General features: G+C 30.9%; 58 protein-coding genes and 1 tRNA gene (2 of these 59 cut by a window edge). 28 read left to right on the plus strand and 31 right to left on the minus strand.

All coding sequences use genetic code 11. From position 1 onward, the window contains the following. From tpiA to M9Q43_RS08130, 5 genes are all read right to left on the minus strand, one after another. On the minus strand, positions 1 to 271 hold the 5' end (the start) of the coding sequence (gene tpiA / locus M9Q43_RS08110) for a triose-phosphate isomerase (protein WP_262318435.1). Its footprint begins 479 nt before the window's first position; the window shows 271 of its 750 coding nt (coding positions 1–271); the start codon lies at positions 269 to 271; the stop codon falls past the left edge of the window. Continuing rightward, the gene (locus tag M9Q43_RS08115; protein ID WP_262318436.1) at positions 271 to 771 is read right to left on the minus strand and encodes a TlpA family protein disulfide reductase; all 501 of its coding nucleotides are present in this window, start codon (positions 769 to 771) and stop codon (positions 271 to 273) included. The genes tpiA and M9Q43_RS08115 overlap by 1 nt, the downstream gene beginning before the upstream one ends. A gap of 4 nt (positions 772 to 775) precedes the next feature. Further along, entirely contained in the window at positions 776 to 1,843 is a 1,068-nt protein-coding gene (locus M9Q43_RS08120) for a TlpA family protein disulfide reductase (RefSeq protein ID WP_262318437.1), read from the minus strand. A gap of 74 nt (positions 1,844 to 1,917) precedes the next feature. Further along, positions 1,918 to 2,271, minus strand: a complete 354-nt coding sequence (locus tag M9Q43_RS08125) for a four helix bundle protein (protein ID WP_262318438.1) — start codon at positions 2,269 to 2,271, stop codon at positions 1,918 to 1,920. A 121-nt stretch (positions 2,272 to 2,392) separates the two neighbouring features. Then, entirely contained in the window at positions 2,393 to 2,932 is a 540-nt protein-coding gene (locus M9Q43_RS08130) for a DUF1599 domain-containing protein (protein ID WP_262318439.1), read from the minus strand. 89 nt (positions 2,933 to 3,021) lie between these two features. Between M9Q43_RS08130 and folP the strand changes: the two genes are divergently transcribed. Both folP and M9Q43_RS08140 read left to right on the plus strand, forming a co-directional pair. Beyond that, on the plus strand, positions 3,022 to 3,846 hold the full coding sequence (gene folP, locus M9Q43_RS08135) for a dihydropteroate synthase (protein ID WP_262318440.1): 825 nt from the start codon (positions 3,022 to 3,024) through the stop codon (positions 3,844 to 3,846). Then, positions 3,846 to 4,565, plus strand: a complete 720-nt coding sequence (locus tag M9Q43_RS08140; RefSeq protein ID WP_262318441.1) for a hypothetical protein — start codon at positions 3,846 to 3,848, stop codon at positions 4,563 to 4,565. Before folP ends, M9Q43_RS08140 begins: the two co-directional genes overlap by 1 nt. Before the next feature lie 40 nt (positions 4,566 to 4,605). On the opposite strand, the gene M9Q43_RS08145 is transcribed toward M9Q43_RS08140, so the two are convergent. Further along, on the minus strand, positions 4,606 to 5,130 hold the full coding sequence (locus M9Q43_RS08145; RefSeq protein ID WP_262318442.1) for a DUF7935 family protein: 525 nt from the start codon (positions 5,128 to 5,130) through the stop codon (positions 4,606 to 4,608). 173 nt (positions 5,131 to 5,303) lie between these two features. Between M9Q43_RS08145 and M9Q43_RS08150 the strand changes: the two genes are divergently transcribed. The 5 genes from M9Q43_RS08150 to M9Q43_RS08170 all read left to right on the plus strand — a co-directional run bounded on the left by M9Q43_RS08150 (position 5,304) and on the right by M9Q43_RS08170 (position 11,144). Continuing rightward, a complete protein-coding gene (locus M9Q43_RS08150) occupies positions 5,304 to 7,631 on the plus strand; it encodes an ATP-dependent helicase (protein ID WP_262318499.1) in 2,328 nt (775 codons plus the stop codon). 45 nt (positions 7,632 to 7,676) lie between these two features. After that, on the plus strand, positions 7,677 to 8,285 hold the full coding sequence (locus tag M9Q43_RS08155; protein ID WP_262318443.1) for a hypothetical protein: 609 nt from the start codon (positions 7,677 to 7,679) through the stop codon (positions 8,283 to 8,285). A 55-nt stretch (positions 8,286 to 8,340) separates the two neighbouring features. Further along, the gene (locus M9Q43_RS08160; protein WP_262318444.1) at positions 8,341 to 8,961 is read left to right on the plus strand and encodes an L-threonylcarbamoyladenylate synthase; all 621 of its coding nucleotides are present in this window, start codon (positions 8,341 to 8,343) and stop codon (positions 8,959 to 8,961) included. A gap of 807 nt (positions 8,962 to 9,768) precedes the next feature. Then, positions 9,769 to 10,419, plus strand: a complete 651-nt coding sequence (locus M9Q43_RS08165; protein ID WP_262318445.1) for a sensor histidine kinase — start codon at positions 9,769 to 9,771, stop codon at positions 10,417 to 10,419. Further along, positions 10,416 to 11,144 carry a LytR/AlgR family response regulator transcription factor gene (locus tag M9Q43_RS08170; RefSeq protein WP_262318446.1) on the plus strand — a complete coding sequence of 243 codons (729 nt, stop codon included), beginning with the start codon at positions 10,416 to 10,418 and terminating at the stop codon, positions 11,142 to 11,144. The genes M9Q43_RS08165 and M9Q43_RS08170 overlap by 4 nt, the downstream gene beginning before the upstream one ends. 205 nt (positions 11,145 to 11,349) lie before the next feature. Here M9Q43_RS08170 and M9Q43_RS08175 read toward each other — a convergent pair whose 3' ends face one another. The 9 genes from M9Q43_RS08175 to M9Q43_RS08215 form a co-directional block, all read right to left on the minus strand. Continuing rightward, a complete protein-coding gene (locus M9Q43_RS08175; protein WP_262318447.1) occupies positions 11,350 to 12,837 on the minus strand; it encodes a carboxypeptidase-like regulatory domain-containing protein in 1,488 nt (495 codons plus the stop codon). 2 nt (positions 12,838 to 12,839) lie between these two features. Further along, entirely contained in the window at positions 12,840 to 14,270 is a 1,431-nt protein-coding gene (locus tag M9Q43_RS08180; protein ID WP_262318448.1) for a CsgG/HfaB family protein, read from the minus strand. Between the two features lie 77 nt (positions 14,271 to 14,347). Continuing rightward, positions 14,348 to 14,785 (minus strand): curli production assembly/transport component CsgF, encoded by a 438-nt coding sequence (locus M9Q43_RS08185; protein WP_262318449.1) that lies wholly within the window; start codon positions 14,783 to 14,785, stop codon positions 14,348 to 14,350. A 10-nt stretch (positions 14,786 to 14,795) separates the two neighbouring features. Then, a complete protein-coding gene (locus M9Q43_RS08190) occupies positions 14,796 to 15,521 on the minus strand; it encodes a curli production assembly/transport protein CsgE (protein WP_262318450.1) in 726 nt (241 codons plus the stop codon). Beyond that, positions 15,518 to 16,000: a hypothetical protein gene (locus tag M9Q43_RS08195; protein ID WP_262318451.1), complete on the minus strand. Its 483-nt coding sequence runs from the start codon at positions 15,998 to 16,000 to the stop codon at positions 15,518 to 15,520. The genes M9Q43_RS08190 and M9Q43_RS08195 overlap by 4 nt, the downstream gene beginning before the upstream one ends. Positions 16,001 to 16,052: 52 nt before the next feature. After that, the gene (locus tag M9Q43_RS08200) at positions 16,053 to 16,871 is read right to left on the minus strand and encodes a hypothetical protein (RefSeq protein ID WP_262318452.1); all 819 of its coding nucleotides are present in this window, start codon (positions 16,869 to 16,871) and stop codon (positions 16,053 to 16,055) included. Between the two features lie 314 nt (positions 16,872 to 17,185). Beyond that, positions 17,186 to 18,022, minus strand: coding sequence for an OmpA/MotB family protein (locus M9Q43_RS08205; protein ID WP_262318453.1), 837 nt, complete (start codon positions 18,020 to 18,022; stop codon positions 17,186 to 17,188). Between the two features lie 69 nt (positions 18,023 to 18,091). After that, positions 18,092 to 19,087, minus strand: a complete 996-nt coding sequence (locus M9Q43_RS08210; RefSeq protein ID WP_262318454.1) for a glycosyltransferase family 2 protein — start codon at positions 19,085 to 19,087, stop codon at positions 18,092 to 18,094. 80 nt (positions 19,088 to 19,167) lie between these two features. Continuing rightward, a complete protein-coding gene (locus M9Q43_RS08215) occupies positions 19,168 to 19,611 on the minus strand; it encodes a type I restriction enzyme HsdR N-terminal domain-containing protein (RefSeq protein ID WP_262318455.1) in 444 nt (147 codons plus the stop codon). Between the two features lie 34 nt (positions 19,612 to 19,645). Between M9Q43_RS08215 and M9Q43_RS08220 the strand changes: the two genes are divergently transcribed. The 5 genes from M9Q43_RS08220 to M9Q43_RS08240 all read left to right on the plus strand — a co-directional run bounded on the left by M9Q43_RS08220 (position 19,646) and on the right by M9Q43_RS08240 (position 25,334). Continuing rightward, the gene (locus M9Q43_RS08220) at positions 19,646 to 20,044 is read left to right on the plus strand and encodes a four helix bundle protein (protein WP_262318456.1); all 399 of its coding nucleotides are present in this window, start codon (positions 19,646 to 19,648) and stop codon (positions 20,042 to 20,044) included. Between the two features lie 22 nt (positions 20,045 to 20,066). Continuing rightward, entirely contained in the window at positions 20,067 to 21,071 is a 1,005-nt protein-coding gene (gene holA / locus M9Q43_RS08225; protein WP_262318457.1) for a DNA polymerase III subunit delta, read from the plus strand. A 78-nt stretch (positions 21,072 to 21,149) separates the two neighbouring features. Further along, on the plus strand, positions 21,150 to 21,332 hold the full coding sequence (locus M9Q43_RS08230) for a CAL67264 family membrane protein (protein ID WP_133606598.1): 183 nt from the start codon (positions 21,150 to 21,152) through the stop codon (positions 21,330 to 21,332). A 39-nt stretch (positions 21,333 to 21,371) separates the two neighbouring features. Next, positions 21,372 to 23,063, plus strand: coding sequence for an energy-dependent translational throttle protein EttA (ettA, locus tag M9Q43_RS08235; RefSeq protein ID WP_133606600.1), 1,692 nt, complete (start codon positions 21,372 to 21,374; stop codon positions 23,061 to 23,063). 75 nt (positions 23,064 to 23,138) lie between these two features. Next, positions 23,139 to 25,334, plus strand: coding sequence for an ATP-binding response regulator (locus M9Q43_RS08240; protein WP_262318458.1), 2,196 nt, complete (start codon positions 23,139 to 23,141; stop codon positions 25,332 to 25,334). 1 nt (position 25,335) lies between these two features. On the opposite strand, the gene rlmH is transcribed toward M9Q43_RS08240, so the two are convergent. From rlmH to M9Q43_RS08270, 6 genes are all read right to left on the minus strand, one after another. After that, positions 25,336 to 25,809 carry a 23S rRNA (pseudouridine(1915)-N(3))-methyltransferase RlmH gene (rlmH, locus tag M9Q43_RS08245; RefSeq protein ID WP_262318459.1) on the minus strand — a complete coding sequence of 158 codons (474 nt, stop codon included), beginning with the start codon at positions 25,807 to 25,809 and terminating at the stop codon, positions 25,336 to 25,338. A 97-nt stretch (positions 25,810 to 25,906) separates the two neighbouring features. Further along, a complete protein-coding gene (locus M9Q43_RS08250) occupies positions 25,907 to 27,697 on the minus strand; it encodes an acyl-CoA dehydrogenase family protein (protein WP_133607187.1) in 1,791 nt (596 codons plus the stop codon). A gap of 21 nt (positions 27,698 to 27,718) precedes the next feature. Next, positions 27,719 to 28,909 (minus strand): acetyl-CoA C-acyltransferase, encoded by a 1,191-nt coding sequence (locus tag M9Q43_RS08255; protein ID WP_262318460.1) that lies wholly within the window; start codon positions 28,907 to 28,909, stop codon positions 27,719 to 27,721. A gap of 42 nt (positions 28,910 to 28,951) precedes the next feature. Further along, positions 28,952 to 31,342, minus strand: a complete 2,391-nt coding sequence (locus M9Q43_RS08260) for a 3-hydroxyacyl-CoA dehydrogenase/enoyl-CoA hydratase family protein (RefSeq protein WP_262318461.1) — start codon at positions 31,340 to 31,342, stop codon at positions 28,952 to 28,954. Between the two features lie 18 nt (positions 31,343 to 31,360). Next, positions 31,361 to 31,801 carry a MarR family winged helix-turn-helix transcriptional regulator gene (locus tag M9Q43_RS08265; RefSeq protein WP_262318462.1) on the minus strand — a complete coding sequence of 147 codons (441 nt, stop codon included), beginning with the start codon at positions 31,799 to 31,801 and terminating at the stop codon, positions 31,361 to 31,363. 129 nt (positions 31,802 to 31,930) lie between these two features. Further along, positions 31,931 to 33,712 carry an AMP-dependent synthetase/ligase gene (locus M9Q43_RS08270; RefSeq protein ID WP_262318463.1) on the minus strand — a complete coding sequence of 594 codons (1,782 nt, stop codon included), beginning with the start codon at positions 33,710 to 33,712 and terminating at the stop codon, positions 31,931 to 31,933. Positions 33,713 to 33,999: 287 nt separating this feature from the next. On the opposite strand from M9Q43_RS08270, the gene M9Q43_RS08275 reads away from it, so the two are divergent. The 9 genes from M9Q43_RS08275 to M9Q43_RS08315 all read left to right on the plus strand — a co-directional run bounded on the left by M9Q43_RS08275 (position 34,000) and on the right by M9Q43_RS08315 (position 40,990). Further along, entirely contained in the window at positions 34,000 to 34,353 is a 354-nt protein-coding gene (locus M9Q43_RS08275) for a cupin domain-containing protein (RefSeq protein WP_262318464.1), read from the plus strand. Positions 34,354 to 34,397: 44 nt separating this feature from the next. Then, complete coding sequence (locus M9Q43_RS08280) at positions 34,398 to 34,970, plus strand: helix-turn-helix domain-containing protein (protein WP_262318465.1); 573 nt, start codon at positions 34,398 to 34,400, stop codon at positions 34,968 to 34,970. 117 nt (positions 34,971 to 35,087) lie between these two features. Then, on the plus strand, positions 35,088 to 35,309 hold the full coding sequence (locus M9Q43_RS08285) for a hypothetical protein (RefSeq protein WP_262318466.1): 222 nt from the start codon (positions 35,088 to 35,090) through the stop codon (positions 35,307 to 35,309). Positions 35,310 to 35,431: 122 nt separating this feature from the next. Next, positions 35,432 to 36,466 (plus strand): glycoside hydrolase family 130 protein, encoded by a 1,035-nt coding sequence (locus M9Q43_RS08290; protein WP_262318467.1) that lies wholly within the window; start codon positions 35,432 to 35,434, stop codon positions 36,464 to 36,466. Beyond that, positions 36,456 to 38,840, plus strand: a complete 2,385-nt coding sequence (locus tag M9Q43_RS08295) for a glycosyltransferase (RefSeq protein WP_262318468.1) — start codon at positions 36,456 to 36,458, stop codon at positions 38,838 to 38,840. The genes M9Q43_RS08290 and M9Q43_RS08295 overlap by 11 nt, the downstream gene beginning before the upstream one ends. A gap of 133 nt (positions 38,841 to 38,973) precedes the next feature. Continuing rightward, positions 38,974 to 39,612 (plus strand): porin family protein, encoded by a 639-nt coding sequence (locus M9Q43_RS08300; RefSeq protein WP_262318469.1) that lies wholly within the window; start codon positions 38,974 to 38,976, stop codon positions 39,610 to 39,612. Between the two features lie 18 nt (positions 39,613 to 39,630). Further along, the gene (locus M9Q43_RS08305; protein WP_262318470.1) at positions 39,631 to 39,945 is read left to right on the plus strand and encodes a YtxH domain-containing protein; all 315 of its coding nucleotides are present in this window, start codon (positions 39,631 to 39,633) and stop codon (positions 39,943 to 39,945) included. 158 nt (positions 39,946 to 40,103) lie between these two features. Further along, positions 40,104 to 40,559: a hypothetical protein gene (locus tag M9Q43_RS08310; RefSeq protein ID WP_262318471.1), complete on the plus strand. Its 456-nt coding sequence runs from the start codon at positions 40,104 to 40,106 to the stop codon at positions 40,557 to 40,559. A gap of 5 nt (positions 40,560 to 40,564) precedes the next feature. Then, a complete protein-coding gene (locus tag M9Q43_RS08315) occupies positions 40,565 to 40,990 on the plus strand; it encodes a hypothetical protein (RefSeq protein ID WP_262318472.1) in 426 nt (141 codons plus the stop codon). Between the two features lie 88 nt (positions 40,991 to 41,078). Here M9Q43_RS08315 and purL read toward each other — a convergent pair whose 3' ends face one another. Together purL and M9Q43_RS08325 are read right to left on the minus strand one after the other, a co-directional pair. Further along, positions 41,079 to 44,744, minus strand: coding sequence for a phosphoribosylformylglycinamidine synthase (gene purL / locus M9Q43_RS08320; protein ID WP_408611249.1), 3,666 nt, complete (start codon positions 44,742 to 44,744; stop codon positions 41,079 to 41,081). Positions 44,745 to 44,827: 83 nt separating this feature from the next. Beyond that, positions 44,828 to 46,402, minus strand: a complete 1,575-nt coding sequence (locus tag M9Q43_RS08325) for a hypothetical protein (protein WP_262318474.1) — start codon at positions 46,400 to 46,402, stop codon at positions 44,828 to 44,830. Positions 46,403 to 46,536: 134 nt separating this feature from the next. Between M9Q43_RS08325 and M9Q43_RS08330 the strand changes: the two genes are divergently transcribed. The 4 genes from M9Q43_RS08330 to M9Q43_RS08345 all read left to right on the plus strand — a co-directional run bounded on the left by M9Q43_RS08330 (position 46,537) and on the right by M9Q43_RS08345 (position 48,917). Next, positions 46,537 to 46,962 (plus strand): hotdog fold thioesterase, encoded by a 426-nt coding sequence (locus M9Q43_RS08330; protein ID WP_262318475.1) that lies wholly within the window; start codon positions 46,537 to 46,539, stop codon positions 46,960 to 46,962. Continuing rightward, the gene (locus tag M9Q43_RS08335) at positions 46,962 to 47,996 is read left to right on the plus strand and encodes an isochorismate synthase (protein WP_262318476.1); all 1,035 of its coding nucleotides are present in this window, start codon (positions 46,962 to 46,964) and stop codon (positions 47,994 to 47,996) included. Before M9Q43_RS08330 ends, M9Q43_RS08335 begins: the two co-directional genes overlap by 1 nt. 30 nt (positions 47,997 to 48,026) lie before the next feature. Next, the gene (gene bshB1 / locus M9Q43_RS08340; protein WP_262318477.1) at positions 48,027 to 48,743 is read left to right on the plus strand and encodes a bacillithiol biosynthesis deacetylase BshB1; all 717 of its coding nucleotides are present in this window, start codon (positions 48,027 to 48,029) and stop codon (positions 48,741 to 48,743) included. A 98-nt stretch (positions 48,744 to 48,841) separates the two neighbouring features. Beyond that, a tRNA-His gene (locus M9Q43_RS08345) sits at positions 48,842 to 48,917 on the plus strand. A 722-nt stretch (positions 48,918 to 49,639) separates the two neighbouring features. Here the strand turns inward: M9Q43_RS08345 and M9Q43_RS08350 are convergent. Continuing rightward, positions 49,640 to 50,566 carry an SIMPL domain-containing protein gene (locus M9Q43_RS08350; protein WP_262318478.1) on the minus strand — a complete coding sequence of 309 codons (927 nt, stop codon included), beginning with the start codon at positions 50,564 to 50,566 and terminating at the stop codon, positions 49,640 to 49,642. Positions 50,567 to 50,729: 163 nt separating this feature from the next. Here M9Q43_RS08350 and M9Q43_RS08355 point away from each other — a divergent pair, with 163 nt between their 5' ends. Beyond that, positions 50,730 to 51,632, plus strand: coding sequence for a hypothetical protein (locus M9Q43_RS08355; RefSeq protein ID WP_262318479.1), 903 nt, complete (start codon positions 50,730 to 50,732; stop codon positions 51,630 to 51,632). 1 nt (position 51,633) lies between these two features. Then, complete coding sequence (locus M9Q43_RS08360; RefSeq protein WP_262318480.1) at positions 51,634 to 52,176, plus strand: hypothetical protein; 543 nt, start codon at positions 51,634 to 51,636, stop codon at positions 52,174 to 52,176. A 72-nt stretch (positions 52,177 to 52,248) separates the two neighbouring features. Here the strand turns inward: M9Q43_RS08360 and M9Q43_RS08365 are convergent, their stop codons facing one another. The 3 genes from M9Q43_RS08365 to M9Q43_RS08375 are packed head-to-tail and all read right to left on the minus strand — an operon-like array spanning position 52,249 to position 53,941. Next, complete coding sequence (locus M9Q43_RS08365) at positions 52,249 to 52,812, minus strand: YceI family protein (protein ID WP_262318481.1); 564 nt, start codon at positions 52,810 to 52,812, stop codon at positions 52,249 to 52,251. Positions 52,813 to 52,841: 29 nt separating this feature from the next. Further along, positions 52,842 to 53,474: an NAD(P)H-dependent oxidoreductase gene (locus M9Q43_RS08370; RefSeq protein WP_262318482.1), complete on the minus strand. Its 633-nt coding sequence runs from the start codon at positions 53,472 to 53,474 to the stop codon at positions 52,842 to 52,844. Between the two features lie 14 nt (positions 53,475 to 53,488). Further along, a complete protein-coding gene (locus M9Q43_RS08375; protein ID WP_262318483.1) occupies positions 53,489 to 53,941 on the minus strand; it encodes a MarR family winged helix-turn-helix transcriptional regulator in 453 nt (150 codons plus the stop codon). A gap of 126 nt (positions 53,942 to 54,067) precedes the next feature. Between M9Q43_RS08375 and M9Q43_RS08380 the strand changes: the two genes are divergently transcribed. Next, on the plus strand, positions 54,068 to 54,376 hold the full coding sequence (locus M9Q43_RS08380; RefSeq protein WP_262318484.1) for a rhodanese-like domain-containing protein: 309 nt from the start codon (positions 54,068 to 54,070) through the stop codon (positions 54,374 to 54,376). A 122-nt stretch (positions 54,377 to 54,498) separates the two neighbouring features. Here the strand turns inward: M9Q43_RS08380 and M9Q43_RS08385 are convergent, their stop codons facing one another. The 4 genes from M9Q43_RS08385 to M9Q43_RS08400 all read right to left on the minus strand — a co-directional run. Continuing rightward, positions 54,499 to 54,864, minus strand: coding sequence for a hypothetical protein (locus M9Q43_RS08385; RefSeq protein ID WP_262318485.1), 366 nt, complete (start codon positions 54,862 to 54,864; stop codon positions 54,499 to 54,501). A 163-nt stretch (positions 54,865 to 55,027) separates the two neighbouring features. After that, positions 55,028 to 56,443 carry a hypothetical protein gene (locus M9Q43_RS08390; protein ID WP_262318486.1) on the minus strand — a complete coding sequence of 472 codons (1,416 nt, stop codon included), beginning with the start codon at positions 56,441 to 56,443 and terminating at the stop codon, positions 55,028 to 55,030. 90 nt (positions 56,444 to 56,533) lie between these two features. Further along, positions 56,534 to 57,082 carry a hypothetical protein gene (locus tag M9Q43_RS08395; protein ID WP_262318487.1) on the minus strand — a complete coding sequence of 183 codons (549 nt, stop codon included), beginning with the start codon at positions 57,080 to 57,082 and terminating at the stop codon, positions 56,534 to 56,536. Positions 57,083 to 57,289: 207 nt separating this feature from the next. Then, positions 57,290 to 57,671, minus strand: the final stretch of a protein-coding gene (locus tag M9Q43_RS08400) for a CPBP family intramembrane glutamic endopeptidase (RefSeq protein ID WP_262318488.1). The gene runs 584 nt beyond the window's last position; 382 of the gene's 966 nt are visible here — the last part of the coding sequence; the start codon falls outside the window, past its right edge; its stop codon occupies positions 57,290 to 57,292.

A 57,671-nucleotide genomic window follows, 5' to 3' on the forward strand; every position in this document is an offset into this window, starting at 1 on the left:
TTACGGTGTTTACACCAATATCGGTTAACATACCAGCGGCAATTTCTCCAGTAAAAGCACCACCTTCTGCTTGGTGCATGTTTTGAGCAGCTACTGTAATTGATTTTCCATTAGTAATTTCAACTGCTTTAGCTAAGTTTACAAAGGTAGGAGCAACAATAATTTCAGTTGAAGTATTTGGCTTTTTAGCGATAATTTCTTCGATTAAAGCAACAGTTTCCTGTTGGTTTTTATGCATTTTCCAGTTTCCGGCAACGATATTTTTTCTCATTATTTTAACGATTCTAGTGTTTTAATTAATTTTTCGTCATCAGCCTCAATTGCTTTATATAATACAATTCTTCCCGTTTTGTCAACAATCATATATCTTGGAATCCAATCTAAGTTGATTGATTTTCCAAAAACACCTTTCATTCCGTCTGAAGTTAAAAAATGCTCTCCATTTACTTCATGTTTTTCAATTCCTTTTCTCCAAGCTTCATAGTTTTTGTCCATAGAAATAAACAAATAAATTGCTTCTGGATATTTTTCTTGTAATGATTTTACTTTCGGCATTCCTTTGATACAATCGGAGCACCAAGAAGCCCAAACGTCAATAACAATAGTTTTTCCTTCATATTTTTTTAAAATTTCAGTAAATTTTATGGGTTCGTTTTCTATTGTAACCATTGCATTTTCTAATGCTTCTTTTTTGAATGCTGTTTCTTCACTTTGTGCACAACCTAAGGTACAAAGTAACAAAGTTGTTAAAACGAATAATTTCTTTATCATAATTTTATTTTTTTAGTTCTGAATAATTTTTTTTGATGGTTTTCTTTAATTCCGCAGCATTAAATTTGTTTTCGTTGATTCCGTCGTAAAACTTGATTTCATTTCCGTTCCATATATATTTAACACCTGGTGTATCTCTAGTATTACCTAAAACATTCCAAAAGCTTATGACATCAACTATTTGGTATGGATATTTTTTTCCTGCGATGTCAAAAAAGGCTGGAATTTTATCTACTTCTTCGTCCATAAAAATAATAGAAACTTCCGGAAACGACTTATCTTTTTGTTTCATTTCTGTTAATTGTTTCGCCGTTTCTTGGCAATGATCACAACCTGGAGCAAAGAAGCAAAGGATTTTTTTGTCTTTATCTATGTTTGGAAAAAAGTTAGCATAACCAGATTTTTTAGCTGTAGGTTCATCAATTTTTATTTCTTCTTTAATTTTATTTACCGAATCAATTGCTTTTTCTATGGTAGGAAGCACTGTTGAAAGCGTAGTGTCAACTATTGTTCCAATGTTCTGTTCTTCACTAAAATTTGAGTTATCAATGGTTGTAGTTGAAGATTTCATTGGAGCGACCATAAATAACGCCAAAATACATCCTAACCCAAAAGATTTTAGTAGCCAAAAATTTGATTTTCCGTCAGTTGGAAGTAATTTAAATAACAAAACTAACAAACCAATTGCAATGATATTTTTGATGATTGCTTCAACTGGTGTCATTGGAATTAATTCGCCAAAACAACCACAATTACCCGAATTTCCACTTATAAAAGTTGTGTACGTTAAGTGAATTGTAAACACAGCTAATAATAAGATTGTAGCTGGAATTGTGATTTTTTTCAAGTAATCTTTTAACAAAATAGCAATTCCTAATGCAAATTCAATTCCTATTAAAATTCTGGAAAAATAAGGCGCAACATTTTCTGAAAAACCTAAAGGATACAATTGTTTTACTTCAAAAGTAGAAATTGCAAAATAAGGCGATGGATATAATTTGGCTACAGCTGAAAGTATAAATAAAGCTGAAATGATAAGGCGTAAAATCCAAGATATATTTTTTGAGTTCATAGTATGTTTAAATTACAAATAGCAAATAATAAATTACAAATAAGGACCAAATTTTAAACTTCAAATCCAAAAAACTATACTTTGTATTTTTCAATTATAGAAGAAAATATCAATTTTAATTCTTTTCCTTCTTTTATCAGTTGTTCTGTTTCGGATTTAAATTCAGGGTTTATTCTGTTTAAAATGTTTAACCAGTAAACAGCTTCTTTACTTTCTTTTCTCGAAATTTTCAATCTAAAAACAAAATCTTTTTTACTTAATGATTCATTGGCTTCAATGTAATTTGCTCCAATTGAACCTGATGCTCTAACTAATTGTTTTGAATCTTCAATATTTGAAATTGACTTTGGTAATTTACCAATATAAATTCTGCAAGCTATCGCAAACTCAAGTGTTCTATCTTCTAAATCGTATTTTTTTTCACTCATTTAGATTTTTTTGAATTTAAAAAATTGAAATTTTAGATTTATTTGTCTATTATTATTTGCTTTTTGGTATTTCTAATGGCTAAAATACAACTTCCTAAAAAGTTAACGTGTTAACGACTTGTTATTTATTTTCCATTAAAATCAAGGCAAAAACCGAATAATTAATCATGTCTTGGTAATTTGCGTCAATTCCTTCAGAAACTAAAGTTTTTCCTTTGTTGTCCTCAATTTGCTTTACTCTAAGTAGTTTTTGTAGAATTAAATCGGTTAAACTACTCACACGCATTTCGCGCCAAGCTTCACCATAATCGTGATTTTTATTTTCCATTAACGTTTTTGTCAATGTAATTTTTTCATCATAAAGTGCAACTGCTTCTTCAAAACCCATATCAGGTTGATCAGCAATTCCTTTGTCAATCTGAATCAATGCCATTACGCAATAATTAATGATTCCAATGAATTCAGAAGTTTCATCTTCATCTACTTTTCGCACTTCGTTTTCTTGTAAACTTCGGATTCTTTGTGCTTTTATAAAGATTTGATCGGTTAAAGAAGGCAAACGTAAAATACGCCAAGCACTTCCATAATCTTTCATTTTTTTACTGAATAATTCGCGGCAAACCGCTATAACTTTATCGTATTGTTGAGAAGTATTCGACATTATTTGCTGTATATTTGTGTGAGAATTTTCAAAAGTAATGAATTAAGTCAAAAGTGAAAAGTCAAAAGTGAAAAGAAATCAAAATTAAGATGAATATCAATTGCAACGGAAATTTAATCGATTTGTCAATTCCAAAAGTAATGGGGATTTTGAATGTGACGCCCAATTCATTTTATGATGGTGGTAAGCACAGAGAAATCAATTCGATTATTCATCAAGTAGATAAAATGCTTTCGGAAGGTGCTGATTTTATTGATATTGGTGCTTATTCAAGTAAGCCAAGTGCTGAATTTGTTTCTGAAACTGACGAAATTAATCGTTTAGTTCATGTTATTAAAGAATTAGTCAATACGTTTCCAAATATTATTTTATCGGTTGACACGTTTAGAGCAGAAGTAGCGAGAGTTGCTGTGGATAATGGCGTTGCGATTGTGAATGATATTTCGGCGGGTTTGTTAGATAAGAATATGTTACAAACGGTTGCCGATCTAAAAGTGCCATATATTATGATGCACATGCGTGGTAATCCGCAAACCATGCAAAGTATGACGGAATATGATGACATTGTAAAAGAAATGATTTTTTATTTTTCGGAACGAATTGAAAAAGCAAGAAGTTTCGGAATTTCAGATATTATTATTGATCCTGGATTTGGATTTGCAAAAACGGTAGAACAAAATTATGAAGTATTGCAAAAAATGGAATTATTTTCTTTTTTAGAATTACCTTTGTTAGCTGGAGTTTCGAGAAAATCAATGATTTATAAAGTGTTAGAAAATTCACCTGAAGAAGCACTAAATGGAACTTCAGTTTTGAATACAATTGCGTTACAAAAAGGAGCAAAAATTCTACGTGTTCATGATGTTAAAGAAGCAGTTGAGTGTATAAAATTAGTCAATAAATTAATTAAATAATGAAAAAAATAGTTGCCATTGTTGTCCTATTAGGTTTGTTTTCTTGTAGTGAAAAAGAAGTACAATTGCCACAGGCGGAAGTTTCTGTCTTAAAAGATATTGTAGATCATTCGCCAATTTATATGTTTTTTGAAATTCAGAACAAAAAAGATACAATTATAGATGTTAATCGAAAAAATTCAATCAGTTCTACCAATTGGGTTTTTAATATTGATAAACGTTTACCATTAAAATTAGTAATCCCAGAAGTTATAAAATTACAAGAAAAGAAAGCCAATAGTGCTCATTCTAAAAAAGATGCTATTGATGTTTTTTCATATTCGGATAGTATCGGAAAAAATTTAGCTTTTTTCCCATTTACCGATGTAAAGTATAAGTTGGATAAAGAATTTTCAAAGTTTTTTATTAAAAAACACGCTACAGAATATACTCCTTACCATAATTTTACAATTAATTTTAATAAAAAAAATGTAATCACAATTGATGGATTAGAAGTTGATAGAAATGAATTTGTTGCTTTCATCAAAGAATTCTCCGATTTTACGAATGATGGAAAACTAATTATGTTGCATTTAAATTTCGATAAGAATTTAACTTATGGAGATTATATAAAAAATAAGATTTTAGCTTGGCAAGCGACAAACGAAAAAGTGCAATTATCTTCATTTGAATTTATTTACGATGAAAAACAATTACCAGAATGTGGTTGTAAATTGTAATAAATAAAAAAAATCCCGAGCTTCAACTCGGGATTTGTATTTAAAAAACTCTTTTCAATTCTTCTTTTAAATAGCTAATCGCAATATTACTTGGTGCTTCAGTTTCGGTTAATTCAATCATAACCGCTTCTCTTAATTTGTCAGCATCAGCAACATCTTCGCGAAGTGCATTTTTTCGAATCATTTGTACTGTACTGTTTTTTGCTTTTAGTACGATATCCCAAGTTTCTGCTGTTAAATAAATTTGTTGGGTTAAATTGTGCTCAAATTCAGTTTGAATATGGTGCGATAATAATGTAGCATAATCGTCTTTGCTTTTTCCTGTTGGAGCCACACGCATTAATAATTGGGACGGATTGATTCGTTCCAACAATAAAACCATTCGCTCATACGCTTGTAAACGAATAGGTAACGCTTGTTTTTGATTTTCTCTAAGCAATTCAAATTTGCGTTTACTTTCTTCACTGTTATAAAATTTTTGCATCATTACAAAAGCGACACCACCTGTAATTAAAGCAGGTATTGTGTAAGCTGCAATTTCTAATAATTTATCTTCGATTGTCATTTTTAAGTTGGTTTAATTTCATCGCAAATTAAGATTAAAAAATTTAATTTTCAAATTAGAATTTTAGTTGTTTGTATTAATCTTAATAAGAGTTAATAACTTCTTTTGTATTAACCCTTTTCATGATGTATTTTTGTAAATTACTTAAAAAGTTATAGTACACTATGAAAGAAATGCAACGATATATTAGCCAATTAAACGAAGCACAGCAAGCACCTGTTTTGCAAAAAGACGGTCCCATGATTGTTATTGCGGGCGCAGGTTCTGGTAAAACACGTGTGTTAACCGTTCGTATTGCTAACTTGATGAGTCAAGGAGTTGATGCATTTAATATTTTAGCTTTAACTTTTACCAATAAAGCCGCACGTGAAATGAAAAAACGTATTGCGGATATTGTTGGAACTAACGAAGCTAAAAACCTTTGGATGGGGACCTTTCACTCGGTTTTTGCTAAAATTTTAAGAAGTGAAGCCGACAAATTGGGCTACCCATCAAATTTTACGATTTACGATTCTCAAGATTCATTGCGTTGTTTAGGTGGAATTATCAAAGAAATGCAATTGGACAAAGAAATTTACAAACCAAAGCAAATTTTAGGCAGAATTTCATCCTATAAAAATTCTTTAATCACAGTTAAAGCCTATTTCAATAATCCTGAGTTACAGGAAGCAGATGCCATGAGCAAAAAACCTCGTATGGGTGAAATTTACCAACAATACGTAGAGCGTTGTTTTAAATCGGGAGCGATGGATTTTGATGATTTGTTATTGAAAACCAATGAATTATTGAATCTTTTTCCAGATGTTTTAGCCAAATACCAAGATCGTTTTCGATACATTTTAGTAGATGAGTACCAAGATACGAATCACTCACAGTATTTGATTGTTCGAGCATTATCGGATAGATTTCAAAATATTTGTGTGGTAGGCGATGATGCACAGAGTATTTATGCCTTCCGAGGTGCGAATATCAACAACATTTTAAATTTCCAGAAAGATTACGAAAACGTGCAATTGTATCGTTTGGAACAAAATTATCGTTCGTCTAAAAACATTGTAGAAGCAGCAAATAACGTAATTGACAAGAATAAAACCAAGTTAGATAAAATCGTTTGGACATCCAATGATGACGGACCAAAAATAAAAGTCCACCGAAGTTTAACTGATGGTGAAGAAGGTCGTTTTGTAGCAGCAACCATTTTCGAACAGAAGATGCAAAACCAAATGCTTAACGGACAATTTGCTATTTTATATCGTACCAATGCGCAATCTCGTGCTATGGAAGATGCGTTGCGTAAACGCGATATTCCATATCGAATTTATGGTGGTTTATCGTTTTATCAACGTAAGGAAATTAAAGATGTTTTGGCCTATTTGCGTTTGGTGATTAATCCAAAAGATGAAGAAGCCTTAGTACGTGTGATTAATTATCCAGCGAGAGGAATTGGAGATACCACAGTTGAAAAGTTAACGGTTGCTGCCAATCATTATAAGCGTTCTATTTTTGAAGTAATGGAACACATTGATAAAATTGATTTGAAACTGAATTCGGGTACAAAAGCCAAGTTGAATGATTTTGTGACGATGATTAAAAGTTTTCAAGTCATTAACGAAAATCAAGATGCTTTTTTCTTAACCGATCATGTTACGAAGAAAACCGGATTAGTTCAAGAACTCAAAAAAGATGGAACTCCGGAAGGAATTGCGAAAATTGAAAACATAGAAGAATTATTAAACGGTATTAAAGATTTCACTGAAGGCCAAAAGGAAATCGATGGTGCAAGAGGTGCTTTAGCTGAATTCTTAGAAGACGTTGCCCTAGCTACAGATTTAGACAAAGACACAGGTGATGATGATAGGGTAGCACTGATGACGATTCACTTGGCAAAAGGATTAGAATTTCCGCATGTATTTATTGTGGGATTAGAAGAAGATTTGTTTCCAAGTGCAATGAGTTTGAATACGCGAAGCGAATTAGAAGAAGAACGTCGATTATTCTACGTAGCCTTAACGCGTGCCGAACATCAAGCCTATTTAACGTATGCGCAATCGCGTTATCGTTGGGGAAAATTAGTAGATAGTGAACCTTCGCGTTTTATTGAAGAAATCAACGACCAATATTTAGAATATTTGAATCCAGTAGATTCGGGTTATCGTTACAAACCGGTTATGGATATTGATGTTTTTGGTGATATTGATAAATCGAAATTACGATTAGCAAAACCAACTGCAGGAACACCACCAAAATATTTAACAAGAGATGAACCTGTTTCCTCAGCAAATATTAGACGTTTAAAACCCGTTTCAAGTAATTCAGGAAGTTCTAATTTGATAGATCCGAATTTAAACGTTGGAAATATCGTAATGCACGAACGTTTTGGAAAAGGACAAATCGTAAATATTGAAGGAATAGGAGCCGATAAAAAAGCCGAAATTCGTTTTGATGTAGGTGGATTAAAGAAGTTGTTGTTGCGATTTGCGAAGTTGGAAGTGATTGGGTAGGAAAAGAATAAAGTAAAAAGAGCAAAGAAAATAGATCTTTAAAAAATGAAAAAAAATAAATTAAAGAAAAAAACAATTGATAAAATTAATGACGCATTATTTTTTATTTTCTGTTTAACTGGAATAATTTATTTTCTTTTTTTCCAGTCTGTTACAATTGGTGGAGATTATAAATATTTTGTTTATGTTTTTTTAATTCCAACATTAATTGGATTTTTTCTAACAGCAAAGTTTACTTTTTTTTCAAAGAGTTGGAAAAGTATTTTTATTGATTTACGCAAAGAAAAATATTTGATATTAAGATTTATTTACCCTTTTTTATTGATTACATCAAATTTTATGTTTTCATATGTATTTTTTGGTAATTCTGCTAACATTATTTGGGATGTTATTAATAAATTTGAATCAGAAAAGAATAAAACTGAAAAATATTTTTTACCAATTACTAAAATTTATACTTCTTACAAATATAAAGATAAAATTAGATTTGTTTTTTTAAATAATGAAGAGTCAATATCGGTTAAATATTCAGAAATAAAGCCATTTTTAAATAAAAATATTGATAATCTAAAAATAGAAATTAAAGTAAAAAAAGGAATTTGGAATCATTACATTTTAGAATCTTGGCACATTAAAGAAGTCTTAAATCACTAAAAATCACCTATCTTTACTCTATATTCTTTTATCATTTTTCTAAAAAAATAAAGTCATGTCAGAAATTATAAAAATATACGAAGATAAACCCAGCGAAGCGGCTATTAAAAAAGTTGTTGCCGTTTTGAAAGACGGCGGTTTAGTAATTTATCCAACGGATACCGTTTATGGTTTAGGTTGTGATATTACCAATTCTCGTGCACTTGAAAAATTAGCTAAAATCAAAGGGATTAAGTTAGAAAAAGCAAATTTCTCTTTCGTTTGTTCGAGTTTGAGTAATCTTTCGGATTATGTGAAACAAATTGATACATCGACTTTTAAAATTTTAAAACGTGCTTTGCCTGGACCCTACACGTTTATTTTACCAGGAAATAACGATTTACCAAAAGAATTCAGAAAAAAGAAAACGGTCGGAATTCGTGTTCCAGCTAATAATATTGCTTTGCAAATTGTAGAAATGCTTGGAAATCCTATCGTTTCTACTTCCATTCATGATGAAGATGAGGTAATTGAATACTCAACTGACCCAGAACTAATCTTCGAAAAATGGAATAACAAAGTTGATTTGGTTATCGATGGTGGCTACGGAGACAATGTGGCTTCAACAATTATTGATTTAACAGGTCATGAACCAGAGGTTATTCGTGAAGGAAAAGGAAGTTTGGATGTTTTATAAGTTCATTCACTATTAAAATTAGCTCATTCACTATTATTTTTTTAGAATTTTGAAGCGTAATTGAGACTTTTGAAATGAATTTTAAATTAGCTTAATATGAAATCATTTCAATCATTTTTGGCGTTTTGGTTATTACCATTGATTATTATTTTTTCTGTAATTATTTTGCAAAAAAATGGTAGTTTATTAGAAGTTTTAAATAGTAAAATAACTTTTTTTACAATTGTTTATTTTGCTATAATTTCCTACTGTAATGTAATACTTACGAAATATTTTGAATCAAAGAAAAATGATAAAAAGAGCCAAATATTGCTTTCTGCTCTTAGTTGTTTTATAATTGTTTTTGTTTTTTCAATTAGTATGAATTTAATTTTTGAAAGAAAGATAAATCTGTTCCCTCCATTTTTTCAAGGTTTAATCGCAATTGCCGTTTTTTTAATTGAATATTTAATTTCTATTTTATTTAAGCGTAAATCAAATATTGAAATTGAGTTTAGTTATAGTAAGTTTTTTTATTTTAAATTACTTCTTTTTGTTTTTTTTGTTGATTCTATTTTTATTTTTTTATTAACTATAGATACATTTATCAACAAAACTCTTATTGATTATTACAATCATATTAATGTGTTTATACCTTATTTGATTGGAGTTGTTGTTTTATCATTTTTTGGGATTCTATTTTCAAATAAATTAAAAATTAATTCGGTAACTAAAATCTTTCTAATCTCGTTATTTTCTTTTTTGATTCTACAATTTTTAAATATTGTGAAGTATAAGTTTCATTTGGGATTGGTTTTAAATTTTTTCATGATAAGTTTGTTTTCAACATGTTTAATTTATGGATTTTTGTACTATTATAATCAGAAGAAAAGTATTGGTAAATTAAAACTTCAAAATATTCAAAAAGATGCACAATATCTGGAACTAAAAAATCAAATCAATCCTCATTTTCTCTTTAATAATTTAAATACTTTAATTTCGTTTATAGAAGTTAATCCAACGAAAGCCATTGATTTTGGTCATAATTTAGCCAATGTTTATAGACATTATTTAAAAAAACAGGACGAAGATTTTGTTTCACTTAAAGATGAATTATTGTTTATCAAAGAATATTTAGAAATTTATAAAGCAAAGTTTGAAAATGGATTTAATTTTTCAATTTCTGAAGAGTTTAAAGGAAATCAATATGTGTTATCATCATCTATTCAAGAATTAATAGATAATATTTTTAAACATAATAATTTAGATGAAGAAAATCCAATTGAGATTAAAATTTATACCGAAAATGATTCTTTGATAATTTATAACTCAGTGGTTTCAAAAAATGTAACAGATTCAACTAGTTTTGGATTGAATAATATTAATAAACGATATGAAATTTTAACAAATTCATCAATAGTTATCACAAATGATAAGGATAGTTTTAGCGTTCAATTACCAATATTAAATTTAGAATGACAGCTGTAATTGTAGAAGATGAAATCCCTGCAGGAATTCGCTTGGAGCGACTTTTGAATCAACATGAATTTCAAGTCTTGGTAGTTTTGAATTCTGTAAAAAAAGCAACTGCTTGGTTAAAAGAAAACAAACATCCAGATATTGTTTTCATGGATATTAAATTACGTGACGGTAATTGTTTTGAAATTTTGGATAAAGTTAAAATTGAATCAAAAATTGTTTTTACCACAGCTTTTGATGAATATGCACTTAATGCCTTTAATTATAATTCAATTGATTATCTGTTAAAACCAATTGACGAAAGCAAACTGAATAGATTATTAGAAAAAATTGAAACTTTAAAATCAGGTTTCCACAATGAAATTAATTGGTCAAACTTTAAAGAATCAACTTTTATTAATTCTTATTTAGTCGCTTTTGGAACTCATTTGAAAAAAATCGAAGTTAATGATATTCTATATTTTTTTAGTGAAAACAATTCAACGTTTATTTTTACAACAGAAAATAGACAGTTTTTACTTCATAAATCATTAGAAAAAATAGAACAAGAGGTTGATAATAATCAATTTTTTAGAATTAATAGAAAATTTATTATCAATAAAAAATACATTCATACAGTCAAAAATAATTCAAGAATTGAGTTATCATTAAAGAATGCCGAGTTGTTTTACTATGAAGTAAGTATTTCAAAATCTAGGGCGTTTATTCAATGGTTTTCAGTATAATAAATATGTTTTATAGTTATTAATTTGGTTTTATCACTATAATATATTAAATTAGCTTTACTATTCTCGATTTTAACCAATTATAGATGAGATATTCACAGTTTTAGTATAAATTTATTAAAACTATGTGTTTCTTAATTTAATATTTAATTGGTTATTAATAAAAAAATTAAGGATACATTAAGCAGGTCTTTGACCTGCTTTTTTATTTCCAGTCAGGCATGATCGCATTTTCAAATATTTCCATTCTTGAACCAGTTACTCCTATGGTGTATTTTAAAATATTTTTTTGAGAAATGCCATCATTTGCTGTACTCATAAAAATCAACTCGGCTTCTGTGGGAGAATATCTTACATCGGTATCAATAAATCCTGCCGGTTTTTGAACGTTAATTTCAGTAATTAGATCTGTAATAAAATCATATTGAAAAATTCGAGTATCTAATTGACGGTAATCAAAACTTTCAAAACCCGTAATATCTCTTGTAAATATTAATTTGCTATTAGTTACAGATAGATGTAAACCACCAATTGCGCCCATTGTTCCAGAGATTACATTTTCAATAACAGTTCCAGTAGAATTAATGACGTAAACCTCCGTTTCATAACCATTCAAATTATTCACTTTTAGCGCAATAATAGAACTATCAACACTCCAATCACATTCAGAAATGAATTTTCCGTTGGGCGTTTGAAATATCAATTCTAATCCACTTCCATCAGCATTAATTTTGTACAGTTTATCAAAATTGGAATAGATTAATTGACTTCCGTTGTTTTTCCAACTAAAATTATAATAATCCAAATTAAATCCCGCAGCTGGAATTCCTGCAGTGACTTTAAAAACATCAGAACCATCAGGATTCATGGTATAAATATGAGCTTGTCCACCAGTTGTTCTCAAAAAAGCAATTTTATTTGCAGGAATATTTTTTCGTGGTCTGAAACTATTGGTTGCATCAGACGTAATTTGTAGTTCATTTCCAGCATCGTCAGCAGTGAAAATTACATTGTTGTCACCAATTTTTCGAGTAAAAAGATAACGAGCATTTGGAAATTCTAATGTTCTAAATGATTGTGTTAAGCTATTTACTTCGGGATTTATTCCATCAGAAACAGAAACTTGCCAAAAATATTTGGTACTATAATTAAGACTTGTTAAAGTATATGATGTCGTTGTAATATCTTCATAGATTGTGATTTCGTCTGTAATATCATTTCTAAGTGAAATTTTATATGTTAGTTCGTCATCTTCTGCATCAGTTGATTGCCAAGTTAAATTAACGCTTAAGCTTAAATCTTCGGCATTATCCAAAGGTGTTAAAAGTTCTGGTACAGTAGGTGATTGGTTGATTTCTTCAATAGGTTCTAATTCAAAAACCAATTCTGTTTCTAATTCTTTTAGTACAGTTCCCGCTTCAAATTTAACAATAAAACCATCTTTTCGCGCTTCAAAAGCATAATCTCCTGTTGGCACGTTTTCTATTGTAAAATATCCGTCTTCATCAGTAAAAACGGCACTTGTATTAGGATTTGATGAAACACGAGCGTTTTCAATTGGTTCAAATGTAACAGCTTCTACTACACGACCAGTTACTGTTCCAAAACCTGTATCGTCAATAGTTTCTTCGGAACAAGAATATGAAAGTGCAAGAATTAGTATAAAAAAACTGAATTTATATATTTTGTACATGATTATTTTGTTGTGTTTGAAGTTGCTTCAATTGATAAATCTTTTACGTGTTTTTTAATGGCTTTTTCATCATATTTTTTTCGAGGAAAATAATAATTTACGCTGATGAAAAACCGCCAATAATTGTCATCTCTAATTCCCGATGCGATGTTGTCAATTTTATCAGATTGTGTTAAATTGATTTCGCCAAGCATTCGGATTCCTAAATTATCGGTTGCTAAATATTCTACACCTAAACCCGATTGTATTTTAAAATAAGGCGATTCATAACTAGATGTTGCTCCTAAACCTGTTCCAATGTAGAAAAATGGTGTCAATCTATCATATGGTAAAAAGAGTACTTCCGTATTCAAATCAAACGAAGTGTGTGCATCTTCAAATTTGTTTTTGTTTTTTATCCAAAATAGATTCACCGAAGTATTAATGCTAAACGTCGGCAAAATGAAATAGCGCATTCCCGCACGCAAGGCAGGTTTTAAAACTGGACTTGGATAATCTCCTTGAATTAGCGAACCACCTACGTCTAAGTTAACTCCAAATTTTGCTCTGCGTTCTTTGAAATAGCGTTTGTAAAGCAGTGTTGATTCTGATTCTTCTTTTTCTTTGTTGTATTCGTTTATAACTTCGGTTAATGTCGAAATTGGCGCATTGGCAACCCAAATATTATCTTGAATTCCCTCAACAATTAAACCTTCAACAGCTTTTTCAATTGCTTCTGTAACAGCCAATTGCAAAGGTTCATTTTTTGTAAAACCCGTTTCAACTTCTAATAATCTTTTAAACTTAACATAACGAAATAAACTAGCATCTAACGATTGTGATAAAATGGTTTTTGAAACATAAATTGTTTTTAGAATTTTTCCATTTTGTGTAGAAACCAATCGAAGATAAACCGTTACTCGATCTTGTCTATAACTTGTAGAACTTCCAGCACCAAAATAACGTGCTCCAAAACCGCCAGTTATGATATTTGAATCATACGAAACAATTCCGCCTTCTAATAAAACTCCCGCATAGAGTAGAGGAGTAAGTTGTTGATCTTTTGAATTGGTATCTTTTAAATATTCTTGACGTGTTGATCTAATGATGTTTCTTTCTTGTAAAAGATTGGCTAAATTTTCTCTTTCAATTGGAATAAACCATTTTGAATCTTCAAGTGCTTTTATTAAAATAGATGTTGAACCTTGTGTAACAGCTGTACTAAAATTACTTCCATTATCTGAAGGTTTGTATTGCCCTGTTTGATCTCTAAATTTATATACACCCACAACAATTTGTTCTTTTGGTGGTGGTAATGATTTTAACGATAGAGTAGCAGGAGTTCCTTCTCCATAAGAAGCTTTTTGAACGGTGACTGGCTGATTAAAATAGGCTCCACAACTGCTTAATAGAATAAATAAACTGCAACCAACTATTTTTGTGCTTGTTTTCATGTGTTTTGTTTTTAGTAAAAAGAACACGTGTAAGCTAAATTTTAATAAACTTTAGGGCAGTTTATGTTTGAAGGAATTTAATTTCTGGGAATAATAACTTGAGTTTCTTCACCTGTGAGAATGTCTAAAATATTGACGACTAAGCCTAAGTTTGACTCGTATAATTCAACTGATAAACTTCCAAAAGTATATACACCATTTTGAGTCCCTGAGCCTGTGCCATCTCCTGATCCAGATGTATTGGAACCAAATTGATTGTCAAAAAGTTCTCTTGATAAATAACTCAATAATTGTGAATTTAAGTTGTCTCTAAAACGTTCTAAATCTGATTGTTGTTCAAAACCATCTTCACCATCTGGGTCTTTTAATAAATTTTGGGACTCGGCTGAACTTAACATCCATTGATAATTGAATGTATCGCCACCAAAAGCTGGGTTTTTTGGTTTATAAACTAAGTTTTGTGCCACTGAAAAACCGATAAAAAAACAAGCGAATAGTGTGATGTACGTTTTCATTTTTATTGTTTTAATATTGTTCGATTCTATTTTTTAGTTTTTCTAAATCTTTGAAGTATTTCTTTGTAATTTGTATGGCTTCTTCGGCTTTTTGAGAAAGAAATTCTTCATTTGGATTTGCAATAAATTCTGAAATTAACTTGTTGTCTATTGTTATTTTAAGAATTGTTGTTCTTCCGATGTTGAGTTGCTCTTCAATTTGTACAATTTGATTTCCTTTTATGGCTTCAGAATTGTATTTTGAAAAATATATGTCGTAAAAATCTTTTCCTACTTTAGTTTTGGTATCGTCTGAAACAATGCCAGTAATTTCAAGTTCAGCTTCATTTTTATTTAAAACTTCACTTTTTTTTTCTTCTACAATAATTCGGTCTTTTCCCACCATAACATCATTATCGTCATAAATTAAGAGTAGAATTATAATTTCATCTTTAGTACTTTGATTGATTTTTGTTGTTGAAAGTATTTTTTTCTCATTTGGATTTAACGTAAACTCACCATTTTGAGAATTGTTTGATGTGTTTGCCGTTTGCTTATTTTTTTTGATGACTGATAAAGTGTATGATAAATTTTTCATGCCATCATCAAGATTTTCAGCTGTTCCTGTAACCGAAACCATTTCTTCAAAATAACTCAATTCTATTTTAGCTTTTACTTCTGTATTCAAAATTTGAGCATGAAGAATTGTACTAAAAAGTAGCGGGAAAATTAGAATATGTAGTTGATTTCGTTTCATCTGTTAATTACGATTACTGATGCGTTATTTCCGTTGATTTGAATTTTTAAATTTTCTGATATTGTGTTGCTTCCAAAGCTTGTAATTCGGTTGTTATCACCGTTTTGAATGTATTGATTTTCAATTATATTATAATTTCCTATCGACATTTCATGGATTGTATTTCCATTTCCATTTTGAAGAATAAATTCGTTTACTTCTGCTTCAACTCTGTAAATATCTGTCGAATTAAAATGTCCGTTTTGAACTACTTGAATGAATGATTGATTGGCAATAATGGTATTTTGATTGTAATTTTGATTTCCTATTTGTGTAATTATAGCACTATTTATTTGATTTTGAGGAATTATGGTTGATAGTTTATAATCAATATTATTTTGATTTATTATGGCTATTTCTGTTTGCGTATTTTCTTGCGAAATGGCAGTAACGCCAATTAGCAAAAATAAAATGGCGATTATTTTTTTTAGATTTTTCATATGATAAAAATGAGACAAGCAAGAATAACTTACTTGTCTCATTAATAAAAAATTAGTTAGATTGATTTACTAAAGAAAGGTTACTAACTCCAGTTTGGTTAACAAAACTCATGTGAGATTGTCCAGTTTGATTTGTCCAAGCTGCATTTAATGAACCATCTTGTTGGATGTAAGAGAAGTTTCCTTCACCATCTTGAGTAGTTATTGCTAAATTGCTTTGACCATCTTGATCATGAATTGCCATGTTATCTTCACCTAATTGTAATTGATAAGAAGCATTTCCTTCTCCAACTTGAAGCGCTAATCCCATATTACCATCTCCAACTTGAACTTGAGATGAGTAATTGTCTTCTCCAAATTGAATTGCGGTTGCGCTATTATCATTTCCAAATTGTGTTTGATCAGCCGTATTATCTTCTCCAATTTGTAAAACTGAAGCAGTATTGTCTAATCCAACTTGTAAAACGTTAGCTTCGTTAGTAATTCCTAATTGATTTACTGTAGAACTATTTCTTCTACCATATTGATCAATATCAGAATCATTTCCTAACCCTACTTGAGTTACATCAGCTTCATTTCTTCTACCGTCTTGATTAACGTTAGAGTAATTTGCAATACCTAATTGATCTACTTTGGCATCATTTCGTCTACCTAATTGGTCAATTTCCGAACCATTGAAAGCACCAACTTGATCAACTTCGGCTTCATTGAAACGGCCATCTTGGTCAACATCTGAAACATTTAACAATCCGAATTGGTCTACATCAGACATGTTTCCTAAACCTGTTTGGTTTACTAAACTTAAATTGGCTTGAGCATACATTGCCATTCCAAATAACATCACTGAGATGTTTAAAACAACTTTTTTCATAATTTAAATATTTAATTGGTTATTAAATTCAATATAAAAATGTGACCAAAAAAGTGTGGTAAGTTGTTTTAATCAACGACATTATTCCATTTGTAGTAGGGGGCGTAATCTTGATTATTTGATTCAAAATTATACAGAAAATTTAAACATCAAAACTTTTATGTGTTAATTTTTCAATTATTTGGTAATTTTTCTACGAATTGTTTAAAATCATAGATAAAGTGCTTATTTATTGTAAATAGCTGAATAATAAAATAGTATAAAAAAAAACACCCCAAATTAATGAGGTGTTTTTTATCGATTTTTTTTGCAATTTATTCCTTAGCTAATGTCTTCATTTCTTTTTCAATCATTTCATAAAATTGATCAATTTTAGGCATAATGATAATACGAGTTCTTCTGTTTTTTGCTCTGTTAGCAGGAGAATCGTTTTCCACTAAAGGAATATAAGAACTTCTTCCAGCTGGAATCAATTGTTTTGGACTAACTCCTAATTCTTTATGTAAAACTCTCACGATTGAAGTAGCTCTTTTTACAGATAAATCCCAGTTGTCTAATAAAACAGCATTTTTAATTGGCACATTATCCGTGTGACCTTCCACCATACATTCGAAGTCTGGTTTACTGTTGATTACTTTAGCCACTTTAGCTAAAACACCTTTTGCTTTGTCGCTTACTTCGTAACTTCCTGATTTGAATAATAAATTATCAGCAATTGAAATCATTACCACACCTTTTTCAACATTGATATTAATGTCTGGGTCATCGATTCCTACTTCGCGTTTTAAACTTGTAACTAAAGCCAATGTTACACTGTCTTTTTTAGTTAAAGCGTCTTGTAAACGTGTGATTTTTAAATCTTTTTCTTTTAAACTTTCTAAAGATTTTTCAAGATTTTCAGCCCCTTTTGTAGTTAAAGTGGTCAAATTCCCCATGTTATTGATTAAGTCAGTGTTGTTTTTCTTAAGAAAATCAACTTGACTCGCTAACGCTTCTCTTTCCGTTAAACAAGTGTTTAATTTAACCGTTGCGGTGTTTAATAAATCTTGAATCTCTTTGTTTTTAGCCTCTAATTCGGTGAATTTCTTTTTTGAAACACACGAACTTAATGAAATAGCGGCTACTGCGGCGAATAACATTACTCTTCTCATACGATAATTATTTTTTACAAAATTAAATGGAAATTGTTAAAAAATAGCTTTTTTAAACCTAAACTATTGTTAAAACAAATCAGCAAACACCTTGCCATTCTTGGCAAAATAACTAAAAACGACACTTTTAATTTTATAATAATTGCTTTTTTGAGTAGAAGCTCTCTTTTTATAAAATTGATTCACAACACTATAAAATGCAAAATGACCCTGAATAATTGCCCAACAATGTTTAAATTTTCCTTTCAAAATAAATTGAATTCCAGCTAATCCATCTAAACACAAGCGTATAAATAGGATTGGAAACAATTGATTTTTAGGTAAATTCTTAGTCAACATTAACAACGAATTTCTAAAATTTAAAAACGTTTTTCTTGGGTTTCCTTCGTTTAAAGTCGCACCACCAACGTGATACACGATTGATTTTGAAGTGTATTTTATTTTGTAACCTAAATTAAAAGCTCTCCAACACAAATCAATTTCTTCTTGATGTGCAAAGAAATCATCATCAAAACCGTTTAATTTGCGATACACTTCTTTTCTAATAAAAAAACAAGCTCCAGTTGCCCAAAAGATTTCAATTTCATCATCGTATTGATTTTTGTCTTCTTCAACCGTGTCAAAAATTCGTCCACGACAAAATGGATAACCAAATTTATCAATAAAACCACCAGCACCACCAGCATATTCAAAATGGGTTTTCTTTTTGAAGTCTAATAATTTAGGTTGAATAATTGCAGTTTCGGGTTGCGTTTCAAATATGTTTAGAATAGGTGTAAGCCAATTTTCAGTAACTTCTATATCCGAATTTACCAAAGCGTAATATTCTTCTTCAACAAATTTCAACGCTTCATTATAGCCTTTAGCAAAACCAAAATTTCCTGTATTTTGAATGATTTTAACTGAAGGAAATTGGTTTTGAATCACTTCAATAGAAGTATCAGTCGAAGCATTATCGGCTACATAAATCGTAGCTTCATCAGAAAATGAAATTACCGAAGGTAAAAACTGTTCTAATAATTTGGCTCCGTTCCAATTTAATATGACTACTGCTATTTTTTTCAAGTGCTTTTTTGTTTCAGGTTTCAAGTTTCAGGTTTTTTGGAGTTTCAAAGAAAAAAAAATCTTCCATCATCCAGCTTCCATTATTTATACTCTGGAAGTTCTTTCAAGAAAACATATTTCTCATTCTCAAAATCCATTTGACAAAAATAATGATTTAGGCCATTGGTTACCATTAAATATTTCGCTTTCAAAACTAAGTTATAACGAGCAATTTGGTCAAATGTTTGTTGGGAAATAGGAACTTCTGGTGCTTTGCATTCGATTAGTAAAAATATTTCACCATTTGGTTGAAAAACAACCCCATCATAACGTTTACTTAAATCGTTAATTTTAATTAATTTTTCAACATTGATATACGATTTTGGATACTTTTTATCTTGTAACAAAAAATGAATTACGTGTTGACGTACCCATTCTTCTGGTGTAAGAAGAATAAATTTTTTTCTAATTTCATCAAAAATAGACACTTTATTTTCACTATTTTTGAACCGAAAGGAATAAGCTGGAAAGTTCAACTTTTTCAATGTTTATGGTTTATGGTTAATTGTTTATGGTTGTATGGCAAAAATAGAAAAATTCGAGGACTTAGAAATTTGGAATAAATCAAGAGAAATTTGTATTGATATTGAAATACTTTTTGAAACTACAAATTTAGGAAAAAGATTTTCAATGAAAGATCAAATGGATAGAAGTTCAGGTTCTATCATGGATAATATTGCTGAAGGGTTTGAAAGAAATGGAAATAGAGAATTTATAAATTTCCTTAGTTTTTCAAAAGGTTCTTGTGGTGAGTTGAAATCTCAATTGTACAGAGCTTTGGATAAAAAATTAATTTCTCAAGATGAATTTGATAATTTATCAGTCAAAATAGAATTGGTTAAAAATAAAATAGGAGCATTTATGAAATATTTGAATTCAACTGAAATCAAAGGTTTGAAGTTTAACAACAAACAATAAACTAAAAACAACAAACAACAAAATGGACGAAGTAATTCAAATTACAAAAGATATAAAAGCTGGAAACATCAAACCCATTTATTTTTTTATGGGAGAAGAGCCATATTATATTGATAAATTGACCGATTTTATTGAACAAAATGTGTTACAAGAACACGAACGAGATTTTAATCAATCTATTTTATATGGTCGAGATGTTACAATGGAAGATGTGATTGGAAGTGCTAAACGTTTTCCAATGATGGCCGATCGACAAGTAGTGGTGGTTAGAGAAGCTCAGGAATTATCACGAACTATTGATAAATTAGAAGCGTATGCTGAAAACCCACAGCCAACGACAGTTTTGGTTTTTGCCTACAAATACAAAACATTAGACAAGCGTAAAAAAGTCACCAAACTATTAGATAAAATAGGAGTAGTTTACGAAAGTAAAAAATTGTACGAAAATCAAGTTGGCGAATGGATTAAAAGGGTTTTATCAGGACAAGGTTATAGCATTGAACCTAAAGCAGCCGCTATTTTAGTTGAATTTTTAGGAACCGATTTGTCTAAAATCAATAACGAATTAGATAAACTAAAAATTATTTTACCAAAAGGTCACACGTTTACTCCAAAAGACATTGAAGAAAACATTGGCTTTAGTAAAGATTATAACAATTTCGAATTACGAAAAGCTATTGGTGAAAAAGACCAATTGAAAGCCTATAAAATAATAGATCATTTTTCACAAAATCCAAAAGATAATCCTTTAGTGGTTACTACTGGATTGGTATTTGGTTTCTTTTCTCAATTATTGCAATATCACGGATTAAAAGACAAATCGCAGTTTAATGCGGCTAAAGTTTTAAAGGTCAGCCCTTATTTTGTTAAAGATTACGAAGTAGCATTCCGAAATTATCCAATGAAAAAAGTAAGTGCGATAGTTGCTGCTTTGCGAGATATCGATGTGAAAAGTAAAGGAGTTGGTGCTTCATCAATGTCGCAACATGATTTATTAAAGGAATTATTGATTAAAATTTTCAATTAATTCAAATGATAAAAAGTTTAAAAATTTGTACCTTCGCAATCCTAAAATTTACAAAACTTTAGTTAAAAATACTTATTTATGGGAATGAATAAAAATACAATATTGGCTTGGGCTACTTTCATTATGATTTTAATGGGATTACTTTTAATTGGATTAGGAATTTACCGTTATGCTGATGTTGCAGGTTGGGGATTTGCAGCTGTTGGAGTTGGTTTCTTTGCCATTGCTTGGGTTTTCAACGCATTGAAAGGAAGAGTTTAATATTACAATTTAAAAAAATAATAAAACAAACATACCATTATGTCAGACGATAAGAAAGTGATTTTCTCAATGCAAAAATTGAGTAAAACCTATCCAGGAGCAGATAAACAAGTACTAAAAAATATATATTTAAGTTTCTTTTACGGAGCAAAAATTGGTATTCTTGGATTAAATGGTTCAGGAAAGTCTTCATTATTAAAAATTATTGCTGGGGTTGATAAAAATTATCAAGGTGATGTAGTTTTTCAACCAGGTTATACGGTTGGATATTTAGAACAAGAACCTCATTTAGATGAAACTAAAACGGTAATCGATATCGTTCGTGAAGGTGCTGCAGAAACGTTTGCTTTATTAGAAGAATTCAATAAAATTAACGACGATTTCGGTTTGCCTGAAGTATATGAGAATCCAGAAAGAATGGAAAAACTTATGGATCGTCAGGCTGAATTACAAGACAAAATAGACGCTTCAGGAGCTTGGGAAATTGATAATAAATTGGAAATCGCAATGGACGCGCTTCGTACGCCAGATCCAGAAACTCCAATTTCAGTTTTATCGGGTGGAGAAAAACGTCGTGTAGCTTTATGTCGTTTACTTTTACAACAACCAGATGTTTTATTATTAGATGAGCCAACGAATCACTTAGATGCTGAATCGGTTCTTTGGTTAGAACAACATTTGGCACAATATTCAGGAACTGTAATTGCGGTAACTCACGATAGATATTTCTTGGATAATGTAGCGGGTTGGATTTTAGAGTTGGATAGAGGAGAAGGTATTCCATGGAAAGGAAATTATTCTTCTTGGTTAGAACAAAAATCAAACCGTATGGCGCAAGAAGAAAAAGTAGCGTCAAAACGTAGAAAAAATTTAGAGCGTGAGTTAGATTGGGTGCGTCAAGGAGCAAAAGGACGTCAAACCAAACAAAAAGCACGTTTACAGAACTACGATAAATTATTAAACGAAGACCAAAAAGAACTAGACGAAAAATTAGAAATTTACATTCCTAATGGACCTCGTTTAGGAACGAATGTAATTGAAGCTAAAAATGTTGCTAAGGCATTTGGAGATAAATTACTATATGACGATTTAAATTTCGTTTTACCACAAGCAGGAATTGTTGGAATTATCGGACCAAATGGTGCTGGTAAATCGACTATTTTCAAAATGATTATGGGCGAACAACAAGCTGATGCTGGTACATTTGAAATTGGTGATACAGTAAAAATTGCATACGTAGATCAATCGCACTCTAATATTGATCCAAACAAAACCCTTTGGGAAAACTTTTGTGATGGTCAAGAATTAATTATGATGGGCGGACGTCAAGTAAATTCTCGTGCTTACTTATCTCGTTTTAATTTTGGTGGTGGTGAACAAAATAAAAAAGTATCTACTTTATCAGGAGGAGAAAGAAATAGATTGCACTTAGCCATGACGCTAAAAGAAGAAGGAAACGTATTACTTTTAGATGAGCCTACTAATGATTTAGATGTGAACACATTACGTGCTTTAGAAGAAGGTTTGGAAAATTTTGCAGGTTGTGCTGTAATTATTTCGCATGATAGATGGTTTTTAGATAGAGTTTGTACACATATTTTAGCTTTTGAAGGTGATTCTCAAGTGTATAGCTTTGAAGGAAGTTTTACAGAATATGAAGAAAACAAGCGCAAACGTCTAGGAAAAGATGTAACGCCAACTCGTATTAAATACAAAAAATTAACACGATAAACATTTGTTAAAAAATCCTGATTTAGTCAGGATTTTTTTTTATTTTAGATTTTTACTTTATACCAACAAAAAACCATGTTTTTAAAGCACTTTATAGCCATATTTATTTTGTTTTGGATGGTAAATCCTAGTTTTTCGCAGAATAATTCAAGCGATATAAAGACAGCAAAAGAATTATTAAAAAAAGCAGGGCAAAGTTTTTTGAACTTGGAATCAAAAAAATCACTTGATTTTGCAAAATCATCTTTGGAAATCTCTTTAAAAAACGATGATTATTTGTTAGCTGCTAAAGCTTATAATTTAATAGGGCTTAATTTCGATGAATTCTCAGATTATAAAAAAGCAATTGAATACTACAATAAAGGTTTGGTTTTAGCCAATAAAACCAATAACGATACAGTTAAAGCATGGTTACATAATAATATTGGAAATGTTTATTGTTACAGGAAAATTGATTTCAAAAAAGGAATTCAGCATTATAAAAAAGGAATTGAATATTCTAAGAGATTAAACGACATTTATGAAATTACTTTTTCAAAATTAAATATTGCAAGTGCTTATTTTGCAAATGAAGATTTTAATTCAGGAATTATTTATTTAAATGAAATCAAGGATTATATTGAAAAAGAAGGAGAAATAGAAGCAAAAATTTCCTTATATTCCAATTACGGATTATATTATAATTCATTAAACGACCATAAAAAGGCTGAAGAGTTTTATTTAAAGTCGGTTGCATATTGTGAAAAAAATGATATTGAATTAATTAAATCGAATGCTTCAGTAGTTTATAATGATATTTCTAATTTTTATTTCAAAACAAAAAACTTTGAAAAAGCACATTTTTATCTTGCAAAACACGATAAGCTTCAAGACGAAATTTACAATGAAAATAGAGTAAATGAAGTAAAAATTGCTGGATTAGAAATTGAACATGATGAAATTAATAGAAAAATTAGTCAAATTGAATCTGAGAAAAAAATTCAAGATGAAAAACTAAAAAATAACAGACAATTCATAATTTTTTCCGCGATAATTGTTTTTATTTTGATTTTGCTACTACTTTCATTTGTTAGGAATAACAAGTTAAAATCAAAAATTAACAAAGAACTTAAATTAGCAAATGCTGAGTTATTAGATGCTAAAGAAAAAGCAGAAGAAGCTTCGCAGTTGAAAACACAATTTATTTCAACTATAAGTCACGAATTAAGAACACCATTGTATGGTGTAGTAGGTATTACAGACATTATTTTAGATGAACACAAAGAATTGAAAGATAGTCCTCATCTAAAATCTTTAAAATTTTCAGCTAAATATTTATTGTCATTAGTTAACGATATTTTAAAAGTTTATAAAATTGAAGAAAATCAAGTGGTTCTTCAAGATTCAGTTTTTAACTTGCAAGACGAATTAGTTATTATCAAAGATTCTCTTCACTTTTTAGCCATCAAAAACAACAATCAAATTCATTTAGAAATTGACCATCAAATCCCAAATCACTTAATTGGAGATAAAATTAGACTGTCACAAATTTTTATCAATTTAATTAGTAATTCATTAAAATTCACTCAAAATGGTTATGTTACAATTAAAGCAATTTTAATGAATTTTGAAAAAAATAATTGCCAAATAAAATTTCAAGTAATTGATAATGGAATTGGAATTGCAAAGAAAGATCAAGAAAAAGTTTTTGAAAAATTTGTACAAGTTTATCGAAAGGAAGATGATTATCAAGGAACAGGTTTAGGACTTACTATTGTAAAAAAAATGGTGGAACTATTTCAGGGCACAATAGAATTGGAAAGTGAAGAAAACAAAGGAACAACAGTTACTTTTATTATAAATTTAGATGCCGATATTGATAAAATAAATCAAATTATTAATAATCTAGATGTTGATTTATCTGTCAAAAAAGATTATAATATTTTAGTGGTTGAAGACAATAAAATTAATCAAGTTGTTACAAGAAAACTACTGGAAAATAACCATTTTCAATGTGTTATAGTTAGCGATGGTTATGCAGCTTTGGAAACTTTAGAAACTAAAAAATTTGATGCAATTTTGATGGATATTAATATGCCTTTAATTAATGGATTTGATACTTCAAAACTTATTAGACAAAAAGGAATTATAATTCCTATTATTGCTGTCACAGCTTTTGATAAACAAGATATCGAAGACAAAATTAAAGATGCTCAAATCGATGAAGTTATTGTAAAGCCTTTCGATAGTACAAAACTATTTGAAGTAATAAAACGTTTTGTCGACAAATAGTTTATTGATGATGGTAGGGTTCGTTTCTTAAAATAGTGAAACCTCTATAAATTTGTTCAATTACAAATAAGCGAACCATTTGATGTGAAAAAGTCATTTCTGACAATGAAATTTTGCCTTGCGCTTTTTGATAAACCAAATCACTAAAGCCATACGGTCCACCAATTACAAAAACCAATGTTTTAATTCCAGAATTCATTTTCTTTTGCAAATATTCTGAAAAGCCAACACTACTAAACGTTTTTCCATTTTCGTCAAGTAAAATTAATTGATCGGTTACACTAATTTTTGATAAAATTAATTCGCCTTCTTTTTCTTTTTGTTGTGCTTCTGATAGATTTTTTACGTTTTTGATATCCGGAATAATTTCCAAATCAAACTTCACATAAAAAGACAATCGTTTTGTATAATCATCAATTAATGTTTGCAACGATTTGTTGTCGGTTTTTCCAATGGCAATTAGACGAATATTCATTTGAATTGTTTTTGCAAAATTACATATTTTGAAAATAAAAAACCATCCGCTACAACGGATGGTTTTTTTAAACAAACTAAACCAATTAATTGCTGAATTAAAAAGCGTATTTATTTTCGCTAATAATTTTTGCAGCAATTTTTTCACGAAGACCAATTACATTTGGCATATTCGTATATTTTGTAAAACGTTTTAATCCCATTAACATCATACGTTGTTCGTCGCCTTCAGCAAAAGAAACAATTCCTTCTTTTCCTTTTTGGTTTACGATATCTACCGCATGATATAAGTATAATTTTGCCATAGCAATTTGCTCCTGAACTTTGTCTTCGCCTTCTTTTTTAGCTAATTTTTCTGTTCTAAGAATTGTACTTTCAGCCATGTAAATTTCGATTAAGATATCAGAAGCTGCCATTAATAATTGTTGGTGTGATTCTAATTCTGCTCCATATTTTTGAACTGCAGCACCAGCAACCATTAAGAATACTTTTTTCAATTTGGCAATCATTTCTTTTTCTTCAGCAAATAATTCTGAATAATCTGGAATGTCGAAAGATGGAATTCCCATTAATTCTTCAGCTACAGCCATTGCTGGACCTAATAAATCCACATGACCTTTCATTGCTTTTTTTACTAACATTCCAACTGATAACATTCTGTTGATTTCGTTAGTTCCTTCGTAAATTCTTGCGATACGAGCATCTCTCCAAGCACTTTCCATTGGTGCATCTTCTGAGAATCCCATTCCACCAAAAATTTGGATTCCTTCGTCTGTACAAGCTTGAACATCTTCAGAAACCGCTACTTTTAAGATAGAACATTCGATTGCAAATTCTTCTACACCTTTTAATTCTGCTTCTTGGTGCGAATTTCCTTCACTAACTCTAATATTAATTCTGTTTTCGATATCTGATGCAGCTCTGTAAGTAGCACTTTCTCCAGCATAAGCATTTGTAGCCATTTCAGCAATTTTAGCTTGAATTGCTCCAAAACTTGAAATTGGTGTTTTAAACTGAACTCTTTCGTTAGCATAATTTACAGCTCCAGTAATGGTTCTACGTTGTGCTTCTAAACAAGCAGCTGCTAATTTAATACGTCCAACATTTAAAGCATTCATCGCAATTTTAAAACCTTCGCCACGACCTGCCAACATATTTTCTACTGGCACTTTTGTTTCGTTAAAGAAAACCTGACGAGTAGAAGAGGAGCGAATACCTAATTTGTGCTCTTCATCACCCATTGAAATTCCGTTTGAAGGATCATTTTCAACGATGAAACCAGTAATATTTTTATCGTCTTCAATACGAGCGAAAACAATCATTACGTTACAAAAACCTGCATTAGAAATCCACATTTTTCCACCAGTGATTTTATAATGTGTTCCATCTTCTGAAAGAACGGCTTTTGTTTTTCCTGAATTCGCATCTGATCCTGCTCCTGGTTCTGTTAAACAATACGCACCAAACCATTCGCCAGAAGCTAATTTTGGTACATATTTTTGTTTTTGTTCTTCTGTTCCGTATAAAGTAATAGGCATGGTTCCAATTCCAGTGTGCGCTCCAAAAGCAGTTGAAAATGAACCAGTTGCTCCCGAAATGTAATCACAAACTAAAACGGTGTTTACGAATCCCATTTCCATTCCGCCATAAGCAGCAGGAACAGCAACACTTAAGTAACCTAATTCACCAGCTTTACGCATGATGTCTTCGGTTAAAGCGTAATCTTTCTTTTCGAAACGCTCTTTGTTTGGCCAAATTTCTTTGTCTACGAATTCGATAACCGAATCACGCATCATAACTTGTTCTTCATTGAAGTCTTCTGGTGTGAAGATGTCTTCGCATTTTGTTTCTTTTACAAGGAATTGACCTCCTCTGATGATATCTGACATAACTTATTAAGTTTTATAGTTTTATTTTAAAAATTCAAAAATTCCGGCAGCTCCTTGACCAGTTCCAACACACATTGAAACGATTCCGTATTTGCTGTTTCTCAGGCGCATTTCGTCAAACAATTGAACTGATAGTTTAGCACCAGTACAACCTAGTGGGTGACCTAAAGCAATAGCCCCTCCATTTACATTTACAATTTCAGGATTTAAACCTAATTCTCTCACAACCGCTAAAGATTGTGCTGCGAAAGCTTCGTTTAATTCAATTAAATCGATTTGGTCTTGTTTTAATCCCGCTTGTTTTAATGCTTTTGGAATTGCGGTAACTGGTCCAATCCCCATGATTCTTGGTTCTACACCAGAAGCAGCGTAGCTTACCATTCTTGCAATTGGTTCTAAGTTCAATTCTTTTACCATTTCTTCGCTCATGATTAAAACGAAAGCAGCTCCATCACTCATTTGAGAAGAGTTTCCAGCGGTAACCGAACCATCAGCCGCGAATACTGGTCGTAATCCAGCTAAAGCTTCAACAGAAGTACCTGCTCTTGGACCTTCGTCTTTATTTACTACATAAGATTTGGTTTCTTTTTTACCGTTTTCATTGATAAACGTTTGTTCAACCGTGATAGGTGCAATTTGTTTATCGAATTTTCCTTCTGCTTGCGCTTTCAACGCTTTCATATGCGATTGGTATGCAAACTCATCTTGGTCAGCACGAGAAACATTGAATTGTTTTGCAACTGCTTCAGCTGTTAAACCCATTCCCCAGTAATAATCTTCGTGACCTGCAGCAGCCACTTTGTAATCAGGCGTTGGTTTGTATCCTCCCATTGGAATATAACTCATACTTTCGGCACCACCAGCAATGATACAATCTGCCATTCCGGATTGAATTTTAGCTGTTGCCATTGCGATAGTTTCTACTCCAGAAGCACAATATCTGTTTACTGTAACTCCAGGAACATCCGTGATTTTTAATCCCATTAATGATATTAAACGTCCAACGTTCAAACCTTGTTCTGCTTCTGGCATTGCATTTCCTACCATTACATCATCAATACGTGTTTTGTCGAAATCAGGCAAATCCTTCATCATGTGTTCGATGGTTTCTGCTGCTAATTCGTCAGGACGTTTAAAACGAAAAACTCCTTTTGGTGCTTTTCCTACTGCGGTTCGGTAACCCGAAACTATATATGCGGTTGTATTTTTCATATCTAATATTTTTTCTACCAATATTTTGCCTCTAAGAGGCTATTAATTTCGTAAAGGTTTACCCTTAGTTAGCATATATTGAATTCTTTCTAAAGATTTTCTTTCTCCTGTTAATGATAAAAATGCTTCTCTTTCTAAATCCAATAAATATTGTTCAGAAACTAATGTTGCTTCTGATAAATCGCCACCAGCCATTACATAAGCCAGTTTGTTTGCAATTTTCTTATCGTGTTCAGAAATGTATTTACCAGCTTCCATTTGGTCAGTTCCAACTAAGAACATTCCCAATGCTTGTTTTCCTAATACTTTGATATCTTTTCTTCTTACAGGTTGGGTGTAACCTTGTTCTGCCATTTGTAAAGCTACTTGTTTAGCTGTTGCAATTTGGCGGTCTTTGTTCACGACAACAATATCTCTTCCTTTTTGTAAAACGCCAGTATCAAAACCTTCGTAAGCTGAAGTAGCTACTTTTGCCATTCCTACAGTTAAGAAATATTCTTGTAAAACATTTAATTCCACGTCATTTTTACGGAATAAATCAGAAGCTCTTAAAGCCATTTCTTTAGAACCACCACCGCCAGGAATTACACCAACACCAAATTCAACTAATCCGATGTACGTTTCTGCAGCGGCAACCGCTCTATCAGCGTGCATGGTTAATTCGCAACCTCCACCTAATGTCATTCCGTGAGGAGCTGCGATAACTGGAATAGCTGAATAACGACAACGCATCATTGTGTCTTGGAACATTTTGATGGCCATGTTTAATTCGTCATATTCTTGTTCGACTGCCATCATGAAAATCATTCCTAAATTGGCTCCAACTGAGAAATTAGCGCCTTGATTTCCAATCACTAAACCATTGTAATCTTTTTCAGCAATATCGATGGCTTTGTTGATTCCTTGTAAAACCCCAGCACCAATTGAATTCATTTTAGATGTAAATTCTAAATTGATGATTCCATCACCTAAATCGGTAATGATTGAATCGCTGTTGTTCCATATTTTTTTGCTTTCGCGAATGTTATTTAAGATAATGAAAGCATCCTGACCAGGAACTTTTTCAACTTTTTTATTGGTGATAGAGTAGAAGTGTGTTGCTCCATCTTTAATAGAATAGAAAGAAGTGTTTCCTGAAGCTAACATATCGGTTACCCAAGAAGCAGGTTGATAACCTTCCGCTTTCATTAATTCGATTCCTTTTTCAACTCCGATGGCATCCCAAATTTCGAATGGACCGTTTTCCCAACCGAATCCTGCTTTCATAGCATCGTCGATTTTATAGAAAGCATCTGTTATTTCAGGAATTCTGTTTGAACAATATTGGAACATTGAAGCGAAGTTTTTTCTGTAGAAATCTCCTGCTTTGTCTTTTCCAGTAACTAAAACTTTGAATCTGTCGATTGGTTTTTCAATCGTTTTGGTTAATTCTAAAGTAGCGAAAGAAGCTTTTTTATTTGCTCTATATTCTAATGTATCTAAATCTAAAGTTAGAATATCTTTTCCTTCTTTTTTGTAGAAACCTTGTCCAGTTTTACTTCCTAACCATTTGTTTTCCATCATTTTGTTAACAAATTCAGGAAGTTTGAATAATTCATGTGCTTCGTCGTTTGGACAATTTTCATAAATTCCGTTAGCCACATGAACTAAAGTATCTAAACCAACAACATCAACCGTTCTAAAAGTAGCTGATTTTGGACGACCAATAACTGGTCCGGTTAATTTATCAACTTCTTCAACCGTTAATCCCATTTCTTTTACTTGGTGGAATAAACTTTGTATTCCGAAGATTCCAATTCTATTTCCGATAAAAGCTGGTGTATCTTTTGCTACAACTGAAGTTTTTCCTAAGAATTTTTCACCATAACCATTTAGGAAATCCAATACTTCATTTGATGTTTTTGGACCTGGGATAATTTCAAATAATTTTAAGTAACGAGCCGGATTAAAAAAGTGCGTTCCACAGAAATGTTGTTGGAAATCTTCGCTTCTTCCTTCGCTCATGAACTGAATTGGAATACCAGATGTATTTGATGTTACTAAAGTTCCAGGTTTTCTATATTTGTCAACTTGTTCGAAAACGATTTTCTTGATGTCTAAACGTTCTACTACAACTTCGATAATCCAATCGGCAGTTGCAATTTTTGACATATCATCTGTGGTGTTACCAGTGGTAATTCTTGAAGCAAAACTTGGATGATAAATTGGAGAAGGCTTCGATTTTAAAGCGTTAGCTAAATGATCATTAACTAATCGGTTTCTAACGGCTTTACTCTCTAAAGTTAATCCTTTTTTCTGTTCGGCTTCGGTTAGTTCGTTTGGAGCGATGTCTAATAATAAGACTTCTACACCAATATTAGCAAAATGGCAAGCGATTCCACTTCCCATAATTCCGGAACCAATAACAGCAACTTTTTTAATATTACGTTTCATGTTTATAGGTTTGTTGTTTTATTTGTCGTTAAATATTTTTTTGTCGGTAATTAATTCATTTATAACTTCGGCAACTTCCATGAAATTTTGCAATTTTTCTTCGGTTATATTTGCTTTTACAGTTTCATTAAATTTTAAAACTGTATTTTTTGAAAGTTCTCTTTTTTCTTTCCCTAATTCAGTTAAGTAAATTAAAACACCTCTACCATCAGCTGGATTTTTTTTTCGTATGATTAACCCTTTTTCTTCCATTGACTTTAAAGTTCTCGTTAAACTTGTTGCTTCCATTCCCATTTTTGGTCCAAGTGTGGTAGATGGAGTGCCATTTTCTCTATCAATGCTTAAAAGTGCAAAACCTGTTGCCATTGTAGCACTGTATTTAGCTGCTTCTTCGTTATACATTCTAGCAACAGCTTGCCAAGTGTATCTTAATATATAGTCGATAGTTTTATCTTGCATAGCTTAAATTTCTTCAAATATAAAAAAAAATACTATGCACGCATAGTATTTTAAGATTTTTTTATAGATTTAATGATTATTTAACATTTAAAAAGTGAAATTTACCACTTCACTTAGTGGATTTTACTTTTATTTTTCTCCGTAAATTTTTACATATAAATTATTATATTTTTCTTTTATAATTTTACGTTTAAGTTTTAGAGTTGGAGTTAAATGTCCGTCATTAATAGACCAAACGTCAGGAGTTAATTCAAAGCGTTTTACTTTTTCCCAATTTCCAAAGCGTTCGTTATAATGTTCTATTTCTTCTTGAATTCTTTTTATGACTAGAGGATTTGAAATAATTTCTTCGTTAGTAGTTCCTAATTTTACATCAGGATGTTTGATTGCCCAATCTTTGATGAATTCAAAATTTGGTTGAATAAAAGCAGCAGGCATTTTTTCGCCTTCGCCAATAACCATAATTTGTTCAATAAAACGAGATTGTTTAAAAGTGTTTTCTAGTAATTGAGGAGCTACATATTTTCCACCTGATGTTTTGAACATTTCTTTTTTACGATCAGTAATTTTTAAGAAACCTTCGTTGTCTATTTCACCAATATCACCTGTATGGAAATAACCACCTTTTAAAACTTCATTAGTTTGCGTTTCATCTTTGTAGTAACCCATCATTACATTTGGACCTTTACATAAGATTTCGCCATCTTCAGCAATTTTAACTTCAACTCCATCTAAAACTCTACCTACTGTACCTACTTTGAAACCTTTGTTTCTCATGTCGTTAACGGAAATTACAGGAGAAGTTTCGGTTAAACCATAACCTTCCATGACTGGAATTCCGGCTGCAGTAAACACTTTTGTTAACCTTGGTTGTAAGGCGGCACTTCCAGAAACTAAAAGTTCTAATTCGCCACCAAGAGCTTCTTGCCATTTTGAAAAAATTAATTTTCTTGCAATTTTAAGCTGAAATTCATAAAACCATCCGTTTTCTTTATAAGGTTTGAATTGAATTCCTAAACCGGTTGCCCAAAAGAATAGTTTCTTTTTGATTCCAGTTAAATCGGCACCTTTTGCGTAGATTTTTTCGTAAACTTTTTCTAGTAATCTTGGCACAACAACCATTACATGTGGCTTTACTTCTTTTAAGTTGTCTGACATTTTTTCGATACTCTCGGCAAAGTATATTGAGATACCATAATATTGGTATAAATAGACAATCATTCGTTCAAGAATATGGCAAATAGGTAAAAAACTTAATGCTTTTGTATCTCCTGGTCTAAGTGGAACTCTTGGTGCACTCATTAAAACATCAGAAACAATATTTTGATGTGATAACATCACACCTTTTGGTCTTCCTGTAGTTCCAGAGGTATATATTATAGTTGCTAAATCTGTAGTAGTTACATTGTTTTTTCGATCTTCAACTACATCCTGATTTGATTCATCTGCTCCGAGTTCAAGAATTTCTTTCCAACTTTTACATCCTTCAATATCATTGTAAGAATAAATAGCTTTAAGATTTGGAATGTTTTTTTGTACAGCTAATAATTTGTCATAAACTTCTTGATCTGAAACAAAACAATAAGAAGATTCTGAATGGTTTAATATATATTCATAATCTTCTGAAGCAATCGTTGGATAAATAGGCACAGTTTGTGCACCAGTTTGCAAAGCACCAATATCTGTAATATGCCATTCTGTTCTATTGTTTGAAGAAATAATAGCAATTTTATCATTTTTATTGACTCCTAAACGAATTAATCCTCTTGAAATAGCATTAGCTTTATCAAGATATTCTTTAGTAGAAGTCTTAACCCATTCGCCGTTATATTTTGTTACAAGAGCGTCTGGTAAGTTGTACTTTTCTAATTGATGGTAAGGAAAGTCAAATAAGCGTGTAATATTTGTCATAATTCACAATTAATATTTGTTGCAAATTATAAAAATAAAACTAATTGTGCAATTTTTTAAATAATTGATAATCTATGGATTAAATTTTTATGAATTTAAAAATAGTATGCTTGCCTACTAAATTATCAAAATTATATTGATAATACAAAAATATAGGTTTTATTGCTAAAATGAGATTTATGTAAATAATAAATAAGATTTTGTAATGATTTTGTTAAATAATTAACCACCTTTGAATAGAGTTGTAATTCGAGTTTAAAGTTATAAAGCAATTCTGCCAAAAAAAAATGAAAAAGCCAAACGAAGTTGTAGAAGTCGAAAAAGGAAAAATACACATTGTTGTAGAACTAATTGAATATTTACCAAATGCTGTGGTAAGTAAAACAATTATAAAAAAAGTAACAGGAAATGTTACCGCCTCTTCCTTTGATGCTGGAGAAGAGTTAGATGAAAAAAGATCACCTTTTGATACCTATATTCAAATTATTGATGGTGTAGCAGAAATTACTGTTGATAAGAAAAAATTCAAATTAAAACTAGGGGATGGTATGGTTATTCCTGCACATTCCACACACCATTTTAATGCTAATGAACAATTTAAAATGATTTCAACCGTAATTAAAAGTGGTTATGAAGATTAAATAAGCGGAGCAAAAATTAATTTGCTTTTAAAACCAAAACAAAAATGATACTCTATATTAAATATATGGTTAGTCTTCGTTGCAAAATGATGGTCAAAGAAGAGCTAAAGAAAATAGGGTTGCATCATGTTATCGTTGATTTAGGAGTTGTTGAAATTTTGGAAGACATAACTCCTAAACAATTTGATTTGTTGAAAAAAAATTTGGCCATGTCTGGTCTTGAATTATTAGACGACAAAAAATCTATTCTTATTGAAAAAATTAAAGATGTAATTATCGAAATGGTTCATTATACAGATGAATTACCAAAAGTTAATTATTCAGATTACATAAGCGAAAAGCTCAATCAAGATTACACGTATTTATCCAACATTTTTTCAGATGTAAAAGGTATTACCATTCAGCAATACATCATCAATCACAAAATTGAACGTGTTAAAGAATTACTTTTATATGATGAAATGAATTTGACAGAAATAGCGTATGTACTAAATTACAGTAGTGTGGCTCATTTATCCAGCCAATTTAAAAAAGTTACCGGATTATCTCCATCTTATTTCAAACAATTGAAAAAAAGAAAAAAATCAAAACTTAGAGAAAACTTAGAAGATGTTTAGTTTTAAATATTTGAAAATGTGTGATTTATGAAATATTTTGTTTTAATGCTATAACACATTTTGTTTTTAAATAATAACCTTTGTTAAATAAGATTATAACATTTAAAAATACTTAAAATGGAATCAAAAGCAAACAAAGGAACAGAAGTTTTTAAAATTTCTGGAGATTGGAAAAGACAAGCTGATAATTTAAAAGATAAATTTCCGCAATTAACAGATTCTGATTTAAAATTCGAAAGTGGTAGAGAAGATGATTTACTTGAAAGAGTAGAGGCACGCTTGCACAAAAAACGAGAGGAAGTGATTAATATTATCAAAAAAGGGCAACCTACAGCATAATAATTGACTTTTTTTTGTGGGCAACTTAGTAACTGAAAAATGCTAAGAATACACATAATAGCCAATAAAAGGCGTAGGTGAATTATCATCTACGCTTTTTTTTCATCTAACTACAACTCAAAATGATACAAATCACAAAAGAAGGCATACTTCTAAAAAAAACTAAACTCTCGTTTGAAAATGATAGTGTTTTAAATCCTGCTATTATGCAAGAGGGAAACATTGTGCATATGTTGTATCGAGCGGTTAGAAGTGGTAATTATTCAACCATTGGATATGCTAAATTTGAAGGACCACTAAAAATAGTTCAACGTAACAATACACCATTATTAATTCCTTTTTCTGATGAGGAATCAAAAGGTGTTGAAGATGCAAGAATTGTTAAAATAGATGGTGTTTATTACATAACCTATACCGCTTATAACGGAATCAATGCATTAGGAGCTTTAGTCACCTCAACCGATTTACTCACTTTTGAGCGACACGGAATTATTGTTCCAAAATTTACTTTTGACGAATTTAAACGATTAGCCGAATGCAATAATTTGGTAAATGCAAAATATTTTCGTCATGTACGCCATTTTAAGCACAATGAAGAAGTTTTTCTTTGGGATAAAGATGTAATTTTTTTTCCAAGAAAAATAAAAGGGAAATTGGCTTTTCTACATCGAATACGTCCCGGAATTCAATTGGTTTTGATTGATAGTTTAGAAGATTTAACCAAAGAATTTTGGAATCAATATTTTCTACATTTTAACGAGCATATTATTTTGGATCCAGTAGGAACCAATCACGAATCAGGTTTTATAGGAGGTGGTTGTCCTCCCATAGAAACCGAATTAGGTTGGCTACTTATTTATCACGGCGTTTTTGATACTTCCGAAGGTTATATTTATTCAGCCGCTGCTGCACTATTAGACATTGATAATCCTACAAAAGTTATCGCAAGATTAGTCGATCCTTTGTTCAAGCCAGAACTCGATTATGAAAAAAATGGTGTGGTTTCCAATGTGGTTTTCCCCACAGGAACTGCATTATTTGAAGATACGCTCTATATCTATTATGGAGCAGCTGACAAATGTATTGCTTGCGCATCTATGAGTTTAAAGGCATTATTACAAGAACTTTTACTAAATCCAACACAACATGAGAGCTAATTTTTTTCCCATTTATAACAATTCTTTACTCGTTTTTAACGAAGCAAAAAACAATTTGAAAGAAAGCGATTTAATGAAATTCATTGCAAATTCTGAACACGAACTAATTCCAGCTGTGCCAAAAACATTACCCGAAATTGTTTTTATAACTTCTTATCCGCCAAGAGAATGTGGCATTGCAACCTATACTCAGGATTTAAAAAACGCCATTCAAGAAAAATTTGGAACTACTTTTTCATTGAAAGTTTGTGCATTAGAAACTTCCGAATCAAATTATAATTACCCAGAAGAAGTAAAATATAAATTAAGTACAGATGTTGCAACTCATTTTTCTTATTTATCTGCAAAATTAAATGCTGATAAAAATATTGCAATGGTATTTTTACAACACGAATTTGGTCTTTTTGGTGGCATTTATGGTGATTATTTGTTGAAATTCATGAAGCATTTGAAACGCCCCGTTACAACTACATTTCATACAGTTTTACCAAAACCAGATGAAAAACTTAAAAAAGTAGTTCGTAAAATTGCTGATTATTCAGATTTTTTAGTTGTGATGACTTCAATTTCAAAAGCTATTTTAATGGCTGATTACGGAATTGCAGAACGAAAAATTTCAGTAATTTCTCATGGAACTCATTTGGTTGCATCGTTTGATAATTTGCAACATAAGACAAAAAATCAGTTTAGCGATAGGGTAGTACTCACCACTTTTGGATTACTAAATGAAGGAAAAAGTATAGAAACAGCTTTAGACGCTTTGCCTAAAATTATCGAAAAATTTCCGAATGTAATTTATCTAATTATTGGAAAAACCCATCCTGAAGTTTTAAAACATGATGGTGAAAAATACCGCAATTTTCTTTACGAAAAGGTGCAAAACTTACATTTAGAAAATAACGTTCGGTTTATAAATAAGTATTTGTCTTTAGACGAATTAATGGATTATTTGCAACGCACAAAAATTTATTTATTTACTTCAAAAGATCCTAATCAAGCGGTTAGTGGAACATTGGCTTATGCTATGGCTTGCGGTTGTCCTGTTATAGCAACGCCAATTCCGCATGCTAAAGAATTTTTGCAAGGCGCTGGATTCAATTATGATTTTCAAAATGCCAATCAACTTGCCGAAAAAACCATTGAATTACTTTATAATCCAAAGTTATTGAGAGAAATGCGCTTAAATGCATTACATAAAATTAGCTCAACATCTTGGCAAAATTCAGCCATTGCACATATTGAGTTGATAAAAAACAGGAACAATAAACATAATATTGTCTTGCAGTATGAAATGCCGATAATTTCATTAAACCATATCAAAAGAATGACGACTATAAATGGATTAATCCAATTTTCGGCTATTTCAAAACCAAACATAGAGTCCGGTTATACCTTAGATGATAATGCACGAGCACTTATAGCAGTCACAAAGCATTATGAGTTGACCAGTTCTGATGAAGACTTAGAATTAATAAAAATTTATTTGAAGTTTATTTTATTTTGCCAACAAGAAGATGGTAGCTTTTTAAATTATGTAGATAAAGAAGGTAATTTCACATCTAACAATACTGATGAAAATTTAGAAGATGCCAATGGTAGAGCTATTTGGGCGTTAGGTGAATTTATTTCATTTAAAGAAATTATTCCTGGTAACATGATTAGAAAAGCAAAATTCGCAATTGAAAAAGCTTTAATCAATATACACAAGTTTCATTCTCCAAGAGCTATTTCGTTTGCCATTAAAGGATTATATTTTTACAATTTAGAAAGTCAAAGTCCAAGAATAAATTTTTTAATCACTTCGTTAGCTGATAATTTAGTTTCAAAATACCGTGGAATTTCAGATAAAAAATGGAAATGGTTTGAAGATTATCTTACCTATGCTAACAGTATTTTACCAGAAGCAATGTTATTTGCTGGTTTGAGTACAGGGAGCGAATTGTATAAAGACATTGCAAAAAATTCGTTTGATTTTTTACTTTCTCTAACTTTTAAAGAAGATCAAATCAAAGTGATTTCTAATCAAGGTTGGTATCATCGAGGAAAATCGGTAAATCAATTTGGTGAACAACCAATAGATGTTGCTTACACAATTTTGGCATTACAAACTTTTTATCAAGTATATGAAGATGAAACATACAGAGACAAGATGCGTATTGCATTTGATTGGTTTTTAGGAAAAAATCATTTGCATCAAATAGTTTATAATCCAAAAACAGGTGGTTGTTATGATGGTTTAGAGCAAAATCATGTGAATCTAAATCAAGGTGCAGAATCAACTATTAGTTATTTGCTTTCACGATTTGCAATGGAAAAAGCTGTGAAGCCTATATATGAAAAGGTTTTCTTTGAGGAAGCCTTTCAAAATGAGTGAATCATGTAAGTTATAAAATAGATTGTATAACACATTTTGATTGTTCCTACTGCACCTTTGTAGTATAAATTATAACTATTAATAGTAAGGTTTTAAAAAAAAATATTACGCATATAACTTAAATTGAAAAAAAATGAAAAAAGCAATCATAATGATCGCATTAGTTACTTTATCGGTTACAAATTCTATGGCTCAAGAGTCAACAACAGATAATCGAGATAAATTATTCTTCGGATTAAAATTAGGAACAAATTATTCTAACGTTTACGATTCAGAAGGCGAAGATTTTGTTGCAGATGGAAAATTTGGATTAGCAGGTGGAGTATTTGTATCAATTCCGTTAGGAAAATTTATTGGTGTTCAACCAGAGGTTTTATTTTCTCAAAAAGGATTTAAATCAACTGGAACTTTTTTAGGTACAGATTATGAAACTACAAGAACAACAGATTATATTGACATTCCATTGTTTTTAGCTGTTAAACCAGTTGAATATGTAACACTTTTATTTGGACCACAATATTCATATTTATTAAAACAAAAAGATGAGTTTACTGGAGGTTCTTTAAGTTCAACACAAGAAGAAGAATTTGAAAACGATAACGTTCGTAAAAATACTTTTTCGCTTATTGGTGGCGTGGATTTTAATATTCAAAATCTTGTTATTGGAGTTAGGGGCGGTTGGGATTTAAAAAATAACAACGGTGATGGAACTTCAACAACACCACGTTACAAAAACATGTGGTATCAAGCTACAGTAGGTTACAGATTTTAATTTTTAAAATAAAATATCATGGAAAATCTTAATAGTAAAGGAAAATTAGTTTTTGGAAGTTTATTTGTTGGAGCACTTATTGGAGCAACTATCGGAGTATTATTTGCACCTCATAAAGGTAAAAAAACAAGAAACAATATTGCTAAAAGTTTAAAAAACTCGGCATATAGGTTTAAAGATGAAATAAAAGAAGATGGTCAATATTTAAAAGATAAAGCAATGAAAGTTGAAAATCTTTTAGAAGATAAAATAAGTAAAGCTTCTACTTCATTTAAAGACAAAGCTAATGAATTGCTTCACAGCGGTTCAGATCATGAAATGAATAAGAAATAATAATAATAAAGACCATGGTTTCATTTTTAAATCACCATTAAGAACAAGTTTGCAGAAGCGAGCTTAAGTAAAAAGGCGATAACATATATGACCACTAAAATGAAAATTTTACATATCTGAAAAAAGAAATCATGGTTTTATAAAAACAAAAAAATAAAATGAAAACATATATTATTAAAACAATTCTTACCACTAGTATAATCGGACTTTTTATGACAAGTTGCAATAATTCGCCAACTGCTAAAGAAGCAGATGTGAAAGAAGCAACAGAAGATTTAATTGACGCTGAAGCAGATTTAGATCAGGCAGAATTTGATTCAATTAACGATTTCAACACGTTCAAAGAGAGCATTCAAATAAAATTGGCTGAAAATCAGAGCGTAATTAATGATTTAAAATCAAAAATTAGTTCAAAAGGAAAAGTAAATAGAGATATTGATGAAGTTGAAATTAATAAATTAGAAAAAAGAAATACCGAGTTAAAACTTAAAATTGAAAATTACGAGCAAGGTCCAGAACAAAAATGGGCATTATTCAAAGTAGATTTTAATAATGAATTAGATGATTTAGGTAAATCGATTTCTAATATGGCTGATCGTAACAAGAAAAAATAAAGAGTATGAAAACAAATTATTTATCATTAAAATTAGCACTTTTTTTAGTGTTACCTTTTGCCTTATTGCAAATGTTTACATCTTGCTCTAAAAATATAGAGTTTGAAAATTCAAATGTTGTTCCTGCGGCAAGAGGAGATATATCAGTTAAAAAGGACAAAAATAATAATTACAACTTCAAGTTAGAAATTTCATATTTGGCAGAACCGGAGCGTTTGCAACCACCTAAAAAATATTATGTGGTTTGGTTGTCATCAGAACAAAATCAAATTCCGTTAAATATTGGTCAAATTGTAGGAACTTCAAAACTTCATGTAAAGTTTGAAAGTGTTTCTTCATCAAAACCGAAACGAATTTTTGTAACAGCCGAAGATGATGTTAGTACACAATATCCAGGACAATACGGTGTTCTTGAAACAGATAAGTTTTAGTTTTTTTGGGGTTGATTTTGGAAAAACTGCTTTCGGGCAGTTTTTCTTGCATAAAAAAAGCTCTCAGTGTATGAGAGCTTTTCTATTTCTATTTCTTATTTTCAATCCATTTTCTAGCATTTACAAATGCTTCTAACCATGGAGAAACTTCGTCTTTTTGACCTCTTTCTGGGTAATGAGCCCAGTTCCAAGGGAAAGTCGAACGCTCAATGTGCGGCATCATTACTAAGTGTCTTCCAGTAGTATCGCACATCATAGCCGTGTTGAAATCAGAACCATTTGGATTGGCTGGATAACCTTCGTAAGCATATTTTGCTACAATATTATATTTTTCTTCAGAATAAGGCAATTTGAATTTTCCTTCTCCGTGCGAAATCCAAACACCTAATGTTGTTCCTTCTAACGTTGATAACATCACCGAATTATTTTTCTGAACGGTTACCGAAGTAAAACCACTTTCGTGTTTGTTCGAAGTATTGTGATGCATTTTTCCATGAACTTCGTGCTCTGGATTAATCAATTCTAATTCCATTAACAACTGACAACCATTACAAATTCCAACTGAAAGTGTGTCTTCGCGTTTGTAGAAGTTTTTTAAAGCTGTATTGGCTTTTTCGTTGTATAAGAACGCTCCAGCCCAACCTTTAGCCGAACCTAAAACATCGGAATTCGAAAATCCTCCAACTGCTCCGATGAATTGAATGTCTTCCAATGTTTCTCTTCCCGAAATTAAATCGGTCATGTGTACATCTTTTACATCAAATCCAGCTAAGAACATTGCATTTGCCATTTCACGTTCAGAATTACTTCCTTTTTCACGAATAATTGCTGCTTTTGGTCTTGGTTTTGACGCATCAATTACTGGCAATTTACCATCAAAATGCGATGGGAAAGTGAATTGTAATTTCTGATTTTTGTAATTATCAAAACGTGCTTGCGCCATTCCGTTTTTAGATTGTTTTGAATCTAATAGAAAAGAAGTTTTGAACCAAGTATCTCTTAATGTAGAAATGCTAAACGTTAAACTATCTTCACCATTAATAATCGTAAACGCATCACCATCGATAGCTGAACCAATTTTGAAAATCTCAATATTATGTTGTGCGAAAGTTGCTTCCACTTCAGCATCTGCTTGGAAAACAACTCCGATATTCTCATTAAATAAAGCTTTAACCGTATCTTTTTCTCCTAAAGAACTCAAGTCGATTAACGCACCTAATTTATCATCTGCAAAACACATTTCTAATAAAGTTGTGATTAAACCACCGCTTCCAATATCGTGTCCTGCTTTGATTTTTCTATCCTTAATTAAATCTTGTAAAACGTTGAACGCTTTTTTAAAGAATTCCGAGTTTTGAATCGTTGGAACATCATTTCCAATTTTATTCAACACTTGCGCAAATGAACTTCCACCTAATTTAAATGAATCTTGTGATAAGTTGATATAATAAATATTACCGCCATTTCTTTGTAAAACAGGTTCCACTACTTTTGTAATGTTCGAACAATTTCCAGCGGCAGAAATAATAACCGTTCCCGGAGCAATCACTTCGTCATTTGGATATTTTTGCTTCATTGAAAGTGAATCTTTTCCAGTTGGAATATTGATTCCTAATTCAATAGCAAAATCAGAACATCCTTTAACTGCTTCGTATAAACGAGCGTCTTCACCTTCATTTTTACAAGCCCACATCCAGTTGGCCGATAAAGAAACCGAAGCTAAACCACCTTTCAATGGTGCCCACACTAAATTGGATAACGCTTCACCAATAGCTGTGCGTGAACCAGAAACTGGATTTACCAAAGCCGCAATAGGTGAGTGCCCTATAGAAGTTGCAATTCCTTCTTTTCCTTTGAAATCCAATGCCATTACACCAACATTATTTAAAGGCAATTGTAATGGACCCACACATTGTTGTTTGGCAACGCGACCACCAACACAACGGTCTACTTTATTGGTTAACCAATCTTTACAAGCCACCGCTTCCAATTGTAAAACCTGACTTAAGTAGCTTCCTATATTTTCTTTTGAATATTCTAAATCTGAATAGTTGGTGGCAACGGTTTTATCCGTCATAATCGTTTTTGGCGAACTTCCGAAGAAATCTTCTAAAGCGTAATCCATTGGTTTTAACCCTGTAGATTTTGATTCGAAAGTAAATCTATGGTCGTTAGTTACGTCACCCACTTGATACATTGGAGAACGTTCTCTGTCGGCAATTCTTTGTAAGGTTTCGATGTCTTTTTCACCAATCACTAATCCCATTCTTTCTTGCGATTCGTTTCCGATGATTTCTTTAGCCGAAAGCGTTGGGTCACCAACAGGTAATTTATCTAAATCGATTAATCCACCTGTTTCTTCTACTAATTCCGATAAACAATTTAAATGTCCACCAGCACCATGATCGTGAATCGAAACGATTGGATTGTTATCGCTTTCTACTAAACCACGAATGGCATTGGCAGCACGTTTTTGCATTTCTGGATTCGAACGTTGGATGGCATTTAATTCAATTCCTGAACCAAAAGCACCAGTATCTGCTGAAGATACTGCAGCGCCACCCATTCCAATTCTATAATTTTCTCCACCTAAAATAACGATTTTATCGCCAGCCGTAGGTTTCTTTTTAATCGCTTGATCTAATTTTCCATAACCAATTCCACCTGCTTGCATGATAACTTTATCGTAACCAATTTTACGATTGTTTTCTTCATGCTCGAAAGTTAAAATAGAACCCGTAATTAAAGGTTGTCCAAATTTATTTCCAAAATCTGAAGCTCCGTTCGAAGCTTTAATTAAAATATCCATTGGTGTTTGGTACAACCAAGGTCTTTCTGCCATTCCGTTTTCCCATGGACGCTCTTCTGCTAAACGAGAATAAGAAGTCATGTAAACAGCAGTTCCTGCTAATGGTAATGAACCTTGTCCACCTGCTAAACGGTCACGAATTTCTCCTCCTGAACCTGTTGCAGCTCCGTTGAAAGGCTCAACTGTTGTTGGAAAGTTGTGTGTTTCTGCTTTTAAGGAAAGAACCGAATCAAATTCTTTTTCTTGGTAAAAATCAGGTTTGTCTGCACTTTTTGGAGCAAATTGCGTTACTTTCGGACCTTTTACAAAAGCTACGTTATCTTTATAAGCCGAAACAATATCATTTGGATTTGTTTCTGATGTTTTCTTAATTAATTTGAATAAAGAAGTTGGTTTTTCTTCGCCATCAATCACAAACGTTCCATTGAAAATTTTGTGACGGCAGTGCTCTGAATTGGCTTGTGAGAAAGCAAAAATTTCAGAATCGGTTAACTTTCTTCCTAATTTCGTAGAAAGATTATCTAGATATTCCACTTCTTCTGGACTCAATGCCAAACCTTCTGATTTATTGTAAGCATCAATATCTTCAATATCCAATATTGGTTCTGGTTGGATATTAATTGTATAAATTTCTTGATTTAATTCCGAATACTTTTGCGAAAGCATTGGGTCGAAATCGTTAAAATCGGCTGCTACTTTTTCAAATTCCTCAATACGAATGATGCCCGAAATTCCCATGTTTTGAGTAATTTCTACAGCATTGGTACTCCAAGGCGTAACCATTGCGGCACGTGGTCCAACAAAAAAATCCGACAATACGGATTTTTCTATTTTATGTGCGTTGCCAAAAAGCCAATTTAATTTGTTGATGTCTTCTGATGAAATCTCGTTTTGCGTTTGAACCGCAAAAACCGTGTTGGATTGGTTTCCGAAGAAATGAATCATTGTATGTAGTTGTTTGTGTTGTTGAAGTTGCAAATTTATTCTAAAAAATAGAACAAACAAAATAATAATAGGTTCTGTTTAAATTAATCAAAAGTAGTCCAATTGTAAGCACCCATATCAGATGGATTACTTCTAGATTGATTTAAAATATCTGTTGTACCAGATGAATATGTAAAATCCGCAGTTCCTTTAGCTGCTGAATCTTCTCCAATAATTAATTCATTATTTGATGGGGCTTTAAAATCTGGTCTGTTTGAACTTGAATTTGTTGCAATAATGCAATTTGCAAATTTTAGATTTGAAGAAAATTGGTATAGTTCTGTATTTGAAATTAAATTTCCTGGGTCAATAAATTTAATTAAACAATGATCAAAATTGTAATTAAAAGAGGTTCCTTCTTTCTTTAAACTAATTGCTAAATTAGAACTTCCATATATGATACAATTTCTAAAATTTGCTTTGGTCAAAGGTTCTACTACGTTTCCAGTATCAGTTTGAATATAATCATCTAATAAAACTGAGGTTTGAGTTGGGCTTGACCAATAATTTGCAAATGTACAATGTGTAAATTCATAACTGCCGCCAAAACTTCCTGCAAATGCTGTTTGACCACAATTGTTTATGACTACATTTCGACCTTCAATATTACCTGTTCGAGCTAAAAGCCCAACATTAGCACAATTGTAAATTTGAGTATTTTCAATATTTAAAGTTGGAGTAGGACTGCCATCGTTTCCAGAAACTAAAATTCCAACCGTAGCATTTTTAATGGTTAAATTTTTAATTTGGTTGTTTGTACTTCCTTGTGTGAGCCAAATAGCTCCCCATTGACCTGGAACTTCTGCAAAATCGGGTTCTAAACGATCTCCTTCAAAAATGACTTCGTTTTCTAAATCTTCAGTTAGTGAAGTTGTTCCATTCACGTGAATAGATGCATTATTAGCAACAATTAAACCAGATTCTGCATGAAAATGAACTCTTGCTCCAGCATCTACCACTAACGTTTTTGTACTCGGAACTGCAGCATAACCATACACAACATAAGGTTTGGTATTGGTCCAATGCAATTCGTTTCCATTGATTGGATTCGTTTCTTCCAAAAATCGACCCCGAATCGTAATAGGATTTCCGTCACCATCAACTCCTAAGTTTAGTTCATCATAAGTATAGGATTCATCTGGATTTTGAACTCTTCCAGGATAAATAAAATAAGCATCTTGAATTAGAGTAACCAATTCCACTTTTTGATGATTTGGATTGGATTTTTCTCCGAAGAGAATTTGATCAGTATAAAGAAAATCGGTAGGATTTGCATCGGCAACTTCGGCAGTTACGGAAACGAAAATGTACATACTATCTTTTGCTAAGATTTCTACATTTTCAAATACTTGACCTGCTATTCCATCTACCATTAATCTGTATTTAGATGCAGTTGTGTCCTTCAATCGAAGTGATGGAATCGAAATGTTTTTGTCACTTCGGTTGTACACTTTTAATGTATAAGTACTTGAACCAATGTCAGTAAAAACGGTATCTAAATAAACGGTGTCTTTAGAAAATTCCAAACCACCAGTTCTTGATTCAAAATCAAAATCGTTTCGGCATGAAGTTAATGAAACAGCAAAACCTATTAGTAATAAAAGTAATAAACGGCGCATGTAATGTTAATTTTTGTAAATGTAATTATTAATTTTAAATCTATAAAAACAAAATGTGTTTAAAATACTTACTAAAACGTTAAATCAGTTGAATTATTCTGTTCGGAATGCTTAATTTTACAAAAAATAAAGTTATGATGTTTGATAGAGAAAAAATGCTGCAATTGTGTAACGATTGGAGCAAAAATACTTTAATGAATACTTTAGAAATAGTTTATACCGATGCTGGTGAAGATTTCCTAACTGCTACAATGCCAGTGAATCCAAGAGTTCATCAACCTATGGGATTATTACATGGAGGAGCAACAGTTGCTTTAGCAGAAAGTGTTGGAAGTGCAGCTTCTATAATGTTTATTAATCCAGAAAAACAGGAAGTTCGTGGTATCGAAATTTCGGCAAATCATTTGAAAAGCAAACGAGAAGGAATGGTTACCGCTACGGCTAAAATTGTTCATAAAGGAGCAAGTTTGCATTTGTGGGAAATTAGAATTGTTGACGAACAAGGAAAGTTAATTTCATTGTGTAAATTGACAAATATGATACTTTCAAGAAGACAATAATGCAGGTTTTCGAAGAAATACAAGCTTTATTATTGCAACATAAACCGTTTGTGTGTTATGTTAAACCAAATGAAACAGTTTGGAATTTACTCGTACAACAAACAGATGAAATTATTGAATTTTCCAATCAAGCTGGATTTGTTTTTATGCCTTTTCATGAAGGAAAACAATTGGTAATTCCGTTTGAAGGGAATAATTTTTCGCAAGGGAATCTTGAAAATTTAGAAAAGAAACCAACTGAAAATTTCACTTCGGAAAACAATCAAAAAGAAGCTTTTGAGAATTTAGTTTCCAAAGGAATTTCCGCGATTCAAAATGATGAGTTTCAGAAAGTTGTTTTGTCTCGTAAAATTGTTTTAAAAGAGCAAATCGCTATTGTTGAAACCTTTCAGAACTTGATTTCGACTTATCCAACGGCTTTTCGCTATTTGTTTTTTCATCCAAAAATTGGTTTATGGATGGGAGCAACGCCGGAGCAATTGGTAAAAATCAATCAAAATCAGTTTGAAACTGTCGCTTTGGCAGGAACGCAATTGTATTCGGAAAATGTAATTTGGGAAACCAAAGAAATAGAAGAACAGCAATTTGTAAGCGATTACATTGTTACTAAAGTAAGAGATAAAGTAAGTCAACTTATTGTTTCTGATGCTAAAACAGTTAAAGCTGGAAATTTAGTACATTTAAAATCGGTTATTTCAGGAGAATTAACAGCTGATTTTCAGAAGAATGATTTGATAAAAACATTACATCCAACGCCAGCTGTTTGTGGTTTACCCAAAGAAAAAGCAATCGATTTCATCCTGAAAAATGAAGAATATAATCGAAAATATTATGCTGGATTTTTAGGCGAATACAATAAAGACAATCAAACCGATTTATTCGTAAATTTACGTTGTTTAGAAGTTGAAAATGAAGCTGTGAATATTTACGTTGGTTGTGGCATCACAAAAGACAGTAATCCTGAAAAGGAATTTATCGAAACGGAAAATAAATCGATGACGATGCGGAATGTTTTAGTTTCCCAACCCTTTTAAACTCTTAAAAGATAAACTTATAAACTGAAAATGAAATTAGACATATTAGCTTTTGGAGCGCATCCAGATGATGTGGAATTAGGTTGTAGCGGCACGATTGCCAAAGAAGTTAGCCTTGGCAAGAAAGTTGGGATTATCGATTTAACTCGTGGTGAACTTGGTACACGTGGTTCAGTTGAAATTCGAAATTCAGAATCGGCTAAAGCTTCTGAAATTTTAGGCGTTTCTGTGCGTGAGAATTTAGATATGCGTGATGGTTTTTTTATCAATGATGAAGCGCATCAGTTAAAAATCATTCAAATGCTTCGCAAATATCGTCCCGAAATCGTGTTATGCAATGCAATTGCCGATAGACACATCGATCACGGAAAAGGAAGTAAATTGGTTAGCGATGCTTGTTTTTTATCAGGTTTGGTTAAAATTGAAACCGAATTAAACGGAGAAAAACAACAAGCTTGGCGACCAAAAGTAGTGTATCATTACATTCAATGGCAAAATATTGAACCTGATTTTGTGGTAGATATTTCGGGATTTCTGGATAAAAAAATGGAATCGGTGTTGGCTTATGGTTCGCAATTTTATGATCCAAAATCGAATGAACCCGTTACGCCAATTACTTCAAAAACATTTTTAGACAGTGTAAAATACCGTGCTGAAGACCTTGGAAGGCTAGTAGGAGTTGAGTATGCCGAAGGTTTTACAACTGAAAGATATTTGGCTGTCAATAGTTTAGGCGATTTGAAATAAAATAGTCAGAAAAAAGTAAAAAAAATCTTTGCAAGATTGTAGGAAACACCTATATTTGCACTCGCAAAAGAATTAAGATTCTCTTGTTCAAAACAAATGGTGATTGTAGCTCAGTTGGTTAGAGCGTCGGATTGTGGTTCCGAAGGTCGCGGGTTCGAGACCCGTCTTTCACCCTTTAAATTAGAAAGCCCTGAATTTTCAGGGCTTTTTTTATGGAATTATTTTTTAATTTATTGATTTCAGTATTTTTTATTTAAAACGATTTCTTATTTTTGAAGGAGATATTAATAAGCAAAATGAAAATTTCAAAATATAGAATAGTTACATATTTAGTTTTTATTACAATCTTTTGTACTCATATATTTTTATTGAATCCCTTCATAAACGAAAAATATTTTGATATAGATGTTCGTAATTTTAAAGAAGTATCATGGAAATTTTCACTTCTATTACCTATTGCTTTACTTATCTTTTTTCTTGTTTAAGGATACAAAAAAAAGATTATTTCTAAGGGTACACTTTTTCAATTTTACTTCTAGCTACGTTATTTGGATTTTTCTTCAAAAGTATAACAGATGATTTTCTTTTATTTTTAAATTCAAAAATCAATATAGAAAGTCACACAAAAGTTTACCATGTTGTTAGTGATAACACAAATAAAATTTTTCATATTTATGAAAATAGAAATGAATTTATAACTTCTCCTGAACAATTGAATAAAATTGATTCTTTGAGAATTTTAAAAAAAAATCCTTCTCTTTACAAATTACAAAATGGAGATACTTTAAATGTTGAATTTAAATTAGGTTTGTTTAATGTAAAATTTCTTGAATAAAATATTAATTATAAAAAAGCCCTAAATTACTTCAGGGCTTTTTAATAAAACAAACTTTCCTTTAAATCGAAGTATCAATTTTATAATGCATTGTAATGGTCATTACATATTGAATTCCCACTTCAGTTTGGTTGGGATTGATGACTTTGTCAAAACCTGCGCTTGAAATTCCGTCGTAATAAAAAGTATTATTTTTTCGAGCAATTTTCTTTAAATATGGGCTTCGGTTGTTGTAATTGGTTTGAATTTCTGCCGTTTCAAAAGCTTGGTAGGTATTGTATTGTGTTTTTGGGAAAACCGTTGCAAATTCTTCTGTAGCTGTTGGTGTTCCAATGATTCGCTTTCCAAAAGCTTTCATGTATCTAATTTTTTTCGCTTCAGCTAAAACTAAGGCTTCATCAAAAAGTGAATTATGAATGGCATCCGTTTCATTGTTATAATATTCCACTTTTATCACATCATGGATTTCAAAATCGGAAGCCAACGCAATTATTTTTTCCAAACTATTTACGTTTGAAGTCGAAACTATAATGTTCTTTTTGATTTCAAATCCTTTTTCAATTTGTTCAGAATTCATACCATTTACTTCAAAATCATAAATTTTGGTTTGCGAAATAAAATCGATGTACACATTTTCTTTTTTTACACCCAACGATTTCATTCTTTCGATGAAACCCGTAATTCTTGCCGTAATTTTTTTGCTACAACCAGCAACCGTTTCGTCTTCTTCGTTTAAACCTAATGTCATTACAAAGCCATCTGCTTTTTTGTTGAGTAAAATTTTTACAGAAACCGATAAAACATTATCATTGATAGAAACTTTGCTGTTGTTTGGTAACGATTCCTGGTTGTAGTTGTTGCCGTTGTAATTGTTTTTTCCATAGACTTGATTGCCACTAATTTGTGCCGAAACACTTAAAACATTTAGAAAAAGTAAAGCAATAATTAGTTTCCATTTTCCGTTTAGTTGTTGTACTTGCGTGTTCATATTTTCTTGTTTTTAAAATTATTATGGTGCAATAGTACATTCGCAACACAAATTTTGGTTGGCAAATCAACTTTCCTTTCACTGTAAAGATTTTTCGCTACTTTTACAGTGTTTTTACAGTAAATAAAATTGAGTAATAGCCTACTTTTGACGCATAAAATTCATGAATCCATTAAACGTATTCTTCCAACTTAAAAAAGATGTGCTTTTGACTTATCAGAAGCAATATCCTTATTTTGAAGGAACTTGGAAAACGTTTAGTTCGCAAGACATTCAAAATTTAATCGATTTGATTGCCGTTCAAGTAAAACAAACGGTAAGCGAAAAATGGATTTACACACATCTAAAATCGGAAACCAATGCTAAATTGCCTCGAAAAGATATGTTAGATATTTTATCGCAATTGGTGGGATATTCGGGTTGGGATGAATATGTGTTTAAAGCAAAACAAAACGAAATTGTAGTTGCTGCACAACCTAAAAAAAAGCGAAATGTGTTTCTAATTGGCATCGTAATTTTAGCTTTGTTTTTGGTCGGATTTCTTTCGTATCAAATGATGAATAAAGATGAAATTCAAACCATAGAAGTAAAAAATGCGTTTACCGAAGAACAAATTAATAGCGATGAAGTAAAAGCGGTAATGATTGAAAATAATATTGAATCACCTGTTGAAATTATCGATTCGAAAATTCAAATTACAGCAAAAGATAGTACAAAAATTGTTTTGAAAAGCCCGTATTATAAAGAAAAAACGATTGTTATTAATAAAGAAAATACAACGCCAATTACATTACAACCCGATGATCATGCCATGATATTGAAAGGTTTTATGAAATCGGATATTAAAGATTGGCAAACCCGAAAAGAGCAATTGCAGCAAATTTTGGCAAATGATTTAGAAGTTTTAGTCATGCTAAAAAACGATTTGGGAATAGAATATTTTAACAAGCAAGAATTTTCTGAAAAGTTGATTGTTCCAAGCGTTTCATTAAAAAGAATGAAAGTGATTGACATTCAAAGTAATGAAAAAAATGAGATAAATTTTATACGAATTTTACAAGAATAATATGTTTTTACGAAGTTGTATTTTTTTGTTTTTAGTTGGCACATTTTCCGTTTTTGGTCAAAATGCGAATCCGACTGCTTCCACGGCAATAAAAGCAAATTTTACTATGGCTTCGGTAAAAGCCTACCAAGAAAGCGCAACATTAAAAGTGGAAGATTATTACCATTATTTAACGCTATTTTCTGCCGAAAACACTTCAGAAAGTTTAAAAAACGAAATCAAATTGAGTATTTACAATTTGTTTGAAAATGAAAACAGTAATGTTATTGATTATACTACAGAAGAAAAACCTACAATTTCATTGAAAGAGTTATTAACTAAAATTGAAAATAAGAACTATTTGTTTTCTGTTTCCAATTTTGAGAATTCTATTGTAGCCAATGATTTTTGGACCACACAATACCAATTAACAATTACGCAAAACGAAAAACCACAGCAATTACTACTTTTTCAAAAAGTAAGTTTTAAGCCAATAATTAAGAGTTTTGGTTCTACTAAAAAAGAAGTTTGGACGTTATTTTTAGGTGAAGTAACATTGCCGTAAATAATATAAACAAAAAAAGCCCTGAATTACTTCAAGGCTTTTTGTTTTTCATAGCAAAGTTTCCCAGTTCAATTAGAATACTAATTTTACTTTTAATTCGAATTCGTCATAAATAGCTTTATCACCTAAATCGCTGAAAAAGTTTCCAGATTTGTAAGTAATATCATATTTAGTTCTATCAACTTTTAAATCAGCTGTAGCTGAGTTTCCTGCAACTGTAATTTCAAAACCAACTGCGTTTGTTTTTCCTTTGATCGTTAAATCTGCATTTACACCATAAACACCATTTCCTTTATCAGCAATTTTTTTGATTACTAAGTTTGCTGTTGGGTGGTTTTCAGTACCAAAAAAGTCGTCTGATTTTAAGTGTCCGTCTAAGTTAGCTTTACCTTTTCCGTCTAAATCTGTTGTGTTGATAGATGTCATGTCAACTGTAAAGTTTCCACCAACTAATTTTTTTCCTTTGAAAATTAAAGCACCCTCTTTTAAATTGATAGTTCCTTCATGAGCTCCTGTTACTTTTTTTCCAACCCAGTTGATAGTACTTTTTGCTGCGTCAACTTTCTTAGTTTGTGCAGTTGTTGATAGTGTTACGAAAGCTAAAAGAGCTAATGCGATTGATTTTAAATTTTTCATGTGTTTCATTTTAAATGTTAATGGTTATATTAAATAGTTTCAAATAATTCTTCGATTGGTTTTCTCACTTTTGCATAGTGTTGTGTTGCATCTTCTTCGTGACGGTAACCTATAGCTGCTACTAATGATGCGTTTAATCCTAATTTGTCTAAACCTAAAATTTCGTTATATTTTTCTGGTTCAAAACCTTCCATTGGCGTAACATCGATTTTTAATTCGGCAGCAGCATTTAAAAGATTCCCTAAAGCCAAATACGTTTGTTTTGAAGTCCAAACTGCTTTTTGCTCAACTGGTAACGGAACAATTTTAGATTTCATAAAGTCTGAATACCCTTTTAAATTTTCTACAGATAAGCCTCTTGTATCTGCTATGTTTTGAACATAAGCGTCAATATGGCTTTCTTGAACATTTACAATATTAGCAAATACTAATAGGTGAGAAGCATCTACAATTTGTGATTGACCCCAAGAAACAGGCTGTAATTGTGCTCTAACTTCTGGATTTTCAATAATAAATACTTTGTATAATTGTAATCCGTATGAAGAAGAACTTAATTGAATGGCTTTTTTTAGTGTTTCTAAATCTTCGGTTGATACTTTTTTAGTAGCATCAAATTTTTTGGTGGCATAACGCCAATTTTGGTTTTCTATAAAGTTATTCATGGCAATTTTGATAATTAATTTCTAAATTTTTCTAATAATTCATTTAACAATTCTAATTCATTATTCGTAAGATTTTCGGCAAATGCTTTTTCGTGAGATTCCACTAATGGATCTAATTGTTTTAGTAATTCCATTCCTTTATCTGTAATGGTAATTTCCATTTTTCGTCGGTTTATTGGACAAATTTCTCGGATAACTAAATCTTTCAAAAGCAATTTATCTACAAGTCTTGTTGTATTACTTGTTTTGGCAATCATTCGCTCCTGAATAGTGCACATATTTACAGGATTTCCTTTTTGACCTCTTAAAATTCGCAATACATTGAATTGTTCTGGAGACAAGTCAAATGGTTTTAAAATTTCATTGAACTTTTCTGATACAACATTTTGAGTGTACATTACATTAAGTAGTGTACGCTTTTCGATTGCCATCGGAGAAGTTGGTTTTATGATTTCTTCTATTCTCATTTGATATTGTAAAATTTGTATGTACAAATGTAGTAATTATTTTATTTGTATGTACAAATGTGTGTTAATTTTTTATTAAAGTTTTTTTTTAGAATTTTAGATAGTACTTTTGAAAAAAAATAAACGATGACAAACTTAGATCAAAACGCGTGGTGGAGTCAGTTTTTAGCTGATGAAAACGGAGTTATATTAGATGTACGCACTGAAGATGAATACAACGATGGTTCAATTCCGGAAGCAATAAATATTGATATCTATAAAGGACAAGGTTTTATTTATAGAGTAGAGGAGTTAGATAAAACCAAAAACTATTATGTGTATTGTGCTGCGGGCGTGCGAAGTTCAAATGCTTGTGGTGCAATGGAACAACTAGGTTTTGAGAATACCTTTAACTTAATAGGTGGTTTTTCAAACTGGGATGGACCAACGAAATAAGAAATGTAAAATCCGTTAAAAGCGGATTTTACATGATATTACTAATATTTCATTCAGCAACGGATTTTTCTTTGGAAAATTCGTTAGTTGTTATTGAAGCAAATGGCTGTTAGCTGTAGTTTTTAATTATTATTCAACTTAATTATTAATGTGTCTTTTTTCTCTGGATTAATGAATTCTGCTTCTGAACTATTATAAAATTTTTCATTAATTAATTTAGTCTCATATCCATCTTTTGAAAATTCAACATTAAAATCATTATTACAATTTCCAAATCCACAACTAAAAGATTTGTAAGTATTAAAATATCCAATAAAATTTGTTAACTCTTCACGATTTCCTTGTTCTGAAGTCATTTTAACATTAACTCCTGTAATTCTTTCACCTGTTGACGCATCGACTACAACTCCATCAATTCCAACTTCTTTATCACAAGAAATGAAAATACTAAGAATTAAAATTGCTAATAAATTTCTTTTTCTATTCATCTTTTTAAAATTACAGTTAACTTTTCTTGCTTGAAGAAGTGGTGATAAATCAAGACTAAGGCTTTACAAATATCAACAAAACGTTAATTAAATACCTTTCTAAATTTCAAATAAATCTCGTGCCTCGTCATTTTTTGAAACTGCTGTTAGCCGTCGTTGTTTTTTAATTTTGTGTTATTTTAGTTTTGTCAAAATATTTTTCTTTATTCATTTGTTCAATTAAATTTTCAAATTCTAATTTATTGTTCACAATTAGTATAATTACTGCATTTCCTTTTTTGTCAAAAAAGCTTAAATTTAAAGGCTTGTTTTCAAAGTTTATTTTTGATAATTCAGGATAAATTTCTTTTAATTTATCTAAAGTATTTTTCTGGTTTTCATTAATTATAACCAATTGATTTCCCATACCTTCGTTTAGGAATTCAATACTATAAGGATGCAAAATTGGAGATGATGAATTCACATTACTTAATCTAAAGTACTTTCGTAACGGAATCGTGATTTCGTTTTCATCTTCATTGTCATAATATAAATATAACTTGTTTAATAAAATTGAATAATCCGCATTTGCATTTGGAAATTTTAGACCAAATATTTCTATTGATTTATCTATAAAAACTTTGTCAATTTGTTTGCTTTCGTTTAAATAGTTTTCAACTAAAGGATAAATTCCTCTTGCAAATCCTTCAATATAAGTATCGCTATACCATTCTTTTTCATCAATTTTTCCATTTATATTATTATATGCCCAACCATTTCCTAAAGCTGTTGCTAGTGCTTCATCAAAATATGCACTTGCAAATTTTGAATATTCTGATTTGTTTTCTGCAAAATAGGAAACTAATTGCTTTTGAAATTCTTTTGATTGTTCATCATATAAAACGTGACACATTTCGTGTAGAATTACTCCATTTCGACCTGTATAATCAGTTTCATCAGTTAAAACTCCAATACAAAGGCTATTTCCGTGAGGAGTTGCTGTTGTAGAACCTTTTTTTCCTGGAATTGGATACAAAGCAATTTGAAAGGGAATTTCATTTGTCCAAGTTGAATTATAGAATTTATTAAATCTGTTAAAAATTTCAACGTTTAATTTTTTAAATTTGATTAAATTATTTTTTTGGTTTATTAGTTTCTTTTCATAATCATTCCAAATTATTTCGTCATAAATTTTTTCTGCATCAGATAATATTTTAAATAATTTTTGATATTCTACAATTGGAAGAATGCCAATTGTAGATTCTTTGAATTCTATTAAATTTTTTGAATTAACTGCGTTTATTGAAATTAAATCATAGGTTGAGCGATTTGGTCTTCTTTCATCAGGAAATTCAGATCGGTTGTAACTATAACTTAAATTAATCTTTTTATATTCTTCACAAAGATTTTTAAAATTTGGGTTATTTTGGGTTTTATCTTCAATATATTTTTTAAAGTATGAAGAAGTTCCATTTCCGTTTGTTGCAGTTTCCATAAAATTAAAAATACAATATGGCTTACTTATTTTGTAAACAAAAAAATCTTGGCCAAAAGTAGAAGTTGACATCAAAATAAATAAAAGTATTGTTATTTTCTTCATAGTTTTTTCTATTTTTTCGTATTATTTGCGTGTTCTGCGATACAATGACGGCTAATTTTTTCCAAACTGCTGTTATGCGAGCTTGAAATTTTAATTGCAGTTCATTTCGTAATCTTTTACAAGTTCAATAACTCCAGCTTCACCTTGCACGGATAATGTTTTATCTTCTACTTTTTGTATTATACTTTGACAATCAGACATTTCCTTAGTAATTTCTTTTTTAGAAATTAGTCTGCTCAATCCCTTTGCTTCCATATAAATTACTTTGCCATTGGGTTTTTTTATGATGTAAACATTGAAGGCTCTAGTTATCAATTTAAATAATTTAAGTTTGTTCGAGTACATCTCTAATGCAAATCCTCTATCTTGTATGTTCTCAAAACGTAAAACTTCATCATCATAGATAAAACTGAAAGAATTTACATCAGTTGGCAATAGCTTAATCTTAGAACCTGTTTTATCTAAGTATACAATTTTTTCTTGTAGTAAGATCTCAAGATTAGTTTTCGAAATATGACCCATTTTTAATTCTACATTTTTTATGGTATCATTTTTTTTTGTAATTATTTCAACATTTTTAATTTGGGAAAAGGATTTACAAAATCCTAGAATAAGAATAATTAAGGTTGTAAATTTCATGTAATTGCTTTTTAGTTAATTATTATAAATTCATCATCAAACAAAACAATATTGCTTAGCGTATACAGCTTGCACCAGTTGCTGCTGCAATGACTGACCAAAACAAAACTACAACATTTCTTAGAAAGATAGAATTGTAGTCACCAGATTATTATCCATGAAAAACAAAATAGCAAGCGCAAGCCCAGAAATAGTGTAAAACGGTTGTTAGCGATTCGGCTTTTCTTTTAAAGTCTTTCTCTTTATTATTTTACTTTCTTTATTACAACGATGATATAAAAAAACACCTATTGAAAATAAAATAAATACAGTTATAATAGAATCTTCAATTCCAATTCCACCGCCTGTAAATAAAACCGGTCCTTCAAATTTAGAATGAATAATTTTGCCCATATCATCTAATCCTGTAAGGTTTGAACCATAAAAAGGTTGGGCAAAATTCCAACCTAAATGAAAGAAAAAAGGTAACCATACTCTTTTAGTATATACAAAAAGCATTGACATTGTAAATCCCCAACACAGTGATACAAAAAAGCTAAACAAAGTTGCGTTTGGATTAAAAATATGGTAAGTTTCAATTACCATTATT

Origin of the sequence: Flavobacterium odoriferum (assembly GCF_025499515.1) — a bacterium.
In the GTDB taxonomy this organism is placed as follows: Bacteria; Bacteroidota; Bacteroidia; order Flavobacteriales; family Flavobacteriaceae; genus Flavobacterium; species Flavobacterium odoriferum.

Excerpts from the sequence above, each read along its gene's own strand:
- M9Q43_RS08170 (WP_262318446.1), top strand. The coding sequence starts at position 10,416 with ATGACAGCTGTAATTGTAGAAGATGAAATCCCTGCAGGAATTCGCTTG.
- M9Q43_RS08220 (WP_262318456.1), top strand. The coding sequence starts at position 19,646 with ATGGCAAAAATAGAAAAATTCGAGGACTTAGAAATTTGGAATAAATCA.
- folP (WP_262318440.1), top strand. The coding sequence starts at position 3,022 with ATGAATATCAATTGCAACGGAAATTTAATCGATTTGTCAATTCCAAAA.
- M9Q43_RS08180 (WP_262318448.1), bottom strand. The coding sequence starts at position 14,270 with ATGAAAACAAGCACAAAAATAGTTGGTTGCAGTTTATTTATTCTATTA.
- M9Q43_RS08240 (WP_262318458.1), top strand. The coding sequence starts at position 23,139 with ATGTTTTTAAAGCACTTTATAGCCATATTTATTTTGTTTTGGATGGTA.
- M9Q43_RS08375 (WP_262318483.1), bottom strand. The coding sequence starts at position 53,941 with ATGAGAATAGAAGAAATCATAAAACCAACTTCTCCGATGGCAATCGAA.
- M9Q43_RS08360 (WP_262318480.1), top strand. The coding sequence starts at position 51,634 with ATGTTTTTACGAAGTTGTATTTTTTTGTTTTTAGTTGGCACATTTTCC.
- M9Q43_RS08270 (WP_262318463.1), bottom strand. The coding sequence starts at position 33,712 with ATGACAAATATTACACGCTTATTTGACTTTCCTTACCATCAATTAGAA.
- M9Q43_RS08230 (WP_133606598.1), top strand. The coding sequence starts at position 21,150 with ATGGGAATGAATAAAAATACAATATTGGCTTGGGCTACTTTCATTATG.
- M9Q43_RS08250 (WP_133607187.1), bottom strand. The coding sequence starts at position 27,697 with ATGTCAGATATCATCAGAGGAGGTCAATTCCTTGTAAAAGAAACAAAA.
- M9Q43_RS08275 (WP_262318464.1), top strand. The coding sequence starts at position 34,000 with ATGAAAAAGCCAAACGAAGTTGTAGAAGTCGAAAAAGGAAAAATACAC.
- M9Q43_RS08285 (WP_262318466.1), top strand. The coding sequence starts at position 35,088 with ATGGAATCAAAAGCAAACAAAGGAACAGAAGTTTTTAAAATTTCTGGA.
- M9Q43_RS08125 (WP_262318438.1), bottom strand. The coding sequence starts at position 2,271 with ATGAGTGAAAAAAAATACGATTTAGAAGATAGAACACTTGAGTTTGCG.
- M9Q43_RS08350 (WP_262318478.1), bottom strand. The coding sequence starts at position 50,566 with ATGAACACGCAAGTACAACAACTAAACGGAAAATGGAAACTAATTATT.
- holA (WP_262318457.1), top strand. The coding sequence starts at position 20,067 with ATGGACGAAGTAATTCAAATTACAAAAGATATAAAAGCTGGAAACATC.
- M9Q43_RS08305 (WP_262318470.1), top strand. The coding sequence starts at position 39,631 with ATGGAAAATCTTAATAGTAAAGGAAAATTAGTTTTTGGAAGTTTATTT.
- M9Q43_RS08155 (WP_262318443.1), top strand. The coding sequence starts at position 7,677 with ATGAAAAAAAATAAATTAAAGAAAAAAACAATTGATAAAATTAATGAC.
- M9Q43_RS08335 (WP_262318476.1), top strand. The coding sequence starts at position 46,962 with ATGCAGGTTTTCGAAGAAATACAAGCTTTATTATTGCAACATAAACCG.
- M9Q43_RS08175 (WP_262318447.1), bottom strand. The coding sequence starts at position 12,837 with ATGTACAAAATATATAAATTCAGTTTTTTTATACTAATTCTTGCACTT.
- M9Q43_RS08265 (WP_262318462.1), bottom strand. The coding sequence starts at position 31,801 with ATGCAAGATAAAACTATCGACTATATATTAAGATACACTTGGCAAGCT.
- M9Q43_RS08390 (WP_262318486.1), bottom strand. The coding sequence starts at position 56,443 with ATGAAGAAAATAACAATACTTTTATTTATTTTGATGTCAACTTCTACT.
- M9Q43_RS08200 (WP_262318452.1), bottom strand. The coding sequence starts at position 16,871 with ATGAAAAAAGTTGTTTTAAACATCTCAGTGATGTTATTTGGAATGGCA.
- M9Q43_RS08330 (WP_262318475.1), top strand. The coding sequence starts at position 46,537 with ATGATGTTTGATAGAGAAAAAATGCTGCAATTGTGTAACGATTGGAGC.
- M9Q43_RS08280 (WP_262318465.1), top strand. The coding sequence starts at position 34,398 with ATGATACTCTATATTAAATATATGGTTAGTCTTCGTTGCAAAATGATG.
- M9Q43_RS08315 (WP_262318472.1), top strand. The coding sequence starts at position 40,565 with ATGAAAACAAATTATTTATCATTAAAATTAGCACTTTTTTTAGTGTTA.
- M9Q43_RS08325 (WP_262318474.1), bottom strand. The coding sequence starts at position 46,402 with ATGCGCCGTTTATTACTTTTATTACTAATAGGTTTTGCTGTTTCATTA.
- M9Q43_RS08185 (WP_262318449.1), bottom strand. The coding sequence starts at position 14,785 with ATGAAAACGTACATCACACTATTCGCTTGTTTTTTTATCGGTTTTTCA.
- M9Q43_RS08385 (WP_262318485.1), bottom strand. The coding sequence starts at position 54,864 with ATGAATAGAAAAAGAAATTTATTAGCAATTTTAATTCTTAGTATTTTC.
- M9Q43_RS08380 (WP_262318484.1), top strand. The coding sequence starts at position 54,068 with ATGACAAACTTAGATCAAAACGCGTGGTGGAGTCAGTTTTTAGCTGAT.
- M9Q43_RS08260 (WP_262318461.1), bottom strand. The coding sequence starts at position 31,342 with ATGAAACGTAATATTAAAAAAGTTGCTGTTATTGGTTCCGGAATTATG.
- M9Q43_RS08290 (WP_262318467.1), top strand. The coding sequence starts at position 35,432 with ATGATACAAATCACAAAAGAAGGCATACTTCTAAAAAAAACTAAACTC.
- M9Q43_RS08140 (WP_262318441.1), top strand. The coding sequence starts at position 3,846 with ATGAAAAAAATAGTTGCCATTGTTGTCCTATTAGGTTTGTTTTCTTGT.
- rlmH (WP_262318459.1), bottom strand. The coding sequence starts at position 25,809 with ATGAATATTCGTCTAATTGCCATTGGAAAAACCGACAACAAATCGTTG.
- M9Q43_RS08255 (WP_262318460.1), bottom strand. The coding sequence starts at position 28,909 with ATGAAAAATACAACCGCATATATAGTTTCGGGTTACCGAACCGCAGTA.
- M9Q43_RS08395 (WP_262318487.1), bottom strand. The coding sequence starts at position 57,082 with ATGAAATTTACAACCTTAATTATTCTTATTCTAGGATTTTGTAAATCC.
- M9Q43_RS08190 (WP_262318450.1), bottom strand. The coding sequence starts at position 15,521 with ATGAAACGAAATCAACTACATATTCTAATTTTCCCGCTACTTTTTAGT.
- M9Q43_RS08205 (WP_262318453.1), bottom strand. The coding sequence starts at position 18,022 with ATGAGAAGAGTAATGTTATTCGCCGCAGTAGCCGCTATTTCATTAAGT.
- purL (WP_408611249.1), bottom strand. The coding sequence starts at position 44,744 with ATGATTCATTTCTTCGGAAACCAATCCAACACGGTTTTTGCGGTTCAA.
- M9Q43_RS08300 (WP_262318469.1), top strand. The coding sequence starts at position 38,974 with ATGAAAAAAGCAATCATAATGATCGCATTAGTTACTTTATCGGTTACA.
- M9Q43_RS08165 (WP_262318445.1), top strand. The coding sequence starts at position 9,769 with ATGATAAGTTTGTTTTCAACATGTTTAATTTATGGATTTTTGTACTAT.
- M9Q43_RS08130 (WP_262318439.1), bottom strand. The coding sequence starts at position 2,932 with ATGTCGAATACTTCTCAACAATACGATAAAGTTATAGCGGTTTGCCGC.
- bshB1 (WP_262318477.1), top strand. The coding sequence starts at position 48,027 with ATGAAATTAGACATATTAGCTTTTGGAGCGCATCCAGATGATGTGGAA.
- M9Q43_RS08295 (WP_262318468.1), top strand. The coding sequence starts at position 36,456 with ATGAGAGCTAATTTTTTTCCCATTTATAACAATTCTTTACTCGTTTTT.
- M9Q43_RS08195 (WP_262318451.1), bottom strand. The coding sequence starts at position 16,000 with ATGAAAAATCTAAAAAAAATAATCGCCATTTTATTTTTGCTAATTGGC.
- M9Q43_RS08150 (WP_262318499.1), top strand. The coding sequence starts at position 5,304 with ATGCAACGATATATTAGCCAATTAAACGAAGCACAGCAAGCACCTGTT.
- ettA (WP_133606600.1), top strand. The coding sequence starts at position 21,372 with ATGTCAGACGATAAGAAAGTGATTTTCTCAATGCAAAAATTGAGTAAA.
- M9Q43_RS08160 (WP_262318444.1), top strand. The coding sequence starts at position 8,341 with ATGTCAGAAATTATAAAAATATACGAAGATAAACCCAGCGAAGCGGCT.
- M9Q43_RS08115 (WP_262318436.1), bottom strand. The coding sequence starts at position 771 with ATGATAAAGAAATTATTCGTTTTAACAACTTTGTTACTTTGTACCTTA.
- M9Q43_RS08365 (WP_262318481.1), bottom strand. The coding sequence starts at position 52,812 with ATGAAAAATTTAAAATCAATCGCATTAGCTCTTTTAGCTTTCGTAACA.
- M9Q43_RS08120 (WP_262318437.1), bottom strand. The coding sequence starts at position 1,843 with ATGAACTCAAAAAATATATCTTGGATTTTACGCCTTATCATTTCAGCT.
- M9Q43_RS08370 (WP_262318482.1), bottom strand. The coding sequence starts at position 53,474 with ATGAATAACTTTATAGAAAACCAAAATTGGCGTTATGCCACCAAAAAA.
- M9Q43_RS08355 (WP_262318479.1), top strand. The coding sequence starts at position 50,730 with ATGAATCCATTAAACGTATTCTTCCAACTTAAAAAAGATGTGCTTTTG.
- M9Q43_RS08145 (WP_262318442.1), bottom strand. The coding sequence starts at position 5,130 with ATGACAATCGAAGATAAATTATTAGAAATTGCAGCTTACACAATACCT.
- M9Q43_RS08310 (WP_262318471.1), top strand. The coding sequence starts at position 40,104 with ATGAAAACATATATTATTAAAACAATTCTTACCACTAGTATAATCGGA.